The 46,539-nt window shown below is 69.8% G+C and carries 45 protein-coding genes and 1 tRNA gene; 32 read left to right on the forward strand and 14 right to left on the reverse strand.

Going from position 1 to position 46,539, the window contains the following annotated elements; genetic code table 11:
* The coding region (locus Vau01_RS53895) for a hypothetical protein (protein WP_204009434.1) at nucleotides 1-1,087 on the reverse strand (1,087 nt) is incomplete at its 3' end.
* A gap of 184 nt (nucleotides 1,088-1,271) precedes the next feature.
* Here Vau01_RS53895 and Vau01_RS53900 point away from each other — a divergent pair.
* The 6 genes from Vau01_RS53900 (at nucleotide 1,272) to Vau01_RS53925 (ending at nucleotide 5,434) form a co-directional block, all read left to right on the forward strand.
* Complete coding sequence (locus tag Vau01_RS53900) at nucleotides 1,272-2,660, forward strand: hemerythrin domain-containing protein (protein ID WP_204009437.1); 1,389 nt, start codon at nucleotides 1,272-1,274, stop codon at nucleotides 2,658-2,660.
* A 27-nt stretch (nucleotides 2,661-2,687) separates the two neighbouring features.
* Entirely contained in the window at nucleotides 2,688-3,137 is a 450-nt protein-coding gene (locus Vau01_RS53905) for a DUF1931 family protein (protein ID WP_204009440.1), read from the forward strand.
* 16 nt (nucleotides 3,138-3,153) lie between these two features.
* A complete protein-coding gene (locus tag Vau01_RS53910) occupies nucleotides 3,154-3,417 on the forward strand; it encodes a UBP-type zinc finger domain-containing protein (protein ID WP_204009443.1) in 264 nt (87 codons plus the stop codon).
* A gap of 19 nt (nucleotides 3,418-3,436) precedes the next feature.
* Complete coding sequence (locus Vau01_RS53915; protein ID WP_204009447.1) at nucleotides 3,437-3,850, forward strand: four-helix bundle copper-binding protein; 414 nt, start codon at nucleotides 3,437-3,439, stop codon at nucleotides 3,848-3,850.
* Nucleotides 3,847-4,779 (forward strand): YflT domain-containing protein, encoded by a 933-nt coding sequence (locus tag Vau01_RS53920; RefSeq protein WP_204009450.1) that lies wholly within the window; start codon nucleotides 3,847-3,849, stop codon nucleotides 4,777-4,779. Before Vau01_RS53915 ends, Vau01_RS53920 begins: the two co-directional genes overlap by 4 nt.
* A 73-nt stretch (nucleotides 4,780-4,852) precedes the next feature.
* Nucleotides 4,853-5,434: an NADPH-dependent FMN reductase gene (locus Vau01_RS53925; protein WP_204009453.1), complete on the forward strand. Its 582-nt coding sequence runs from the start codon at nucleotides 4,853-4,855 to the stop codon at nucleotides 5,432-5,434.
* 33 nt (nucleotides 5,435-5,467) lie between these two features.
* On the opposite strand, the gene Vau01_RS53930 is transcribed toward Vau01_RS53925, so the two are convergent.
* The 5 genes from Vau01_RS53930 to Vau01_RS53950 form a co-directional block, all read right to left on the reverse strand.
* Nucleotides 5,468-6,409 carry an AraC family transcriptional regulator gene (locus Vau01_RS53930; protein WP_204009456.1) on the reverse strand — a complete coding sequence of 314 codons (942 nt, stop codon included), beginning with the start codon at nucleotides 6,407-6,409 and terminating at the stop codon, nucleotides 5,468-5,470.
* Nucleotides 6,410-6,495: 86 nt separating this feature from the next.
* Complete coding sequence (locus Vau01_RS53935) at nucleotides 6,496-6,711, reverse strand: hypothetical protein (RefSeq protein WP_204009459.1); 216 nt, start codon at nucleotides 6,709-6,711, stop codon at nucleotides 6,496-6,498.
* Between the two features lie 893 nt (nucleotides 6,712-7,604).
* Nucleotides 7,605-8,588, reverse strand: coding sequence for a PASTA domain-containing protein (locus Vau01_RS53940; protein WP_204009461.1), 984 nt, complete (start codon nucleotides 8,586-8,588; stop codon nucleotides 7,605-7,607).
* Nucleotides 8,585-9,967, reverse strand: a complete 1,383-nt coding sequence (locus tag Vau01_RS53945) for a hypothetical protein (RefSeq protein ID WP_204009463.1) — start codon at nucleotides 9,965-9,967, stop codon at nucleotides 8,585-8,587. Before Vau01_RS53945 ends, Vau01_RS53940 begins: the two co-directional genes overlap by 4 nt.
* Before the next feature lie 501 nt (nucleotides 9,968-10,468).
* A complete protein-coding gene (locus Vau01_RS53950; RefSeq protein ID WP_204009466.1) occupies nucleotides 10,469-10,636 on the reverse strand; it encodes a hypothetical protein in 168 nt (55 codons plus the stop codon).
* A 316-nt stretch (nucleotides 10,637-10,952) separates the two neighbouring features.
* Between Vau01_RS53950 and Vau01_RS53955 the strand changes: the two genes are divergently transcribed.
* Nucleotides 10,953-11,297, forward strand: coding sequence for a hypothetical protein (locus Vau01_RS53955; protein ID WP_204009468.1), 345 nt, complete (start codon nucleotides 10,953-10,955; stop codon nucleotides 11,295-11,297).
* Nucleotides 11,298-11,546: 249 nt separating this feature from the next.
* Here Vau01_RS53955 and Vau01_RS53960 read toward each other — a convergent pair whose 3' ends face one another.
* Nucleotides 11,547-12,056, reverse strand: coding sequence for a ricin-type beta-trefoil lectin domain protein (locus tag Vau01_RS53960; protein WP_204009469.1), 510 nt, complete (start codon nucleotides 12,054-12,056; stop codon nucleotides 11,547-11,549).
* A gap of 160 nt (nucleotides 12,057-12,216) precedes the next feature.
* On the opposite strand from Vau01_RS53960, the gene pdxR reads away from it, so the two are divergent.
* On the forward strand, nucleotides 12,217-13,650 hold the full coding sequence (gene pdxR / locus Vau01_RS53965) for a MocR-like pyridoxine biosynthesis transcription factor PdxR (RefSeq protein WP_204009493.1): 1,434 nt from the start codon (nucleotides 12,217-12,219) through the stop codon (nucleotides 13,648-13,650).
* Nucleotides 13,651-13,935: 285 nt separating this feature from the next.
* Here the strand turns inward: pdxR and Vau01_RS53970 are convergent, their stop codons facing one another.
* The 4 genes from Vau01_RS53970 to Vau01_RS53985 form a co-directional block, all read right to left on the reverse strand.
* Nucleotides 13,936-14,376, reverse strand: coding sequence for a hypothetical protein (locus tag Vau01_RS53970; protein ID WP_204009496.1), 441 nt, complete (start codon nucleotides 14,374-14,376; stop codon nucleotides 13,936-13,938).
* Between the two features lie 743 nt (nucleotides 14,377-15,119).
* Nucleotides 15,120-15,758 (reverse strand): DUF4304 domain-containing protein, encoded by a 639-nt coding sequence (locus tag Vau01_RS53975; protein WP_204009499.1) that lies wholly within the window; start codon nucleotides 15,756-15,758, stop codon nucleotides 15,120-15,122.
* Nucleotides 15,759-16,069: 311 nt separating this feature from the next.
* A complete protein-coding gene (locus Vau01_RS65505; RefSeq protein WP_204009577.1) occupies nucleotides 16,070-16,240 on the reverse strand; it encodes a LuxR C-terminal-related transcriptional regulator in 171 nt (56 codons plus the stop codon).
* 131 nt (nucleotides 16,241-16,371) lie between these two features.
* Entirely contained in the window at nucleotides 16,372-16,971 is a 600-nt protein-coding gene (locus Vau01_RS53985; protein WP_204009501.1) for a TetR/AcrR family transcriptional regulator, read from the reverse strand.
* A gap of 92 nt (nucleotides 16,972-17,063) precedes the next feature.
* Between Vau01_RS53985 and Vau01_RS53990 the strand changes: the two genes are divergently transcribed.
* Complete coding sequence (locus Vau01_RS53990; RefSeq protein ID WP_204009503.1) at nucleotides 17,064-18,512, forward strand: MFS transporter; 1,449 nt, start codon at nucleotides 17,064-17,066, stop codon at nucleotides 18,510-18,512.
* 52 nt (nucleotides 18,513-18,564) lie between these two features.
* On the opposite strand, the gene Vau01_RS53995 is transcribed toward Vau01_RS53990, so the two are convergent.
* Entirely contained in the window at nucleotides 18,565-20,691 is a 2,127-nt protein-coding gene (locus tag Vau01_RS53995; protein ID WP_204009505.1) for a heavy metal translocating P-type ATPase, read from the reverse strand.
* A 403-nt stretch (nucleotides 20,692-21,094) separates the two neighbouring features.
* Between Vau01_RS53995 and Vau01_RS54000 the strand changes: the two genes are divergently transcribed.
* The 3 genes from Vau01_RS54000 to phnE are packed head-to-tail and all read left to right on the forward strand — an operon-like array spanning nucleotide 21,095 to nucleotide 23,593.
* Nucleotides 21,095-21,967: a phosphate/phosphite/phosphonate ABC transporter substrate-binding protein gene (locus Vau01_RS54000; RefSeq protein WP_204009507.1), complete on the forward strand. Its 873-nt coding sequence runs from the start codon at nucleotides 21,095-21,097 to the stop codon at nucleotides 21,965-21,967.
* Nucleotides 21,964-22,704: an ATP-binding cassette domain-containing protein gene (locus Vau01_RS54005; protein ID WP_204009518.1), complete on the forward strand. Its 741-nt coding sequence runs from the start codon at nucleotides 21,964-21,966 to the stop codon at nucleotides 22,702-22,704. The genes Vau01_RS54000 and Vau01_RS54005 overlap by 4 nt, the downstream gene beginning before the upstream one ends.
* Entirely contained in the window at nucleotides 22,688-23,593 is a 906-nt protein-coding gene (phnE, locus tag Vau01_RS54010) for a phosphonate ABC transporter, permease protein PhnE (protein WP_204009522.1), read from the forward strand. Before Vau01_RS54005 ends, phnE begins: the two co-directional genes overlap by 17 nt.
* Here the strand turns inward: phnE and Vau01_RS54015 are convergent.
* Nucleotides 23,529-24,746: a cysteine desulfurase family protein gene (locus Vau01_RS54015; protein WP_204009524.1), complete on the reverse strand. Its 1,218-nt coding sequence runs from the start codon at nucleotides 24,744-24,746 to the stop codon at nucleotides 23,529-23,531. The two genes, phnE and Vau01_RS54015, sit on opposite strands and share 65 nt — an antisense overlap.
* Before the next feature lie 212 nt (nucleotides 24,747-24,958).
* Between Vau01_RS54015 and Vau01_RS54020 the strand changes: the two genes are divergently transcribed.
* From Vau01_RS54020 to selB, 5 genes are all read left to right on the forward strand, one after another.
* Nucleotides 24,959-25,054: transfer RNA gene (locus Vau01_RS54020), tRNA-Sec, on the forward strand.
* 197 nt (nucleotides 25,055-25,251) lie between these two features.
* Nucleotides 25,252-26,715, forward strand: a complete 1,464-nt coding sequence (locus tag Vau01_RS54025) for an APC family permease (RefSeq protein ID WP_204009527.1) — start codon at nucleotides 25,252-25,254, stop codon at nucleotides 26,713-26,715.
* A gap of 12 nt (nucleotides 26,716-26,727) precedes the next feature.
* Nucleotides 26,728-27,747, forward strand: coding sequence for a selenide, water dikinase SelD (selD, locus tag Vau01_RS54030; RefSeq protein WP_204009530.1), 1,020 nt, complete (start codon nucleotides 26,728-26,730; stop codon nucleotides 27,745-27,747).
* A 2-nt stretch (nucleotides 27,748-27,749) separates the two neighbouring features.
* A complete protein-coding gene (selA, locus tag Vau01_RS54035) occupies nucleotides 27,750-29,084 on the forward strand; it encodes an L-seryl-tRNA(Sec) selenium transferase (protein WP_204009533.1) in 1,335 nt (444 codons plus the stop codon).
* Complete coding sequence (gene selB, locus Vau01_RS54040) at nucleotides 29,075-30,862, forward strand: selenocysteine-specific translation elongation factor (protein ID WP_204009535.1); 1,788 nt, start codon at nucleotides 29,075-29,077, stop codon at nucleotides 30,860-30,862. Before selA ends, selB begins: the two co-directional genes overlap by 10 nt.
* A gap of 17 nt (nucleotides 30,863-30,879) precedes the next feature.
* Here the strand turns inward: selB and Vau01_RS54045 are convergent, their stop codons facing one another.
* Nucleotides 30,880-31,470 carry a TetR/AcrR family transcriptional regulator C-terminal domain-containing protein gene (locus Vau01_RS54045; protein ID WP_204009537.1) on the reverse strand — a complete coding sequence of 197 codons (591 nt, stop codon included), beginning with the start codon at nucleotides 31,468-31,470 and terminating at the stop codon, nucleotides 30,880-30,882.
* Nucleotides 31,471-31,610: 140 nt separating this feature from the next.
* Here Vau01_RS54045 and Vau01_RS54050 point away from each other — a divergent pair, with 140 nt between their 5' ends.
* The 15 genes from Vau01_RS54050 to Vau01_RS54120 all read left to right on the forward strand — a co-directional run bounded on the left by Vau01_RS54050 (nucleotide 31,611) and on the right by Vau01_RS54120 (nucleotide 46,519).
* Entirely contained in the window at nucleotides 31,611-33,710 is a 2,100-nt protein-coding gene (locus Vau01_RS54050) for an MMPL family transporter (RefSeq protein ID WP_204009539.1), read from the forward strand.
* Between the two features lie 12 nt (nucleotides 33,711-33,722).
* The gene (locus tag Vau01_RS54055) at nucleotides 33,723-36,002 is read left to right on the forward strand and encodes an amino acid adenylation domain-containing protein (protein WP_239152748.1); all 2,280 of its coding nucleotides are present in this window, start codon (nucleotides 33,723-33,725) and stop codon (nucleotides 36,000-36,002) included.
* Nucleotides 35,999-37,333: a class I SAM-dependent methyltransferase gene (locus Vau01_RS54060; protein ID WP_204009541.1), complete on the forward strand. Its 1,335-nt coding sequence runs from the start codon at nucleotides 35,999-36,001 to the stop codon at nucleotides 37,331-37,333. The genes Vau01_RS54055 and Vau01_RS54060 overlap by 4 nt, the downstream gene beginning before the upstream one ends.
* Nucleotides 37,330-38,100, forward strand: coding sequence for a thioesterase II family protein (locus Vau01_RS54065; protein WP_204009543.1), 771 nt, complete (start codon nucleotides 37,330-37,332; stop codon nucleotides 38,098-38,100). Before Vau01_RS54060 ends, Vau01_RS54065 begins: the two co-directional genes overlap by 4 nt.
* Before the next feature lie 149 nt (nucleotides 38,101-38,249).
* Nucleotides 38,250-38,687: a hypothetical protein gene (locus Vau01_RS54070; protein WP_204009544.1), complete on the forward strand. Its 438-nt coding sequence runs from the start codon at nucleotides 38,250-38,252 to the stop codon at nucleotides 38,685-38,687.
* A gap of 21 nt (nucleotides 38,688-38,708) precedes the next feature.
* Complete coding sequence (locus Vau01_RS54075) at nucleotides 38,709-38,867, forward strand: hypothetical protein (protein ID WP_204009547.1); 159 nt, start codon at nucleotides 38,709-38,711, stop codon at nucleotides 38,865-38,867.
* A gap of 100 nt (nucleotides 38,868-38,967) precedes the next feature.
* Nucleotides 38,968-40,002: a hypothetical protein gene (locus Vau01_RS54080; RefSeq protein ID WP_204009550.1), complete on the forward strand. Its 1,035-nt coding sequence runs from the start codon at nucleotides 38,968-38,970 to the stop codon at nucleotides 40,000-40,002.
* On the forward strand, nucleotides 39,999-41,195 hold the full coding sequence (locus Vau01_RS54085; RefSeq protein WP_204009553.1) for an ABC transporter ATP-binding protein: 1,197 nt from the start codon (nucleotides 39,999-40,001) through the stop codon (nucleotides 41,193-41,195). Before Vau01_RS54080 ends, Vau01_RS54085 begins: the two co-directional genes overlap by 4 nt.
* The gene (locus Vau01_RS54090; RefSeq protein WP_204009556.1) at nucleotides 41,180-41,980 is read left to right on the forward strand and encodes an ABC transporter permease; all 801 of its coding nucleotides are present in this window, start codon (nucleotides 41,180-41,182) and stop codon (nucleotides 41,978-41,980) included. The genes Vau01_RS54085 and Vau01_RS54090 overlap by 16 nt, the downstream gene beginning before the upstream one ends.
* Complete coding sequence (merT, locus tag Vau01_RS54095; RefSeq protein ID WP_204009559.1) at nucleotides 41,977-42,258, forward strand: mercuric ion transporter MerT; 282 nt, start codon at nucleotides 41,977-41,979, stop codon at nucleotides 42,256-42,258. The genes Vau01_RS54090 and merT overlap by 4 nt, the downstream gene beginning before the upstream one ends.
* A gap of 3 nt (nucleotides 42,259-42,261) precedes the next feature.
* Nucleotides 42,262-42,663, forward strand: coding sequence for a hypothetical protein (locus Vau01_RS54100; RefSeq protein WP_204009562.1), 402 nt, complete (start codon nucleotides 42,262-42,264; stop codon nucleotides 42,661-42,663).
* 76 nt (nucleotides 42,664-42,739) lie between these two features.
* A complete protein-coding gene (locus Vau01_RS54105; RefSeq protein ID WP_204009565.1) occupies nucleotides 42,740-43,078 on the forward strand; it encodes a YnfA family protein in 339 nt (112 codons plus the stop codon).
* A 278-nt stretch (nucleotides 43,079-43,356) separates the two neighbouring features.
* Nucleotides 43,357-44,511, forward strand: coding sequence for an acyl-CoA dehydrogenase family protein (locus Vau01_RS54110; protein WP_239152750.1), 1,155 nt, complete (start codon nucleotides 43,357-43,359; stop codon nucleotides 44,509-44,511).
* Nucleotides 44,508-45,350, forward strand: coding sequence for a phosphate/phosphite/phosphonate ABC transporter substrate-binding protein (locus Vau01_RS54115; protein WP_204009571.1), 843 nt, complete (start codon nucleotides 44,508-44,510; stop codon nucleotides 45,348-45,350). Before Vau01_RS54110 ends, Vau01_RS54115 begins: the two co-directional genes overlap by 4 nt.
* Nucleotides 45,347-46,519, forward strand: a complete 1,173-nt coding sequence (locus tag Vau01_RS54120; protein ID WP_204009574.1) for a ferritin-like domain-containing protein — start codon at nucleotides 45,347-45,349, stop codon at nucleotides 46,517-46,519. The genes Vau01_RS54115 and Vau01_RS54120 overlap by 4 nt, the downstream gene beginning before the upstream one ends.
* The last annotated feature ends 20 nt before the right edge of the window (nucleotides 46,520-46,539 follow it).

The following is a 46,539-nucleotide window of genomic DNA, read 5'->3' on the forward strand; positions in this document are numbered from 1 at the left end:
AGTGCCGCACGTGCTCGTCGGGCTGGTAACCGTATGCGGCTTCGCGCACCGCTTCGTCGGTCTCCAGCCCGGCGCCGAGCGCGCCGCCGACCGTCGCGATCGAGGTGGCCGTCCATGCGAGTTCGGCCAAAGTCCCGACGCCCGGCCGGTATCCGAGCGCATCAGCGAGCGTCGCGACGGGCAGAAGCATGAACGCACCGACCAGAGTCAACACCAGGAGCGCCAGATACAGCGCCAGGACACCGAGGACCACCGTCGCGACGGTCACGACGTTGAAGAGCACGACCTGTTCCCGCGCACCCGGCTGCTCCGGCGCCCTCTCCCACAAGCCGGCCCCGATGACGATGGTCAGTGTCACGGCGACGACCGAGCCCGCCGTCAGCAGGCCGAGACGGACCGGGCCGGCGTCCTGGGACAGCCGCCAGATGTCGCTGGTGACAAGGGCGAACACCCCGGCCGTCAGCGCGGCGACCAGCGCACGGGACAGCCGGATCGCCAGCCGCCACGGTCGGTTGGCACGGAGCATGCCCAGCAGTAGCCGCAGATTACCGGTCACCACCCCGGTGACGAACCCGAACGCGGCACCCTGCTCGTCGACGCGGTCGCCGAGTTCCCGCAGCCGGCGATCGACCGATGCCGGCTGCGAGTCGCCGCCGACCAACGCCGCCACCAGCCGCACGGTGGTCTCCCTCGCCCGGTGCACCACGTCGACCGCACCCAGCGCCGGCAACGACAGCACGGCCACCCCGTGCGTCATGCTGGCGTGTGCCACAACCGGCCGCCGGGCGGTCTGCAACGGCAGGTCGGTGATGCTGACCACCAGGTGCCCGTGCTCCTCGAGCATCCGGCGGCGCGCCGCCGCGACGAGCTGGCTCAGGTCGGCCGGCCATTCGACCAGCCGGTCCGAAACGCACCGCACCACCCACTCCACGCCGCGCAGCCGTGAAGCGATCAGATCGGTCAGATCCGGTTCGAGTCTGCGCATCAGGTCGGTCGCCGCCCCGGGCGCGGCCACGAGGCACAGGACGACGGGTGAGGATTCCTCCTCGTCGCGCTGTCCCGATTCTGACGGGCGGGCGCCACTCATCGGCACAGTGTCCCAGAACGGGGCGCCTCCACGATCACGCCGCAAAGGCTAGCCCGGATCACCCGAACGCGACAGATAGTCGTGGAAAGCCACACGACAGGGAGGACACCGATGACTTCGGCAACGACAACGCTGACCGGTGAACAGATTCAGCGTGAGGTACTCACGACGCTGAAGAGTCACCGTGTTTGATCCGTTTGATCATCCCGGGCTCCCCGTCGACCGTCATGGCCGGCACTGGCACGAGCTCGATGTCGAGCCGGTCGACGTGCGGGCGGCCGACTCCGACACGCGCTGTCGAGTGAGCACGATGGAGGGGATCGAGGCGGCCTCCGCGCTGTTCGACCGGCGGCTCGTACAGCGCTGTCCCGACGTCGACTCGCGCCAGGTGGTCGGGCGCCTGGGTACGGCCGCGTCCGTGCGTCGGGACAACATCGCCGCCCGGAAGCCGCGACCCGAGCATCCGTTGGAGACCGCGATCGGATCCGAGCGGGCGGCCCTGCACCTGGTCAGCTGGGTGGCGGGTAACGAGCCTGATCATGACCGTCAGAAGCTGTACCGACGGCAGGTCTGGGTGCATCTCGCTCATCTGCAGCGGCTCGCCGAGGTCAGCGGCCGGGCCGGCCACCCGTGGGCGGATCGCGTCGGCAGCGAGGTCGACGCGCTGGCGGCGGCGCCCGGGCCTATCGCGGTGGGCGGGAGCGACCCGCCGCGGTCCGGTTCGCCGGCTCCGTCGACGACGCAACCGTTGTCGCTACTGCACAGCTGGGTGGTCGGAGCGAACCAGCCGCAGCGCGGACCGCACGTGCGCACCGCCCACACCGATTGGGCACAACTGGTGGTGCACGAGTCTGCCGCCTGCTACCTGTACTACTCCTTCATGGGCCAGGAGACCGACCGCCGGCTCAGGCAGCTGTGGGAGCTGTACCTGCAGATGGAACTCGCGCACCTTCGGGCCACCGGCGATCTGCTGCGGCGACATACCGGCTGTGAACCGCAGGAGGTCGTTGGGCCCAACGAAACCGGCGTCCGGCCGTCCGGGGCAAAGCCGGACGTCGAGTGGGACATGGTGGACCGGTTGACAGAGCAACACGACCGGATCGAGCACCAGTTCCGGCATTTCCTGCGAGCCACCGGCGACGCGCGACACACGGCGTTTCGTCGACTGGCGGGCCTGATCGCCGTCCACGAGACCGTCGAAGAGGAGATTGTCCGCCCGCTCACCCGGCACTGCGACCCCGACGGGCATCTGGCCGACCACCTGCTCGCCGATGAGCACCAGATCAGTGACGCGCTCGCGGACGCGGCACGCGCCGACACCACCATCGAGCCGGCCAAGGCGGTTCGCGTGCTGTGGAGCATGATGCGCGCGCACAGCCGGCAGGAGGAGCACGAAGAGTACCCGCGGCTACGCATGGTCGTTCCCGCGGACGAACTACGCGGCCTTGCTGACGCGGTCCGCGGGGCGGAAGAGGCGGCCGACACCGGTGACGAGCAGTCGGAGTCACTGGGCGGATGGCTACCTCGAACGGCGGACCGGGTGCGCGACGCGCTCCGGCGCGCCCATACCTGACGTGATCCACTGGGAAGGACGGCCCACATGCCGATATTCGCTGTCGCCAAGTTCGAACGATTCTTCCGCGCTGCCGCGCACCTGGACGTCGACAAGAACGATCTCAAGCGGTACAGCGACTTCATGGTACGGAAACTGCACGACCTCCTGCTGTTGGGACAGATCACGGCGGAGGCAAACCTGCGGGACGTCGTTGCGCCGCACGACCTGCCCATCACAAAAGGACTGCAGGAGTGCATCCACGCGTTCCGCAAGATGGATGAGGACATCGAGCTGGCCCCGATCCTGAGCCGGTTGGCGGTATACCCACCCCTCGATCGCGTGCTGAGTAAGGAGACCGAGGAGCGGCTCCCCCACGTCATCGGTGGACTCAGCCTGGCTCTCGCCCGAGTCATCGCGATCGTCGATCCCGATGTGAGAAATCCGCAGACCGCCCATTGGGAGAGGGCCTTCAAGATCCTCGACGAACTGATCTGAGCCGAAGGGACATAACATGACGGTCGTTCACGATCCGCATGTCAAGCTGATCCGGCCAGTGGTACCGAAGACACCCAACGGCTGCGCGGAATGCCTGGAACTCAGATCGCCGTGGGTACACCTACGACTGTGCCTGACCTGCGGCCACGTCGGATGCTGCGACTCCTCGCCGTTGCGCCATGCCCGCCTGCACGCCCACGCCGCCGGGCATCCGATCGTCCAGTCGTTCGAGCCGAACGAGAACTGGCGCTGGTGCTACGTCGACGAAGCGTTCGTCTAGGACCGCGAGGAGGGGACCGATGACCGACATGGCGGCGATGCTGAACGCCTATCCGGGCACGTTGCCGAAGATCGACGAAGATGCGCTCGTCATCTGTGTTCAGGATTGCCTCAACTGCGCTCAGGCGTGCACGTCCTGTGCTGACGCGTGCGCTGCCGATCCGGCTGCGGCGCAGCTGGCCCGATGCGCGGGAGCCGTCCTCAACTGTGCCGACCTGGCTACGGCTGCCGCACGCGTGCTGTCCCGGCCCACGCCCTATGACGGCGAAGTGACAGCCGCGACATTGCATGCGCTCACCGAGGCCTGTCGCGCCGCCTACGACGAATGCCGGAGACATGCCCTGGAGAACGAGGCCTGCCGGATCTGCGGGGAGGCCTGCCGCCGCTGCGCGCAAGCGTGCCGGCACCTACTTCGCAGTTTGGAGCGAGCATGACTGAAACCATGAAACCGACAACACAGCGCGCCGCGACGCCAACCAACGGTTTCCGGACGATCGGCGCCGGCGCGCCCGCCGCCGTCAACGAACCGGTCGGCACCGACGACCGGGCGGTGATCGGCGTCTTCGACGACATCGACGCCGCACAGGCCGCCGTCGAGAAGCTCGCCGCGGCCGGCTTCCCGATCGACCGGATCTCCATCGTGAGCAAGGACCTGCAGAGCGAGACGCGGGTCAACGGGTACGTGACGACCGGCGACATCGCCGGCCCGGCGGCGGCGACGGGCGCCTGGGTCGGCGGCCTGTTCGGCCTGATGGCCGGCAGCGCGCTGCTGTTCGTTCCCGGCGCCGGTCCGCTCGTCGTGCTCGGCCCGCTCGCCGCCGCCGCCGTCGGGGCGGCCCACGGTGCGCTGCTGGGTGGCGGTGTCGGCGCGGTGCTGGGGCACTTCGTCGCCAAGGAGCACATTCCCAAGTACGAGCGTCTCGTCAGTGCGGGCAAGCACCTTGCGGTCGTGCACGGCACCGAGGACGAGATTGCACGGGCCCGGGACATTCTCACCGACGCGGGAAGCACAGACGTTCAGCGCCACGACACCTTCCGCAGCGGAAGGCTCGGACCGATCCGGTTCGTCCAGGAGGGGATGCGCGTGGTCGACGCGTCGGGCCGGCAGATCGGAAAGGTGGAACTGGTCAAACTCGGCGACCCGGACGCCGTGACCGCCCGGGGCCAGGAGACGGTGGGTGGTGAGCCGCGCATCTCCGGCGAACCGCGCGAACTGCTCCTGCGACTGGGCTTTGTCAAGGTCGACCGTCGGGGTCTTCTCCGCCCGGACGCCTACGTGGCGGCGGACCAGATCGACCGGGTGGAGGGCGACATCGTCCACCTCTCCGTCACCGACCAGGACCTCCTGGGCGATGAAAGGTAGCGCCAGGCCGAGCAGAACACCGAGGGCTCAGCCGCATCCGCGGCGACCCGGGACCCATCCGGAAGGAAGCACGATGACCACGTACAAGGTCGGATACTTCGTGGGCAGCCTCTCGTCCACGTCCGTCAACAGGGAACTTGCCAAGGCCCTGATCCGGTCGGCGCCGCAGGACCTCGAGTTCACGGAGCTCCCGATCGGGAACCTGCCCCTGTACAGCCCGGATCACGACGCGGACTACCCGCCGGAGGCACTTGCCCTCAAGGACGCGATCCATCAATCTCAGGCGATCCTGTTCGTCACGCCGGAGTACAACCGATCGATTCCGGGCGCGTTGAAGAACGCGATCGACTGGGCCTCCCGCCCGTGGGGCCAGAACTCCTTCGACCACATCCCGGCCGCGGTGATCGGGGCGTCCATCGGCCAGATCGGCACCGCGCTGGCTCAGCAGAGCCTGCGTGCCGTGTTGAGCTTCTGCAACGCGCGGCAGATGACCGCGCCAGAGGCGTACATCCAGTACACCCCGGAGTTGTTCCCCGGCAACGGTGAGGTCACCGACGAATCCACGCGGGCGTTCCTCACCGATTTCATGGCCGGATTCCGGGACCACGTCGTCCGGGTGCTCACCGTACTGCCCCGTGAAACGCGCGTCGCGTAGCGGAGCGACGAAACGTAACCGCATGTGCGAGCGTCAGCTGCGCAAAGTCTGTGACGGCGGGACGCCGTACCGGGCGCGGTACGCGGCGGCGAACCGGCCCAGGTGGGCGAAACCGGCGTCGTAGGCGACCTGCGCGACGGTGGTCTCCTCCGGCCCGGCGCGGTGCAGTACCCGGTGGACGTTGGCCAGCCGCAGGTCGCGTAGGTACGTCATCGGTGGTGTCCCGATGTGCCGGCGGAACGCGTCCTGAAGCGCGCGGGCGCCGACGCCGGCGATCTCGGCGAGCGCGGCCATCGTGAACGGGTACGCGGGACGGGCGTGCATCGTCTCGACGACGCGCTTGACGGTGCGGGGCGCCCAGCCGCGGATGCCCGGCGCAGCCGCCTCTCGGTACTGCGGCGACGCCAGCGCCAGCAGGCCGGCAATCACGCTCTGCTGGAGGTGCTCGGCCGGCCCGGCGTGCCCGAGCAGGCCGCCGGAGACGCGGGACTCCATTGCGAGTACCCGCACCAACCCCGCCCAGGTGCGGCCGGGGCCGGAAGATACGTCGAACTCGGTGTCCAAGACGACCGGGGTGCGAACGGGCGCGTCGAGCAGGCTCGCGAGATGCGTCTGCAGGACCCGTTGGTCGATCTTGACGGCCAGCAGTCGGCAGTCCGCAGGCCACCGTTCGAGAGTGGTGTCACCCACGGGCTGGAACACGGCTGCCGTGTCCGGCCTGGCGACCGCCGGCCGCCGGCCCTGCCGCCACCACAGCTCGCCGGTCAACGGCAGGTCGACGTGGTATGCGCCCAGTTCGCCGAACCGCAAACCCACATCGACACCGAAACACATGTCGCCGATCGTGACCGGCCCTGCCGTCACCAGGTCGAACCGGGCCGACAGATCGGCGGCAGGCCCGAGCACGTCGAGGAAGGTCCGGTAGAAGTACGTGCTGATGGTGGCCCGCGCCTCGTCGACATCGGCGGTGGTCATCGAGCATGTGCGGACCGGCCGCTCGGCATGATCCAGGCATTGCTGAGTGAGGTGCCGGGTATCGGTGGGTGTCCGCGGGTGTCGCATCAACCACCCAGCTCAGACGCGCGGACGGCCACCTGGCGGAGGTCGCGCGGTGCCCCGTCCCATCCGATCTCGACCCCTTCGACCATGACCCACGTGTCATTGTCGTGGATGAACCGGCGGGTGGACACGCGCTCGACGCGGAGCCGCAAGTTCCCGGCGCCGTACATGTAGTCGGGTTCGGCGAAGATCAGCGTCTGGGAAACGACGGTGGACACGGGCCGGAATCCAATCTGTTCGGGCGGTCGTAGCGCAGTCAACGATCGCCTGCCGGTGCATGCGCTGCGATCCGGTTTACGCAGACGTGAGCCGGTTGGCGTGGCCACGGGCAGGTCGATCCGGTCAGACGATCCGCGCGAGCGGTTCGGACGAGCGGAGCACGTCAATGTGCTTCACCGGCTGCACAGACGGCCCTCCTCCGGCTGTAGGAGGGGCGATCGCCCAGATCGGCGCCGCCTGCTCGCGATGGGGTTCGGCGGTACGACGCCGGGCCTCGGCGGACACCTCGATAGCCCCGAAGCAGCGCCGCGCGGCTCGTAGTTCAGGCGTTGCAGTCGATATGGCCTCAGCGCCGGCCGGTGCGGCGCAGCGTATCGGCGTCGTCGATGAGCAGGCTGGTTCCGATGCCGAGCAACCAGATGTCCTTGCTCACCCCGAGTACCTGCGGCACTACAACACCGTCCGGCCACACCGCGCTTTGACCTGCGACCGCCCGCTGCGCTCCGTACCCTCACTGCCGTGGGACGTTCAACCGCAGCGCCAGCGGTGGAACGCGTCGATGTGCTCGGCGGCCTGATCCTCGAGTACCGCCGCGCCGCCTGAGTCTGCTCTGCTCGGATGTCAGCTCGCCTCGCCCGCCTCGGGTGCCAAGGTGGCGAACGCGCCGGTCGGCAGCACAAGACCTTGACACCTCGGCGGGGCGGACTGCAACGAGGCGGGCGTCGAGCTCGATCTGCTCTTGCCGCTGCGCGGTGCTACGACAGTCGAACCCCGAACTGACACCCTTCAGGTGGTCGCTTCCGGATCAGGTCTCGTGGACGGGCGCAGCGCGCTCGATCCTCGCGTAAAGGAGCTATCCGCCTGCTTCTGGCCGCGCTCCGTGCGTTTCCTGCTAGCGCGGCGGCCTCGACGATGGTGGCGCCGATGTCGGCGACCCTGCGGTCGATGGCGGAGGACTTGTACCGCCGGGGCCGCTGGAGACGGTGAGGCGCACCGTCGAGCCGCGCGGTACGCGCCCGCCGGGCTCCGGGTCGGAGGCCACGACCGTGCCGGCGGGACCGCCGTTGGGTACCCATTCGATCTCGGGCACCAGGCCCTCGTCGCGGAGCCGTTGCGTCGCGTCGGCCTCGTTTCGGCCGATGACGTTCGGCACGGCGACCTGCTCGACCGTCGGCTCGTCGGCCTGGCCGCGGTAGACAAACGCAGCCGTGATGCCGAACACCGCCAGCACCGCGACCAGCAGACCCGCCAGCAGGGCGGTCCGGCGCCGGGCGGGCGGCGGCCCCGGGCGCGTCGGTAGGATCTGCGACGTCCAGGGCGCCTCCCGTTGCGCCGCGGCCGGTGTGGCTGCCCCGCCCGTCACCTGGCCATGACCTGGCGCCCGGCCGAGATCTGTCTGCCGATCGAGCGGGGTGACGGCCGACCGCAACGGATACGCATGCGACTGCGCCGGCACGAAGTCGGCTTCGGCGGCGTAGAACTGACGGTATGTGGCGACCGCCTCCTCGCGCGCGCGGAGCAGATCACGGTCGTCGTCGGCAGCCACCCGGATCCCGCGGCAGACGAAGCCGTACGCCAGCACCAGCGGCCGCCCGGCGCGGTCGAGCAGGGCCGCCTGCGGCTGCCGGGTGGCGCCGACGTCGGCACCCAGCAATCGAGCCGTGCGATGGACCACACACAACGGCCCGCTGGCCGGCCCGGCGATGTCGGCTATCGCGGGTGGGCCCGGCTCGGGCACCTCACCCTGGACCTGGTTCAGCAACAGCCCGGACTCGCGCGCGGCGACCAGGAAATCCGGTGCCAGGAGCAACTGGTAGCCGGCCGTGTGCCCGCGTGCCACCGCGAACGCCCAGGCAGACGTCGACACGTCGGTCACCGCGAGCTCCGGTCGGCCAGGTCGGAGGCCGGGAGCTGACGCTTGAGCACGATCATCCGCTCGCTGAACTCCCGGAGCACCGCGTTGCGGATGAGCCCGAGCTCGTTCAGTTGTTGCTTGGCGTCGTCGACGACCGCGTTGACCCGACCCATCTTGTCGTCGAATCGATGCCCCGCCCAATCGATGAACATGTCCGCGAGGCGGTCGTTGAAGGCGTTGCGGCCGATCGCGACGTCGGCCGCGATGCGCAGTGCGCTACCAGCCGGGCGGGCCAGGAGCTTGCCCACGGCCGATACCGCTTCCAGCGCAGTCAGCCGGGCCCGGTCCCGCCGGGCGGCCAGGAGCTTCTCCTCGTCGGCCGCCTGAAGTTGCTCCTCGATCTGGGTGAACAGATCCGGCAGTACCGCGCACAGCGGTATTTCGATGTTGACCGGACGCAGCCGGCCGTTGCGGCGCTTGAGCATATGCCCTTCGGCGTCCATCGTGGCGAACTGCCGGCCGATCGCGCTCACCGGCACCAGCCGCACGATCCGCTTTTCGCGCCGGCGTTGTTCGACGAGATTTCTGATCGCCGGCTGCGACATCAACTCGTCGCGGACAACCACAAGACGATCGTTCTCGTCCATCGGCTCATCGGATCCCGCCGCCCCGCCGAGGTCGAGCGTCCCGTCGAACAGGTCCCACTTCGTCAGCACGAAATGGACCGGACACTTCGCCCTTCGCAGCAGGCCGATCATCGGAATGATCGAGGTCTCCAGGTAGAGTAAGCCTTTCGGATCTCCCCGCAGGCCCGCCAGCATCCGCTGGCCGTCGATAATTCCGAACAGCGCATGCGCGACTTCGATCCGCTGCTCCAGATCCCGCTGGCGCTCCTCCTGTTGTTCGAGCGCCGCCTCCGACGTCGGGCCGCCACCGACCAGCTCACCGGCATAGTCGAGATAGTTGAACCGCAGGACGGGAAACTCCGTACCACCGGCCGATCCGATACAGGTGAACGTAAATGAGCGCGTCTCTCCGAGCGACGTTCCGGGTGGCCACTCGGCGTCCGGGTCGCGAAGTCTGCGGTAGAGGTTGGTGAGATGAACAGCCTGGTCAAGGCTGGTCTCAAGACGGAACACGCCCTCGTTTACCTCGGTGGTCAGGCGGTGGAACATGCTGGCCAGGAGAACGGTCTTTCCGGTCTCCTGGCCACCCAGGGCGATGATGTTGAACGTCGGCAGATCCGTTCCTATCTCGATCGGCGCCACCGTTTGGCGCTCGCTGGTCGGCTGCGGATTTCCGGGCGGCGCGGGACCACGCCGTCGCGTAAAACGCAACGCGAGCACGGCAGAGCCGGCGATGAGAAGCAATACACCAACGAGGCCGGCAATTTCACCCATGTGTCCGCCGATCAAGAGTCGGGTTGAGGGAAGGCGCGAGGTCAGGAGGGGTCGATCCGATCCAGGGCGGCCGTACCTGCTCCACTCTTGTAGGAAAGTAGGTGTGGCTTGCCGTTCGTGCGATTCACATGAAGCGGGACGAGCGAGGCCCATCCCGGGGTCGTTGAGGGTGTGGGCCGGGGATCCGTCCCTGAAGTGGATCATCGGCGGGATCGGCGCCGCGTGGACAGTTAGCAGCACCCGACGGGGACGTAATGGAACGTGGTGGCAAGGCCGTCGGCCTCGACCCATATCTCGGCGATGCGTGAGTCCTCGGCGACGGTAGGTCGATTCCGGTGATGGTCAGGCCTGGGGCCGTGCTGAACTCGTTCGCTCGCGCCTGCTGATATGTGGCCACGATTATTCCTTTCACGTCCGACGATTCGGTGGTGATTCCACCGTGCCGGCGTGACCTGGGTGGGAACCTTGCGCCGACCTTGCGACGGGTCCCGGCCCGTGCCTTCATCGCATCAAATCGTCGCCGCCCTGCGAGCGGAGCGGCTGCGTGATCTCCTGCTTCGCCGTCGCCGGGTCGTCCCCGCTCACCTGGAGCACCCTCGGCAAGGAACCAACCTCGCCGACCGAGGTCAGGCTGTTCACGATTTTGTAGAAGCCGGTCGCCGCTACCACGACCGGCTGCGGGGCGGCCTCGACGGCTGTGGCGGTGGTGGCGGCGAGTCCGCCGCTGGCCAGCAGGAGCGCGGTAACCAGGCCGCCGATTCGGCCCGACGCGAATCACATCTGTTCAGGTTCGCATGCCCTCCCAGGGGCCACGATCGACGAGGTTGCCGCTGTCGTAGCGTGCAGCCCTCACGCTCATGGTGATGTTCTCCCCGAAGTTCTTGTTGCAGACTCCCCAGTCGCCCGCGGTCAACTTTGTTGACGCAGGCGCCGGTCCTGTAGCGATGGGTGCGGTCGATCGACGTCAGCAGCAGGTTCGTCAGCGGTGGGCGACCGCGGCACCGGCGCTGTCACGGCGGGCGGTGAACGCCTCAGATTCGGCGGCGACAAGCTCGTCGAAGTATCGGATGCCTTCGGCGACGGCGGCGACGAGGTGCTCCGAGGTTTGCTCGAGCAGATGCGCGACGAACCGACACTCCACAGCGAGGTGGCGAGGTTGGGCAGGAGATCGACGGTTTCCTGGCTGGCGGTCAAGGCCTCCGCCGGCCGGATCGCGTGCCACATTTACGCCGTCGCGCGATCGGATGCCGGGGTGGTGGCATCGTGGCCAGCGACGATGCGGGTGGTGAGCGCCGGCGCCACCGCCCGAGTTCTAGCGACGGGCAGGTGATCCGTTCGGCGGTCGGCGGTCCCGGTCCCGGTCGAGGTCCGCCCCGCCGAGGGCTCCGATGATCTTGGGTGTGAACGGCCCGGTGATTGCACCGCGATCTGCGGCGTGGCGCAACCGCGATCTTGGCGGCTGGCGGCCGAGCGCGTCGGTCGTCCTCATGGCTCGGTCGCGAACACGAGAGGGAGCACCAGCTCCGCCTCGTGCTCGCGACACGCCCGGCGGGTCCACCACGTCGGTCTCGTCAGAGGGTCAGTACCAATACCATTTCTGCTGCGATGCCCCGGTGGAGGCCCACAGCTGAATCCGGCCGCCGTTGCCCACGGTTTCCAGAGCCGCGTCCAGCGCCATCGGTCCCGGGGCGTAGAGACCCACAAGCAGCGAGTTGCTAAGGTTCGGCGTCCACTGCTGGTTGGCGCGTCCACTGCAGGTCCAGATCTGGACCCGGCCTCCGTTGCCAAGGGTCTCCATCGCCGCGTCCAGGCACATGGACGGGTCGAGGGCGCTTCGCACGGTACTGCCGGACCCGTACCATCGCTGCTGGATCGAGCCGGTACAGGTCCAGAGCTGGACCCGGCCTCCGTTGCCGAAGGTCTCCAACGCGGCGTCCAGGCACAGGTTCTGGTTGATCCCGACGTGCAGCGAGAGGGCCGGCCCGTAGTTGACCGCCGATGCCGGCGAGGCCGTGACCACCGACACAACGGCCGCGGTGCCGATAGCCACGACCATGCTCGTCGCCGCGCGAAACACCCGCCGCACCATCCTCGACCCCTCGTGTGACTTGCCCAACGTCTTCCTCCGATTCGCGTGTGTTGGATGCCCGACGACACGCCGGGCCGCTTCCGACCGTATGGCCGTCAGCCGAGGCGGCACAGGGCCAATCCGGGGTCACCTGGATGGTGCCGATTAGGATCTGCCGTTGATGGAGCTGCATGTCTGGATCGACCGCGACGCGAATCTGGGCGAGCAGCTCTACCGGCAGGTCCGGGCCGGCATCCTCGAGACACGGCTGCGGGCCGGCGAGGCGATGCCGCCGAGCCGCCAGCTCGCGGTGCGGCTCGGCATCAGCCGTAACACGGTCACCGCGGCGTACGACCGGCTGGTGGCGGAGGGCTACCTGACCACCCGAGCGGGTGCCGGAACGTTCGTCAACAACCTGTCGCTGCCCGACGCCGGAAGCGGGGGTGAGCGGCCGGCCGGGCCGCTGCGGCCCCGGTCCGGATGGGACGAAGTCGGCCTGCCGGACGGCCTCACCGGCACGCCTGCGTTCGACTTCCGTGTCGGCGTGCCCGACGTCCACCTGTTTCCGCATATGACGTGGCGGCGGTTGGTCGCCGACCAGTTGCGCGGGGGTGCGATGGGCAACGGGATGCCCGCCGACCCGGCCGGCCATCTCGGCCTGCGCGCCGCGCTCGCCCGCCGCCTGCGCCTGTTCCGCGGGGTGACGGCGGGCTGTGACGACGTCGTGGTCACCTCAGGAGCGCAGCAGGCGATCGACCTGATCGGGCGGGTGCTTCTGGAGCCCGGAGCATGCGCGGCCGTCGAGGAACCCGGGTACTGGTCGCCGGTCTACGCCTGGCGGTCGGTGGGCGCGCGGGTAGCGACGGTACCGGTCGACGGCGAAGGGCTCGTCGTGGACGCGTTGCCGCCGGCCGTGCGGCTGGTTTACGTGACGCCGTCGCATCAGTTCCCGACCGGGGTGGCCATGTCGCTGCGCCGCCGCATGGATCTGCTGGCGTGGGCGCGCCGGAACGGTGCGGCGATCGTCGAGGACGACTACGACAGCGAGTTCCGGTACACCACACAGCCGCTGGAGTCGTTACACAGCCTCGACCGCGACGGCCGCGTCTTGTACATCGGCACGTTCTCGAAGGTCATGCTACCGACGCTGCGGATCGGCTTCGTCGTCGTACCGCCCGGCCTGCGCCACGCGGTGCAGGCAGCCAAGTTCGTCACGGACTGGCACACTTCGCTGCCCACGCAGGCGGCCCTCGCCGGTTTCCTCGACGAGGGCGCTCTCGACCGTCACCTCAAACGGGCCGGCCGCGAGTACCGCAAGCGCCGCGACCGCATCACGGCCTCGCTCGCCGGGCCGCTGTCGCCGTGGCTGTCGCTCATCCCGTCGGCCGCCGGCCTGCATCTGAGCGCGTTTTTCCGGCATCCGGACCGCATCGACGTCGGGCGGCTCCTCGCGCGGGCGGATACGGCCGGTGTCGCGCTGTGGGGCTTCCCGTGGACCCCCACCACCGGGCCGGGGTCGCGGCCCGGCCTGATGTTCGGCTTCGGCGCCATCGCCACCGACCGGGTGGACGAGGGACTGCGCAGGCTGCACCGCTGTCTCGCCGCCGACGCGTGACCGTCGTCCGGCCTGAACCGGCCGTTCATGGAGCCATCGCCCCAGCTCACCCGTGATGTCACCGCACACAGCAATGAGCAGATCGGGGGTATGCGCCGGCGTCGATGTGATGATCGTAGAGCTCGTTCCGCGTCGGCCATCCGTTTCCGCGCGACGAAAGAGCGCGTCGGCGCCTGAACGAACAAGATCACCGACAGGCGTGTTGGGCGACAGGTTCATGTGCTGGACGACGACAAGATCGTGTTCATCGGCGACAGGATCGTGCCTCCTCGAACTCGGCCGACCTCAGCCGCCCGAGTAGCCGAAGAAGTAGATCTCGGAAGGCTTGCCGTCGGTGTCGTGCAGGACGGCGTACCGGCCGTACCACGCCTTGTCGGCCAGGGTGCGAATGTGCGGCGCGTGCTCGCGGGTGAGGATCTCGGTGCCGGTGCGCTCGCGCGCCTCGTCGGCCGTGACCGGTGCGACGGCGGCGAAGTCGGGCTCCTCATCGGGGCCGACGACCTCGTCCATGTCGAGGATCGAGTGCGTGCCCTCCTGCTGCACCAGTTCGTCGGAGAACAGGTCGGCCATTGTCGTCGGCCGGTTCGGGTATCGCGACGCCGACCCGCGGCCGCCCGGGGCCCAGTAGTAGGCGCCGTCGGCGAGCACCTGCGCCTGCAACTGCAGGAGTGCGGCGTTGAGGTCGTGCTGGTAGGGAACGAAGTAGTCCCAGTTGGATGAGCCCATGGCCCGGGAGAGTAACGGCATGCTCCGACAAAACCTGGCGCATCTTCCACAGCCGCTGTGCCCCAGCCCGGCCACGACTCGAGCTCGCGGGTGCTTGGGTCCGGATCACCCGGCCACCTTGCGCGCCGGCACAGCCTCGCCTGGCGCCGTGGAAAGGCGGGGGATGCGGCCGGTGCCGCCGCCGCCTTCGCCGCGCTGCTCACCGATTCCACGCGGGTGCTTGGTCCGGACCACCCAGGCACTCTGATTGCCCGCGGCGTCCTCGCCTACTTGCGGGGGAGACGGGTGACCCGGCCGTCGCCGTCGCCGCGCTCGAGGCGCTGCTCACCGACTGTCTACGTGTGCTCGGCCCCGACCACCCCGACACCCTCGCCACGCGAAACAACCTTGCCTCCTGGCGGAGAGAGGCCGGCTCCTAAGCTCGTTGGCGACGTTGCGTCACGGCGAAAGCCCTCGACCAGATGAACTCGCCCGATTTGAATACGCGCTTCAACCGGTCGTCACGTCGGCCATCCGGTTTCCGCGCGACGAGGAGCGCGGCTGTTGCGTCCGCGAGAACCTTGCGAGTGCCCGGACAATCGTGCGAGCGATCTTGCGAGCCGTCCGGATTACCCTGCGAGCAATCCCGTGACCAGCGGCGGCACGTGGAGTGTTGCCCGTCGCAGTTCAGGGCCTTGATCATTGGTACTCGTTGTCGGACGCGACAGGCATCCGGTTAGCCGCCCGGCGAAGGAGCCGGTCGGTCAGCGGGCAGCGTTCGCGACGGTCCAGTCCAACAGCCGCTCGACCTTGCGTTGCAACGCCAGGGAACTGTCGGGGGTCAGCGAGGCCACGAGCGTTTCCAGCACCGTGTCAAGTTCCGGGCTGGGCCCTGCGTCGGAGAGCACCACCGCGAGCGGCTCGCCGCCGCTCAGCCGCGACGTGTCCCGGGTCCGCAGGTAGTCCAACACTGTCGACCGGTCCAGGTAGCGCCGCACCAACGGCACCCCCGTGGTGGTCAGCAGGTCGGCGACCTGCGCGCCGACGGCGTGCGCCGAAATGGCGTCGGTAAACCGCCATTCGTCCCGGCCGACCGGCTCGGGACCCAGTCGCTTGAGGCGGTCGCGCCATACCCCGTGGTACTCCTTCGGCTCCCCTGAGTGGGCGTACAGGTCGACCATGTAGCGCCACCACGGCTGGGGCACCACGGCGAGGTTGACGAAGAACGTGACCTCCTCGGCAGAGTTCCCCCTCGACCCTTGCGCCTGAACGACCGCCACGTCCCCCGAGGTCGGATCGCGCAGCGTCCACCGGCCGCTCGAACCTGTGAACCCGCACCGGCGCAGTGACGGGCCCACCTGGTCGCGGAGCAGTTCACGGTAGGACATGGCGAGATCGGGCATCCGATGATTGTGCGCGAGTCGCCCAAGCCGCGACGACCCCGAGCCGCCGGCCCGGCGGCGGCATCTGGCTGCTCACCAGCCGCGCAGCGTGGCCTCCAAGTGATGACGCCAACGGAACCAAGATCATCGAAAGGCCGTTCGCCGGAAATCCGCAAGATAGGTCCGGACACTCCAGCTGGCCGTCGTCCGGATCAACCTTGCGAGTCACAGACAGCCGCCTTGATCATCCGCAACCTTGGCGCGGACGCGACACGTTGATCTCCATGCCGAAGATCTGGGCCATCGCGGGTGCGGACCTTGGCGGACAGCCGTCAGAGCGGCTCAGTGCCGAAGGCCCGGCTGACTGCGGCGGTGCGGCTGGTGACCTGCAAGCGCTCGAAGACGTGTTCCAGGTGCTTGCGAACCGTGGCGTCGGCTACCGAAAGCCGGCGGGAGAACTCGCCACTTGAATACGCGCTCCTACCGGTCTCGCCCCGAACGATTGAACGTGGCGTCCTGCACGATTATCGCGGTCATCGCGATGGCCCGGGTGACACAGAGCGCCGAGGATCGGCTGCGGTTGGTGGATCACGAGGCGTGGGCCGGCGCGGACGCCGCACCGGAACGATCATGATCATCGGTGGGGTGGTGGGCTGTATGCCGCGAGGAGTGTCGCGGTGATCAGGCCGGCTGCCTCGGCCTGGTCGAGGCGGCCGGCGCCGATCTCTCCCGCGGCGCCGTGGAGCACCGTGTAGAAGACGGTTACTAGCCAGTCGACGGGCTGGTCGGTGCGGAAGACCCCGTCGTGTCGGCCGCGTTCGATCAGTGACCGGACGCGGGTGAGTGGCTGCTCGTGGTGGCGGCGGATGCGTTCGGCGGGCATGGTGCCTTGTGCGGCTGCCAGCAGGGCGCGGTGCTGGAAGACGACTTCCCACGATGACGCGATCAGGTCGGCCAGTGCCTGCCGCGGTTCCCCGGCGAGGTCGATGGTGGCGAGGTGCTCCTCGGCGCGGGTGACGATCCGGCCGAAGGCCGCGTCGACGAGTTCGGTGCGGGACGGGAAGTGGCCGTAGAGCGTCACCCGGCCGACGCCGGCTCTTGCCGCGATGTCGGCGGTGTTGGCGTTCGGGTCTTCCACGAGGCAGGCGATTGCGGCGTCCAGGATGGCGTCGACGCTGCGTTGGGCGTCGGCGCGCCGACCGCCGGACCGCCGTCGTGGTGAGGCCTCCGCCACAGGTTGCCGCCTTTCTCGAACACGCGTGTACGAGTTACGCTAACCCGAACACCGGTGTTCAGCTTATCTCGTCGCTCGAACGGAGCCTCACCATGACCTCACATGTCCGCGCCGGGTCCCGGACGCCGGTGACGGAACCCGGAATCAGCCCACCGCCGCCTCGGCGGTGGCTGATGCTGGCGCTGCTGAGCGCCGCCCAGTTCATGCTCATCCTCGACATCACCGTCGTGAACATCGCCCTGCCGGACATCGGCAGCGACCTCGGCCTGCAACGTGACGCACTGACCTGGGTGGTGACGGCCTACACGCTGATGTTCGGCGGGCTCATGCTCGTCGGCGGGCGGGCGGCCGACCTGTTCGGCGCCCGCCGCGTGCTGCTCGCCGGTCTCACGGTCTTCACCGCCGCGTCGCTGGCGGCCGGCCTGGCGCCGAACGCCGCGGTCCTGGTGGGCGGGCGGGCGTTCCAGGGCGTCGGAGCGGCGTTGATCTCACCGGCCGCGCTCGCGATCGTCACCACGACCTTCCACGGCGCCGACCGGCACCGCGCGCTCGGCGTGTGGGCCGCGCTCGGTGGAACCGGCTCCGCCGTCGGCGTACTCCTCGGTGGACTGCTGACCGCGGGTCCGGGCTGGCAGTGGGTGTTCTTCATCAACGTGCCGGTGGGCGTGGCCGTGCTGGCCGGCCTGTCGGCGATCGCCCCAGCATCCCAGCCGGCCGTCCGTGGCCGACGGATCGACCTGCCCGGTGCGGTCCTCGTGACCGCCGCCACCGGCGCTCTGATCTACGCGTTGATCACGGCGGGCGACGTCGGGTGGGTGGCCGCCCCGACCCTCGCCGCGCTCGGCGCGGCCGGGCTGCTCTACGCCGGCTTCGCCGTAGTGCAGCGGACGGTGCGCGCGCCGCTGATCGACCTGCGGGTGCTCCTGCGGCGGCGGGTGTCGGCCGGGGCGTTCCTCATGCTCGTGGCGACCGGTCTGCTCGTCGCCGGTTTCTTCCTCGGGTCGTTCCATCTGCAGCACGTGGCCGGCTACAGCGCCGCCGGCACCGGCCTGGCGTTCCTGCCGGTCGCTGTCGCCACCATCGTCGGGGCGCACGCGGGTGGCCGCGCGATCGGTCGGATCGGCGCCCGGCCGTTGGCGACGGTCGGGCTGCTGATCGCGGCGGCGGGTGCCGGCACCGTCGCGGTGTGGACGACGGCGCCCGCGCTGATCGTCGGGGTCAGCGTCGGCGCCGCCGGTCTCGGTGCGACGTTCGTGGCGGCGACGACCACCGCTCTGGCGCACACCGATCCGGCCGAGGCCGGGGTCAGATCGGGACTCGTCAACACCTTCCACGAACTCGGCGCCGCCCTGGGCGTGGCGACCGTCTCGGCGATCGCCGCAACCAGCCTGGCCGGGACCGGCACCGGCGCACCGGCCACGGGTGGCTTCACCGCCGCGTTCGCGTTCAGCGCCGCGGCGGCCTTGACGGCGGCGGTGCTGGCCGCGGTGCTCGTCCCGGCGGGCCGGCCACCGGCAGGCGCCGTCCGGCACATGCACTGACACGGCGCCGGCGAACGGGCCCACGGCAGGCGCCGTGGGCCCGTTCCGGTGTTCACCGCGGGTCGGGTGTGAGGCGGACCCGGCGCAGGAGTTGGGCGTTGAGCGCGACCACGATCGTCGACGCCGACATGAGCACGGCGCCGATGGCCGGGCTGAGCGTGATTCCGGCCCAGGCCAGCACTCCAGCGGCGAGCGGGATGGCGACGACGTTGTAGCCGGCGGCCCAGGCCAGGTTCTGGATCATCTTCCGGTACGACGCCTTCGACAGGCGGATCACGCCGGTGACGCCGCGCGGGTCGGAGGAGGCGAGAACCACGCCGGCGGACTCGATGGCCACGTCGGTACCGGCGCCGATGGCCAGCCCGACGTCGGCGCGGGCCAGCGCCGGCGCGTCGTTGACGCCGTCACCGACCATGGCGACGGTCAGGCCGCGGGCCTGCAGGTCGGCGACCGCCCGGTCCTTGTCGGCGGGCAGGACCTCGGCGAAGACCTCGTCGACGTCGGGTCGGAAACCCAGGTCGGCGGCGACGGCTTCGGCCACCGGTCGTGCGTCCCCGGTGATCATGACGATCTTCCGGACGCCCTGCTTCCGCAGCTGCTCGATTGCCTCCCGGGCCTCCGGCCGGACCTCGTCCTCGAGTGCGAACGCGCCGATCACCTCCGGTGCGCCACTGGCGTCGGGAGCGTCACCTTCACCGTCACCGAGGCGGATCAGGTGCAGCACGGCCGCGCCCCGGTCGGACCAGTCTGCCGTCCGCTCGGCCAGGTCGTCGGGAACCGTCGCGTGAAACTCGCGTAGCAGGGACGGGCCGCCGACGGCGTAGGTGACGCCGTCGACCTCGGCCTGGACGCCGCGACCGGTCAGGGACCGGAACTCGCGGGCGGTTGCCTGCAGTCCGCGTCCGGCTGCGGTGGCGACGATGGCCTTGGCTAAGGGATGTTCGCTGTCGGACTCGACTGCGGCGGCGATCCGCAGCACCTCGTCGTCGTTCCCGCCCGCAGTGGCCGCGATGCCGGTGACGGTGTGCGCGCCCTTGGTCAGGGTGCCGGTCTTGTCGAACAGGACCGCGTCGACGGTGCGCATGCGTTCCAGCGCCAGCCGGTCCTTGATCAGGATGCCGGCCTTCGCCGACACGGCGGTGGACAGCGCGATCACCAGCGGGATGGCCAGGCCGAGCGCGTGGGGGCAGGCGATCACGAGCACGGTGACGGTGCGGACCACGGACTGGTCGAGGTCACCGACCGCCCACCAGACCAGGAACGTCACCAGCGCCGCGGCGGTGGCGATGTAGAACAGCATCGCGGCGAACCGGTCGGCGAGCACCTGTGCGCGTCCGCTCGATGCCTGCGCCTGGGCGACCAGGCGGCCGATGCCGGCCAGCGCGGTGTCCTCTCCGACGGCGTCGACCTGCACCCGCAGCGCCGAGTCGGTGGCCACGGTGCCGGCGACCACGCGGTCACCGACGCCGCGGGGCACCGGTCGGGACTCGCCGGTGATCATCGATTCGTCGAGTTCCGCCGACCCGTCGACGATGCGTCCGTCGGCGGGAACGCGGGCGCCGGAGCGGACCAGCACGGTGTCACCGACGCGCAGTTCGGCGACGGCGACCCGCTCGACGGACCCGTCGTCGGTGACGCGCTCGGCGTCGTCGGGCAGCAGTGCGGCCAGCGCGGCGAGCGCGCCCTGGGCCTGGCCGATGGCCTTCATCTCCTGCCAGTGCCCGAGCAGCATGATGGTGACCAGCGCGGCCAGTTCCCACCAGAAGTCCAGGTCGAACAGGCCGAACGTGGTTGCCAGGGACGCGCCGTAGGCGACGGTGATCGCCATCGAGATCAGCAGCATCATTCCGGGTGCCCGGTCGCGGATCTCGCTGATGCCACCGACGAGGAACGGCCAGCCGCCGTAGAGGAACACCACCGATCCGAGGACCGGTCCCACGAGATCGATGCCGGGGAAGTCGAGGGTGTAGCCGAACCAGTCCATCACCATGGGGCTGGTCGCCACGATCGGGACGGTCAGGACCAGGCTGAGCCAGAACTTGCGGCGGAACATCTCCGGGTCGTGCCCGGCGTGCTTGTCATGCCCCTGATGCCCACCGTGGCCTTGATGCGTCCCGTGACCGTCATGGTGGTCGTGGGCGCGCGCCGGGGTCGCGGTCGTGCCTGGGTGCTGAGTCATCTTCACCACCTCCGTGGTCCTCAACTTATACCCCCTGGGGGTATATTGCCAAGGTCGGGCGCCGGACCTGTTCGTCACATCCGCGGTAGCCCGGCTCACGCGAACCACGAGGGCGCGTCGGCGAGATCCCCGACCCGCAATGCTCCGGGCGTGACGCGCTTCTTGCGTATCACGGACACACAACGACGCGGATCATTGGCTAGAGTCGGACCAGAGACGCAAGGCGCTCACGACAGGCCGGTGGCGAGGCACGCGATCACCGACAGTTGTCGGCGGGCCCTTCGGGACTCGCCGTTCACCCTGCTCGATCGGGGGAGAGCGAGGTCTCTGCATGCTGTTTGGACGCCTTCGGGAGATGCGGCGCCGTGAGCGCTGCATCCTGGCGGGACTGACAGTCGTCATCATGCTGCTGGTTGGATCGGTGGGCTGCGAAGCGGCCAATGAGACCACCGACCAGGGCATACCGAAGAAGTTGCGCGTCGGTGTGGTGCCGAACATCTCGCCGGAGAAGCAGCGGGCCCAGTACGAGCCGTTGCGGACCTATCTGGCGGATCGGCTGAAGGTCGATACCGAGCTGTTCGTCGCCGACAACTATGCCGGCGTGGTGGCCGCGCTGGTAGCGGGCCAGGTCGATGTGGCCTACCTCGGTGGACTCACCTATGCACAGGCACAGGAGCAGGCAAAGGGTGTGGTGCCGCTGGTCACCGAGGTCGACCAGGAGACCGGTACGCCACGGTATTTCTCCGCGGTCGTCGTACAGAACAGGTCCGCGCATCGCTCGGTCGGTGACGTGGTCACCGCCGGGGGGACGTTCGCGTTCGGCGATGTCAGTTCGACATCGGGAAGCCTGTATCCACGGATGATGCTGGTGTCGGCGGGAGCGAAGTGTGACAAGGGCGATCTGAAGAAATGTCCACCGCTGAAGACGGTCACCTTCACCGGCGGTCATGACGCCACGGCCCAAGCGGTGCTCAACGGCGCGGCCGAGGCCGGCGGCATCGAACTGCGGATCCTGCACCGGCTGGAGAAGCAGGGCACGATCCCTCCAGGGGCGTTGCGGGTGGTTGGTCAGCAGGAGGTGATGGGCTACCCGTGGGTCGCCCGCTCCGGGCTGAGCGAGGAGGCGCGGACAGCCGTCACTGACGCGTTCACCGCGATCAGCGACAGCAAGTTGCTCGATCTGCTGCGGGCGAAGTCGTTCGTCAAGGTGACCGCCGCCGACTATGAAGAGGTCCGGTCGAACGCGTCGACGCTGGGCCTGCTCACCCCGGCGTGACCGGCGCGGACATCGTCCTCGAGGACGTCACGGTCACCTTTGCAGGTCGCGCGGTCCCCGCGCTCGACCGGGTTTCGGTGTCGGTACGGGCCGGCGAGCAGCTCGCGCTCGTCGGCCCGTCCGGGGCGGGCAAGAGCACCCTGCTACGGCTCCTGCTGGGCGGGGTCCGTCCGGCCGGGGGCCGGGTGCGGGTCGGCGGTCTGGATCCCTTCGCGACCCAGCAGGTGCGGCAACTACGCCAGTTCACCGGATACGTGCGCCAGCGCGACGATCTGGTGCCGGGAGTGTCGGCGCGCACGAACATCCTGATGGGCCAGTCGTGGTCCTGGCGCATGCCGGACTGGTGGGCGGTGGCCCGGGGCAGGGTGCCGTCGCGACACGCGGCCAGGCTGGCTGAACTCGCTGAGGGTCACGGCATCACCGACATCCTCGACGAGCGGGTCGAGAACCTCTCGGGCGGGCAGCGGCAACGCGTGGCGCTCGCCCGGGCGCTGCTGGGCGATCCGCGGCTGCTGCTGGCCGACGAGACAACGAGCGGCCTGGACCCGGTGAATGCCGCCCGAGCCGTGGCCGATCTGACCTCGGTGGAAGGAGCGACGGTCATGCTCAGCACGCATGACGTCTCCCTCGCCGGCCGGTTCGCGCGGGTGGTGGCGTTGCGGGCCGGCCGGATCGCCCACGACGGGGCGCCGCCCGACGCGCGCGAGACGGAGCTCATCTATGCCCACGGAAGCTGATCTGGACGAGCCGGAAACCGCGTGGCGAAGTCGGACTCCGGCGCGCGGGCCGACCCGGCAGCCGTTGCGGACGGTCCGATGGATCGGGTTGCTGACCGCGGTGACCGTGGTGGTGTGGTCGCTGAACGGCGCCGAGGTCGGTGTCGGTCCGCTGATCGAGGGTCGGTCCGGTGCGGCTCGCCTGCTGTCCGGGCTGTTCCCGCCCGATCTCGACCCGCAACTGCTCGCCCGCATCGGACAGGCGACCGTCGAGACGTTGCAGATTTCCATCGCCGCCCTCGTGCTCGGCGCGTTGCTCGGCCTTCCTCTGTCGGTGTTGATCGCGGGGAACGTGCAGGCGCCGCGCTACCTGGCCCTCGCCGCCCGCTGGCTGGCGATGGTGTTGCGCGGTGTGCCGGAACTGTTGTGGGCTCTGTTGTTCGTCGCCGCCGTGGGTCTGGGACCGGCGGCCGGCGCCTACGCGATCGGCCTGCACTCGGCCGGAATGATGGCCAAGCTGTGCTCGGAGCAGATGGAGGCGGTGGACGCCGCCCCGGTGGAAGCGATGCGGTTGACCGGCAGTTCGAGACTGGCGACGGCGTTGCTGGCGATCCTTCCGCAGGCCCGCGGAACGGTCGCCTCGCAGTTGCTGTACCAGTGGGAGTGCAACGTCCGCAGTTCGGTGGTGATCGGGTACGTCGGTGCCGGCGGCCTGGGCCAGGAACTGGGGGTGGCGCTGCATCTGTTCCGCTATCAGGAACTGGCCACGTTGATGGCGGCCGTGTTGATCCTGGTGTTGGTGGTCGACGGCGCGTCCGTGCTCGTACGCCGCCGGATGGGAGTTGCTACCGGCCTGCCGGGTGAGTGCGAGCGACCGCGGTACCAGCGGTTGTGGACGGGACGGTCGTGACCTCGGCGTCGTACCGGCGGACGGCGTCGGCGATGGCGGCGGCCGCCGTGGTGACGTCGTCGTCGGTGGTCCACCGTCCGACGGTGAGCCGCAGGGCGCCAAGGGCCCGCTCGGCGGGGATGCCCATCGCGAGGAGGACGGCGGAGGGCGCCGATTCGCCGGCGTGGCAGGCGGATCCGGTCGACGCGGCGACCGTCTCGGTGAATCCGAGTACGTCGTTGCCGATGACGCCGTCGATGCTGACGTTGAGCGTGTTGGGCAGCCGCTGTTCGCGTGAGCCGTTAAGGTGCACTCGGCCGGGCAGCAGTGCCCGTAGGTGGTCCTCCAACAGGTCACGGCGGCGACGTGCGGCAGCCATGGCTTCCCGCCGGTCGGCCAGGAGTCGGCATGCCTCGCCGAGGCCGACGATGCCGGCGACGTTCTCCGTACCCGAGCGCAGGCCGTGCTCCTGGCCGCCGCCGTATCCGACCGGTTCCAGGCGCAGGCCGCGGCGGCGGTACAGCACGCCGATCCCTTTGGGTGCGTACATCTTGTGGCCGACCAGGGTCAGCAGATCGACACCCAGTTCGGTGACGCGGACGTCGAGGCGGCCGGCGGACTGGGCGGCGTCGGTGTGGAACGGCACGCCCCGGTCGTGTGCCGCACTGGCCAGTGCCGCGATGGACTGGATGGTTCCGGTCTCGGCGTTCGCGTGCATGATCGAGGCGACCGCGGTGCGCTCGGAGAGGGCCTCGGCGAAGGCGGACGGATCGACGGTGCCGTCGCCGCCGACCGGGAGGTATGTGACGGTGCAGCCGTGCAGGCGCTGGAGACTCTCGCAGGTCTGCAATACGGCCGGATGTTCGGTGCACTGGGTGACCACGTGCGACCGGCGGGACTCGCCGGTCAGGCCGCCGCCCAGCACGATGCCACGGATGGCCAGATGATCCGCCTCGGATCCGCTGCCGGTGAAGACGATCTCGTCGGATTCGCAGTCCAGGAACTCAGCCACCTGGCCGCGGGCGTTGTCGACCGCCACCCGGGCACGGACGCCGAAGCGGTGACTGCTCGACGGGTTGCCGAACGCGCCGTGCAGAAAGGGCGCCATCGCGTCGGCCACCCGAGGGTCGACGGGTGTGGTGGCGTTGTGATCGAGATATACAGCATCGGTCATCACAGAATCACGCACAGGTATATACCAGGAATGTTCCTGGCGTATCCGTCAGCCAGGCAAGAATTGTTTCCCCCGAGTAACTTATGGTTTCGATGATTTGCGCACGCAGACCCGTGGCAAGGCACTACATACACCGTAAGTGTGAAGCCTCTGGATGTCAACGTCTCGACCGCCCTTTCAGTTGTCGGGGGGTCGGCTGTACGCTCTGCCGCGGAGGTGTTCAGGTACCTGGTGGGCCTCCCCGCCTTCAAAGCGGGTGGGACGGGGAACCCTCGTCCGGCGGGTTCGATTCCCGTCCGCCTCCGCCATTTCTACTGGTCAGAGCGCTGATCGCTCCATCGGCCCGGATCGGAACTCGGGGCGATCGTCGATCAGTTGCCGAGTCAGACGCGTGACAGAACTATTACCGACTCATCGACGGGGTTGCAGATGTCCCGAGTGGTGAGTAACTATGGGCGCCATTCATTACTGGACGTCGCGTCATCAATCAACGGGGGAGTGAGACGTGAGCGGAGCCCAGACAGTGCTGCCTGTGAACACTCAATTAACGGCCGACGGTGAACCACGGCTGCAGCGCTCGGTCTCCTGGCGTTCTCTAATCCTGTTGGCGATCGGCGCCGCCCTGCAGATCACCGTCGTGATGGGCGCCATGGCCGGCGAACTCGGCAATCTGCACTTGCTCGTCTGGGCCGGAGCGGCGTTCGTCGGGCTGGTCCAATGCTTCCTCATCGCCGAGATGGCCAAGCACGCCCCGCACCGGGCCGGCGGCGCCGCCACCTACGCCCAGGAGGCCTTCGGCGGGCGAACGTCCTGGGTGGCCGCGCTCTCCGGGTGGGGCTACTGGTTCGCCTGGACGCCCGGCATCGCCGTCAACCTGATCCTGGCCGCCGAGTACCTGGAGAGCACGGTCTGGCCCGACGTGAACACGGTGGCACTCAGCGCCGGGATCGGGGTCGCGCTGTACGCCGTGAACACATTGGGCCTGCGCCACCTCGTGCGGATCTCAGCGGTGCTCATGGTCCTCGCCGGGCTGACGCTGCTCGCCCTGCTGGTCACCCCGCTGTTCCAGCCGTCCCTCTTCGACGCCGGTGAGCTGTCGCCCCTCGCGGCGCCGGCGGACACCGAGGGAAGCACCTGGGAACTGCTGGTGAAGTGGTTCTTCGTCGCCACCTGGTCGGCCTATGGCGCCGAGATCGCCGCCAGCATCGTCGCCGAGCTGCGGGAGCCGGCGGCCAAGGTGATGCGGGCGATGGTCACCGCGGGGGTCGTCTGCCTGGCCGCGTTCGCGATCGTGCCGATCGTCATGACCGGGATCGTCGGCGCCGATGGGCTCAGCGAGTCGCCGAGTACGGTGTTTCTCGCTCCGGCCGAGGTGGTCTTCGGTGACGCCGGGCGCCTGATCGTCGGTGTGATGCTGGCCTGCGCCCTGATCCTGGGCGCACAGGCGTACATCATCGCCTCGTCCCGCACCGTGTACCAGTTGTCGAAGGACGCGCACCTGCCGCGGCTGTTCACCCGGGTGAACCGTTTCGGCGTGCCGGTGATGTCGGTGATCTGCGACGCCGCCGTCATCGCCGTCCTGCTGCTGATCTTCGGCTCGGATGTCGTCGACGTGGTCGCCGCGGCGAACATCGGCTACCTGGTCGTCTTCGTGCTCATGCCGTTGGGCTTCGTCATCGTCCGGGTGCGCCGCCGGCGCGCGGGACAGCCGCTCGTGTTGCATCCGGTGTGGACCGGGATCGGCGTCGCCGTGGTGGCGCTCAACGCGGTGCTCTTGGTCGTCGGCGCGGCGTTGTGGGGCGTGGAGATCTGGCTCACCGGTCTGATCGTGATGACATTGATCTTTCCCCTCATCGCCTGGCGGCGGTGGCGCGACCGCGTCGACGCGAGGCGACACGAAGCCACGGCCGACCCGGCCGAGTCCGTCCCCGCGCAACCGGTCGGCGCGACGTCTGAATCCGAGCGCTGAGAGGGACACGCGATGGCTCAGCCCGCCCTGTCGGACACGCCGGTCCGACTCACCCAGTACGCGCGCGGCGGTGGCTGCGCCTGCAAGATCCCGCCGGGAGAGCTGGAGGCTGTGGTCGGGAAGCTGGCGGGCCGGGATCGCGTCGCCAGCCCGTACGAGCTGCTGGTCGGCGTCGACACCGGCGATGACGCGGCCGCCGTCAGGCTGGTCGGTGACACGGCGATCCTGGCCACGACCGACTTCTTCACACCGGTCGTGGACGACGCGTACGACTGGGGCCGGATCGCTGCCGCCAACGCGCTGTCGGACGTGTACGCGATGGGCGGCGAACCGGTGGTCGCGGTCAATCTGCTCGCGTGGCCGCGGGACCTGCTGCCGATGGAACTGGCCGGTGAGGTGCTGCGCGGTGGCGCGGATGTGGCCGTCGAGGCCGCGTGCCATCTGGCCGGCGGTCACAGCATCGACGACGCCGAGCCGAAGTACGGCCTTGCGGTGACCGGGGTGGCCGACGCGCGCCGGTTGATGCGAAACGACAACGGCAAGCCGGGCGTGCCCTTGACCCTGACCAAACCGCTCGGTGTCGGTGTGTTGAACTCTCGGCACAAGGCCACCGGTGAGCGGTTCCCGCAGGCAGTCGAGAGTATGGCGGGCCTCAACCGGGACGCGTCGCGGGCAGCGTTGGCCGCCGGTGTCACGTGCGCCACCGACGTCACCGGTTTCGGGTTGCTCGGGCACCTGTACAAGCTGGCCCGCGCCAGCGGGGTCACGGCGGTACTGGACCCGGCCGCGGTGCCCTATCTGGACGGTGCCCGCGAGGCGGTGCGCGACGGGTACGTCTCCGGCGGCACCCGCCGCAACCTGGATTGGGTCGCGCCGCACATCGAGTGGCGAGGCGACGTGGCCGAGGACGACCGGCTCCTGCTCGCTGACGCACAGACCTCGGGCGGACTGCTGGTAGCCGGCGAGATCCCCGGGTTCCCGGTCGTCGGCGAACTTGTCGAGGCCGGCCCGTACACCCTCGTGATCGGCTGACCATGGCTCCGGACCCGAACACAGCCACGGATCCGCGTCGGCGCATCCCACGTACCGACGTACTGCTCGCCGACACCCGGCTCGGCCCGGCCCGCGATCGGCTCGGCGACGACGCGGTCAAGCGGGCGGTGCAGTTCGCGCAGGGACAGGCCCGGGCCGGCGCGATCGACGTGGAGCGGGTGCTCGACGCCGCCCTGGCCGCGCTTCCGGACGCGGCCACCACGTTGCGACCGGTCTTCAACGCGACCGGTGTCGTTTTGCATACCAACCTCGGCCGGGCACCGCTGTCGTCGGCGGCCGTCGAGGCCCTGGTTTCCGCGGCCGGTTACGTCGACGTCGAGTTCGATATCGCCACCGGAGCGCGGGCCCGTCGTGGGCGGGGAACGCTCGACGCCTTGCGCGCCGCGGTGCCCGCCGCCGGTGATGTTCACGTGGTCAACAACGGGGCAGCAGCGTTGGTCCTGGTGGCCACCGCGTTGGCGGCTGACCGGGAGATCCTGATCAGCCGGTCGGAGATGGTCGAGATCGGCGACGGGTTCCGCATCCACGAACTGTTGTGCAGCACCGGCGCCCGGCTGCGCGAGGTCGGCACCACCAACCGCACCCATCTGCGTGACTACGCCGACGCGATCGGGCCGAAGACCGGCTTCATCCTGAAGGTGCATCCGTCGAACTTCCGCATCGAGGGCTTCACCGCATCGGTCGGCGTCGCCGAACTCGCTACCCTCCGCGTCCCGGTGATCGCCGACATCGGTTCGGGACTTCTTCGCCCCGACCCGCGCCTGCCCGAGGAACCGGATGCGGCGACCTGGCTCGCCGCCGGCGCCACCATCGTCACCGCCAGCGGCGACAAGCTCCTGGGCGGCCCGCAGGCCGGTCTCGTACTCGGCGATGCCGACACGGTCACCCGGCTGCGGCGGCATCCGCTGGCGCGGGCGCTGCGGGTCGACAAGCTCACGCTGGCCGCGCTGGAGGCGACGCTGCGGGGACCCGCCACACCGACCGCGGCCTTCCTGGCCGCGGATGACACCACGCTGCACACGCGCTGCGCGGCGGTTGCCGAGGCGCTGGAATCCGCCGGCGTACCCGCCGAGGTCGTTCCCAGCAGTGGCGCTGTCGGGGGAGGGGCGGCACCGGGACAGGACCTTCCGGGGTGGGCGGTTCGCCTCCCGGAGCACCTGGCACAGGTCCTCCGCCGAGGCGTGCCCTGCGTCGTGACCCGGGTCGAGAAGGGTCACTGCCTGCTCGACCTGCGCTGCATCCCGGCGACCGCCGACGCGACGGTCCAGGGCGCGGTCATCGCTGCCGCCCGGACGTCGGAGCAGCCGTGCACGTGATCGCCACGGCCGGACACGTCGACCACGGCAAGTCCACGCTCGTGCGCGCGTTGACCGGCATGGAACCCGACCGGTGGGCGGAGGAACGGCGTCGTGGCATGACGATCGACCTCGGCTTCGCCTGGACGAGCCTGCCGGACGGGCAGGTGGCCGCGTTCGTCGACGTCCCCGGACATCAGAAGTTCATCACCAACATGCTGGCGGGCGTCGGACCGGTCGCCGCCGTCATGCTGGTGGTCGCCGCCGATGAGGGCTGGTGCCGGCAGACCGGCGAACACCTCGCCGCCCTGCACGCCCTCGGGGTCGAACACGGCCTACTGGCCGTCACCCGCGCCGATCTGGGCGACGCCGACCTCGCGATCGAGGAGGCGCGGGACTATCTCGCCGCCACCCGTCTGGCCGGCATCGAGGCCGTCGCCGTGTCGCCGGTGACCGGCGAGGGCCTCGACGATCTTCGGGCCGCCCTCACCCACCTGGTCGGCGCCCTGCCGCCACCGCCGGAGGAACCGGCTCGCATGTGGATCGACCGGTGCTTCAGCGTGCGCGGAGTCGGAACCGTCGTCACCGGAACCCTCAGCTCCGGCCGGATCGCCGTCGGCGACGAGGTGGAACTCGCACCGACCGGACGCCGGTTCCGGGTGCGCGGCCTGCAGAGCCTTCAGCACGACGTGTCGGAGACCCGCGCGGTCGCCCGGCTGGGCGTGAACCTGCGCGGAGTGAAGAGCGAGGAGATCCATCGTGGTCAGGCGCTGATCAGCCCGGGGTCCTACGCCGCGGTGTCCACTGTGGATGTTCGCCTGACCGACGCGGCCGAGGAACTGGCGAGCGAACTCGTCCTGCACGTCGGGTCGGCCGCCGTTCCGGTTCGGGTCCGCCGCTTCGACAACGACACCGCCCGGCTCCGACTGGCCCAGCCGGTGCCGGTGCACATCGCTGAGCGTGCGCTGCTCCGCGACCCGGGCCTGCAACGCATCGTTGCCGGCGTCGTGCTGCTCGACACGATGCCGCCGCCGCTTCGTCGTCGAGGCGCGGCCGCGCTGCGGGCCAAGGAACTGATCGCGATGACCGATCGGCCCGACCCGGACGGGGAAATCCGGCGCCGCGGCGCCGTCCGTCATGCGGATCTCGTCGCCGCGGGAATTCTCGGCTCGGCCGACGCCGGACCACCGGACGCGATTCGCGCGGCGGACTGGTACGTCGACACGACCGTATGGCGGCGATGGACGGCCGGGTTGACCGACGCCGCCGACCGGTGGGCGACGGATCACCCGATGACACCCGGGCTGCCGCGCCCGTCCGCCGTGCAGCAGCTCGGCCTTCCCGACCCGCGGTTGCTCGATGCACTCATTCCGGCCACCGGTGCTCTGGTCAGCAGCGCGCAGGGCCTGCACCGGCCGGGGGTGGCGGCCACGTTGCCCGAATCGGCCGCCGCTGTCCTCGCGGAGTTGCGGGAGTCGCTCGCCGCCGAACCGTTCGCCGCATGGGAAGCCGAGATGCTGGCCGACCGCGGACTGTCCGACCGGTACCTGGCCACGGCTGTCGGCCAGGGTCTGCTGTTCAAGGTTGCCGACGGGATCTATCTGTTGCCCGATGCGCTGTCGCTCGCGGTGGACCGCGTCGGCGACCTCCCGCAACCGTTCACGCTCAGCGAGGCGCGTCAGGCCCTGGGCACCACCCGCCGCGTCGCCGTTCCCCTGCTCGAACTGCTCGACCGGCGCGGAATGACGCGTCGTGTCGACAACACCCGCCGCGTGGTGAGTCGAACCGGTGCGTCGTGACCGGGGTTGTGCGCCCCTCAGCCGGCCAGTTTGGCCTCGAGGCCGCGCAGCACCAGGTCGAGCCCGAACTGGAAGTCGGCCTCGGTGTCGCCGGAGCCGAGCAGGCTCGCGTGGGCGCACGCCTGGCCCTGTCCGCAACAGGTCAGGCCGATCGTGCCGACGTCCTGCTGCAGGATGAAGCCGAGGACGTATCCGATCAACGCCTGATAGGCCCGGGAGGCGTCCGGGCCGTCGAACCCGGCCTGCCGGAAGATCCGCAGCACCGCCTCGGTCGGCGCGAGCGCGCTGCCGGTATGGATGTGCTGCGAGGTCAGCAACTGGATGAAACTCGGATGGGACCGGTGGATCGCGAGGAACGAGGTTGCGCCGCGGCGCAGCCGTTCGGTCCAGGTCAATTCGGGATCGGCGGGAATGTCCAGCGCGGCCAGCATCCACTCCAGCATTCCGCTGAGCAGCGCCGCCTTGCTCGGCACGTGGTTGTACAGGGACATCGCCTCGACGCCCAGTTCAGCGGCGAGTTTGCGCATGCTCAGTGCGGGCAGGCCCTGCTCGTCGGCGAGCTTCACGGCGCCGTCCAGAACCCGGGTTCTGGTCAAAGTGTTTCCCATGTGCACCTGCCTCGCGACGGACCTTACGTTGACAACTTACGGTGTATGTATGATGCTGGCTAGCGCTACTTACGCCGTAAGTATCCCCCGTGCGGCCGGTAATCCCCAAAGTCTACGACACTCCTGACGAGGAAGCCCTGGTGCTCGAACCGCTCGGCCGATTCGCCGTTCGCCGTCGCTGGCTGGTCATCGCCGCGTGGGGCGCGGTGCTGCTCGCGGGTGCCTTGATCGGCTCGCAGGTGTTCTCGCGCCTGGCCACCGGTACGGGGACCCGTGACGACGTCGAGTCGGCTCGGGTAGAGCGCCTCCTCGACGCCGCCGGGGGGCTGGAGCCGGACCTGTTGATCCTGCTCGACGGAAAGGCGGTCACCGACGCTCGGGTGACGGCGGCCGTTCAGGAGCTCGCGGCCGACGTGCGGACCATCCCGGACGTCGTGGCGGTCACCACCGCGTCCGCGACCGGGCCCGGTCGGTCGCTGATCTCGGCCGATGGACAGGCCCAACTGGTCGCCGTCGATCTGCGCGGCGGCATCGAACCCGCCGACTCCGCCTCGGCCATCGATGCGGTTCGTGCGCGGGCCGAGGCCGTCGACATGCCGCGCGTGCTGGTCGGCGGCGAGGTCGCGCTGCAGACGGAGTTCCAGCGGACATCCGAGGAGCAGCTCGCCCGCGGCGAAATGATCGCGCTGCCGATCATGCTGGTTCTGCTCCTGCTGTTCTTCCGCGGCTTCCTCGCCGCGGCGCTGCCACTGCTCGTGGCGGTGGTCGCGGTGCCCGGCGCGCTGTTGGTCCTGCTGGCCGTCAGCTACGCCACGACACTGTCCGCCTACGCGGTGAACGTCATCACCATGGTCGGGCTCGGCCTGGCGGTCGACTACGCGCTGTTGCTGGTCAGCCGGTTCCGGGAGGAACGAGCGGCCGGTCTTGACGTGGACGCCGCCGTGGTCCGCTGCGTCACCTCGGCCGGTCGCACCGTCGCCTTCTCGGCGGTCATCGTGACGGTCGCCCTTGCCGGCCTGCTCGTCTTCGCCGAGCCGTTACTGCGATCGATGGCCTGGGGTGCGGTCGGGGTCGTCCTGCTGACCGTCCTCGCCGCATTGACCCTGGTCCCGGCGTTGCTCACGCTCTGGGGGCACCGGATCCGGATCCCCGCCTCGGCGGGCCGTGACGGGGGTCTGTTCTTCCGGCTCTCCCGGTTCGTCCAGCGCTTCGCCCTCGTCGTCGCACCACTCCTGATCATCGGGCTGGCGCTGCTGGCCCTGCCGGTACGGCACGCCGAGTGGGGTGGCTCCGGGCCGGAGTCCCTGCCCGCCGGGTCGGCCACCCGGCAACTCGCCGAGGTCGTCGAGGACCGGTTCCCCGGTGGCGGCGTCGAGCCCGTCGTGGTGGTCGCCGACGTGCCGCCGGCCGCCGTGGCCGACCTGACCGCACGGCTGGCGGCGCTGCCCGGCGCGGCCGGGGCGCAGGTGCGGGAACAGGCACCGGCCGGCACAACGGTCATCGACGTCCTGCCCCGCGACGGCGCCGGGCGTGACCTGGTCCACGACATCCGGGCATTGGACGAGCCGCTGCAGGTGGGCGGTGCCGATGCCGCGCTGGCCGACTTCCACCGTTCCGTCGGTGGTCGGATCCCGTGGGCGTTGGCGCTGATCGTGGTGGCCACCTTCGTGCTGCTGTTCCTCATGACCGGTTCACTGGTCGTTCCGGCGAAGGCCATCGTGATGAACGTGCTGTCGTTGGGAGCCAGTTTCGGCGCGCTGGTCTTCATCTTCCAGGACGGCAACCTGTCGGGACCGCTCGACTTCACGCCGTCCGGCTCCATCGACAGCACCGTCCCGCTGTTGATCTTCGTGTTCGCGTTCGGTCTGTCGATGGACTACGAGGTGTTCCTCCTCGCCCGGATCAAGGAGGAGTACGACCGCACGGGAGACAACGACCTCGCGGTGGCCGTGGGGCTGCAACGCACCGGCAGCGTCGTGACCTCGGCCGCCGCGCTGATGGTGGTGGTGTTCCTCGGGTTCGCCGCCGGTGGCGTCCTGACGATCAAGGAACTCGGCGTCGGGATGGCGCTGACCATCCTCATCGATGCCACGGTCGTGCGCAGCCTGCTGGTGCCCGCGGTCATGAAGCTCATGGGTCGCGCCAACTGGTGGGCGCCACGGCCGCTGCGACGCGCCTACCAACGCGTCGCGATCAGCGAGCACCGGACCGAACGTCCGGCAATCCCCGAGAGAGTGTGAGGTCGCGGCTCCATGGCTCAACCGCAGCCCGTTCCGGCCGCACCGGCGGTAGGCGTCGACGAGGTCGTCGCCGCTGTCGCGGACGTGCTCGGCGTGTCCGAACACGGGATCGATCCGGACATGGCCCTGGTTGACGTCGGGCTCGAGTCGTTCAGCGCGGTCCGGCTGAGGCGTCGGCTGCGCGAACGTGTCGGGCGCCAACCGGCGTTCACCGACCTGTTCGGTCCGGCGACCTGCCGAACGCTCACGGCGAGCTTGAACGGCGAGGTCGCGGCACCGGAGCAGCCGCCACCGTCGGGCACCGTCGTGGTGCCGCAGCCGGTATGGAACGCACTCGATGACGCCGTCCGGGAACACGGACGGGAGATCGGCGTCGTGCTGCTGGCGGCGGTGGCCCTGACGGCGTCCCGTTGGGTCGGCGGGCGGGTCACCGTCTTGAGCGCGGTCGGCGACGAAACCGGGCGGGCCGTTCACGGTGGCCCTGATCTGAGCGTCTGGAAGGGCTTCGCCGCCTACGCCGAGGAACTGGCTGAGCACACCGCCGCGGCCGAGCCGTCGGCGGATCTGCGGCAGCGGATCGTCGTCGACGAGGGTGTCCGCGTCGAGTGGCGGACCGGGAACGCCGACGTCGCCGCGCTGGTGGCACCGATGGCGACCGCGTTCGAGCGGCTGCTTGTCCGCCTCGGCGAGTCGTCGGCCTGGACCGACCGGTCGCTGGGCTACGACCCGACGATGAACGCGCCGCTGCCGGCCGCCGACCCGCCGTACGGCGACGCCGGCCCGTTGCTGGCAGACCCGGCCCGGCGGCAAGCGCAGCAGCGCCCCGCGGCGCCGGCCGTCCTCACCGCGGGTGGCGTCACCACCCATCGCGAACTCGATGCGGTCGCCGGGCACAACGCCTCGGTGCTGGGTGCCTCCGGGGTCGGTCCCGGCGACCTGGTCGCCGTCGCGTTGCCCAAGGGACCCGCGCAGATCGCCGCGGTCTTCGGAGTCCTGGCGGCCGGTGCCGGGTTCGTTCCGGTCAGCCCGGCCTGGCCGGCCGCACGGGTGGCCGCTATTGCCGCCGCGGCCGGGGTGCGGCACGTCCTCGTCGGCACGGTGGGTGCAGACCGGTGGCCCGCCGACGTCCGGCGGCACCACGTCGACGTCGACGGCCGGCTGGCCGGCGAGACCGGCGTGGTGACGGGTACCGCGAAACCCGATCATCTGGCGTACGCCATCTTCACGTCGGGCTCGACGGGCGTCCCCAAGGGCGTGGCCATCGAGCACCGCGCCGCCCGCACCACCGTCGACGACATCACCGACCGGTTCGCCGTCTCCGCGGCCGACCGGGTGCTCGGGTTGTCCGCACTGAGCTTCGACCTGTCGATCTACGACATCTTCGGTGTTCTCGGCGCCGGCGGGGCTCTGGTGCTGCCCGATCCGCAGCGCCTGCAGGATCCGGAGCATTGGCTCGACCTGATCGCCCGGCATCACGTCACCATCTGGAACACCGCACCCGCCCTGCTGGAAATGTTCGTCGAGGAAGCGGAAAGCCGGCCTACCGAAGCCGCGGCCGCGCTGGCCTCATTGCGACTCGTGTTGCTGTCGGGTGACTGGATTCCGGTGACGCTGCCCGACCGCCTCCGGGCGCTCGCCCCGACCGCTGAGGTGGTCAGCCTCGGCGGCGCCACCGAAGCCTCCATCTGGTCGATCAGTTACCCGATCACGACGGTGGACCCGGACTGGGTCAGCGTCCCGTACGGTCGGGCGCTGCGCGGGCAGAGCTTCCACATCCTCGACGAGGACGGCGGCCCCTGCCCGGTTGGCCAGGTCGGTGAGCTGTTCATCGGTGGCGCCGGACTGGCACGTGGCTATCTGGGCGACGAGGAACAGACCCGCGACCGGTTCGCCGTTCACGACGTGCTGGGGGAGCGTCTGTACCGGACCGGAGACGTCGGGCGGTGGCGCACCGACGGCGAGATCGAGTTCCTCGGCCGCACCGACCGGCAGGTCAAGGTTCAGGGCTACCGGATCGAACTCGGCGAACTGGAGTCCGTCGCGAACCGGCTGCCCGGGGTGCGCCAGTGCGTCGCCGCGACGACCGTCGGCCCCGACGGCCTGCGCCGTCTCGTCGCGTACGTGGTGATGCGTGACGCCGCCACCGCGCCCACCGAAGCGGATCTGCGGGCCGAGTTCCGCCGGCACCTGCCCGACTACATGGTGCCGACCTGGATCATGCCGCTGCAGGCCCTTCCGGTGACCGCCAACGGAAAGATCGACCACGCCGCCCTGCCGGAGCCACGGTCATGACCGCCGCGACGACCGCAGCCATGACGGCCGCCCTGATCAAGGACCACCCGTGGGTCGGCCATGTCGAGGTGCGTGACGGCACGGTGTTCGTCCACCCGGCCGCCGGCCTGACCGGGCTGCGGCCCGAACCGGGCCCGCTGCTGGCGGAGTTCCTCACCAACTGGGCCGAGATCTACGACTGGGTCTACGGGTCCGGCGACGCGACCGCGGCGGACGATCTCGACTTCTCCGGCTGGCGCGCCTCGGACACCGGGAAGCCGCTGCCCGTGGAGCACATGACGGAGTGGCTGGACCGGACGGTCGAACTGGTCCTGCGTGGGGAGCCCCGTACGGTGCTGGAGCTGGGATCGGGCAGCGGCCTGCTCCTGCAGCGTCTGCATCCGCACCTGGCCGGGTATGTCGGCACCGACGTCTCGGAGGCGTCCGTCGCTCGGCTGTCCGGGATGAGGCTGCCCCGGTCGGCCATCGTGCCGGCGGCCGCCCACGAGATCACCTCTGCCGCCGTGCGTGACGCGCTCGATGCTGTCGTCGGCCCCGGCGCGGCGCCGGACTGCGTGCTGCTGAACTCGGTCACCCAGCACTTCCCCGACACGGCCTACCTGCGTGCCGTGCTGGACGCGGCGATCGGCGCCGTGCGCGCCGGTGGCACGGTGGTGGTCGGCGACATCCGGCACGCCGGACTGCTGCGTGACCACCATCGGTGGCTCGCCGCCGCCGATGCGACCGGCAGTTCGGCCGACCTCGAACGTCGGGTGACCGCCCGCGTCGAGGCCGAGGAGGAGTTCCTGGCCGACCCACGGCTGCTCGCCTCGATCGCGGCCGGCCACGAGCGTCCGGTGTCCATCAGCCTGCACGCCAAGACCCTGCGCGACGACACCGAACTGACCCGCTACCGCTACGACGCCGTCCTGCACGTCGAGCCGACGGCGGTTCCCGAGGCCGTGCCGGTGTCGTGGGCCGACCTTCCCGGCCCGGACCGGCTCGCCGGGCTGCGTCACCGCCTCGACCTCGAACCGCGGCTGTTCGTCACCGGCATCCCCAACTCCCTCCTGGCCGCCGACCCCACCGCCGTGACGGCCTCCGGTGTTCGGGAGGCCGTCGCCGGAACCGGCGCTGTGGTCGGCATCGACGTCACCGACCCGGCCCTGCTGACGGCCGGCTCGCCCAGCACGGCCAGCCGCCCACCGGCCGCCACGATCGCACGCGACGACATCACCCTCGCCCACGAACCGCTCACCCGGTTTGTCGAACGGAGGCTGCACCAGGCCCTCGGCGACCATCTCCGACGGGCCGGGGCCAGCCTCCCCGACATCAGGGTGGTGCGGCCGTGACCCGCCGACTCGCGTGGCTTCCGAGCCTGGACCCGGCCGACACGGTGCGGCCGCGGGTGTTCTGTCTGCACGCCGCGGGTGGCAGTACGGCGGCGTTCGTCCGGTGGCGGTCCCGCCTCGCTGATCATGCCCAGGTGGTTCCGGTCGAACTTCCCGGACACCGCAACCGGCTCACCGAGCCGCTGCACCACCACATCGGGCCGCTCGTCGACGACCTGGCCGCGGACCTACGCGCCGTCGCCGACGTTCCCTACGTGCTCGTCGGTACCAGCATGGGTGCCCTGATCGCGTTCGAGTTCGCCCGCCGCATCGGCCCCGCCACGCCACCACCGGCACACCTCGTGGTCGCGTCCTGTCCGTCGCCACGAGTGCGTCGCGTCGCCGAGGCGCACGAACTCAGTGACGACGACTTCCTCAGCCACCTGCGGCGCATGGGCGCGACCCCGTCCGACGTGCTCGACTCCCCGGAACTCACCGAGTTGCTGTTGCCCGCCTGGCGTGCCGACTTCACCGTCGTCGAGACCTACGGCTACCGGCCCGGACCCGCGATCTCAGTGCCGATCACCGTGGTCGCCGGACGACACGATCCGTACCTTCCGCCCGGCGACCCCGACCGGTGGCAGGTCGAGACCACCGGAGCGTTCCGTCGGGTCGACGTCGACGCCGGGCATTTCTTCTTCCTCGACGAGCACTCGCCGATGCTGCTCGATGTCATTTCTGAAACTGTCACCGGACTGCGGTCGGGAGGTGTTCTCTCTGGTCGTTGAGACAATTGTCATGCCTGACAGAACACCGCTCGGAAATGTCGCTGAAGGCTGTTCAAATATCGATGGAAAGCAATTAAAGGTATCGAACAGCCGTGTTAGATTCGTCATTGAGAAGCGCTCGATCGGAGCGCTTCGCGGAAAGTGGAAAGGTGGTGGAAAAAGTGACGTTGACCGTTGACGAGGTCTTGGCGCGGGCCGATGTGCCCGAGCCCGCGGATCGCGTGATCTTCAAGGTCGACGAGCTGTATGGGCTCTCGGCGGGAACCAAGTTCCCGTTGAACAAAACAGAGTCCATCGACACGGGGCCTATGTCGATGACGATGGACCCGAAGGCCGACCCGGCCACGAACGTGGGCATGGTCGACTTCACCAGCAAATCGCTGCGGGTCCGCTACGGCGTCCAGGTCGTGTTCCCCGGCCTGCACGAACTGGTGATGAGCGGTAAGCACGATCTGGACCTGCTGGGTCCGGTGCGGGCGATCGCGACCGACGAGTGCACCCTCACGCCGGACTTCTCCGGCTGGCGCGCGCTCGGCTGCCTGGAACTACTGCCCGGGTCCATGTGGACCGGCGCAAAAGGCGGTTGAGACGGTCGAATCACCTCCAGTTTGGAGGACTCGCTCGTAGTACTGAAAGACGGACGACCCACCCGGGTCGCCTACGAGACCACGTTCCTGGTGCAGTTCCCGGAACACCTCGGAGGCGGCGACATCACGATCGACTTCGTCGGGGCCATGGTCCTGGTGCCCCTCATGGGCGTGAAGTAGATCGACGTCGCGCAGCGGCGCTCCGGGGAGTCGGGAACCGTCCCGGGCGCCGCTGCCCGCACGTACCACGTATTCGGGCCGGCACGGCGGAAGCGAGACCATGTACGTCAGGAACGAACCACCCTGGTTCGCGTTTCTCATCCACCCACGTGACCTCGACGACCTGCGTCGTTGGAAGGGCAGCCGGCTCCTGCGTCAGTACAGCGACTCCGACGAGGAGTTCGTTGCCAAGGCGACCACGATGGAAGCCAACGTCTCCGGCGAGGTGCTGTTCGGGTTCGGATCGGCGCGCGGCGAGCTGATCGGCGTCATGCGCATGCCGCACCAGGTGATGGGCCCGGGCGGCCGCAGCGCCGTCGCCGAGGCCGTCGCGTTCGCGGTCGACCGCGGTGCCAAGGTCATCGGACTCGGCGCGCTCACCGCTCCCGCCACCGCGGCCGGCAAAGGCGTGGTGCGGCACATTCCCAGCGGAGTCGCCCTGACCACCGGCAACGGCTACACCGCCGCGGTGTCCCGGCACAACGTCGTCACCGCCGTCGACAGCCTCGGCCTGAACCGCCCCGCGCACGTCGCCGTGCTGGGCGCCACCGGGTCGGTCGGTGTCCCCGCCTCCCACCTGCTGGTGCGAGAGGGCTTCGACGTCACCGTGATCGGGCGCAACCTCGGCCGGGTCCGTGCCACCCTCGGTGACCTGGACGGCGAAGCGGCCTTCGCCGACTCGCTCGACCCGCTGCAGAAGGCCGACGTCGTCCTCGTGCTGACCAGCGAGACCGCAGCCTTGCTGCGGCCGCCTGACGTGCGGCCCGGAACGATCATCGTCGACGTCACCCAGCCGCAGAACATCTCCGCGGCAACCGAGGCGGAGTTCGCCGAACACGGCGTACGCGTGCTTCCGGGTGGCCTGGTCCACATCGACAGGTACCGCAGCACCTACGACTTCGCGCTGCCGATCCCCGGCGCCGCGTTCGCCTGCCTCGCCGAGACGTACCTGCGCGCCCGAGAGGGCCTGCGCGAGCACTCCGTCGGCGCACCCCGGCCCGAGGTGGCCCTGCACATGGAACAGATCGCAGGACGTCACGGCGTCCGCCCCGCACCCCTCGACGTCACGTCCCCGCTCAAAGGAGGCCGGCGATGACGATCCACGCCGACAGAGACACCAGCACCGAAGATCCGGCGACCAAGCCGGCTGACACGCCCGCCGACCAGCCCGTGGCGACCCCGGCGCGCCCCACCATCCGCAGCCGTGCCTGGATGTTCGTCTGCAGGCTCGCGGGTTGTGAGGTGGACGCGCCGGCCGCGAAGGCGCCCGCCGATCCGGGCGTCGTGTTCGAGTCTTCGAAGGAACCGGCGGCCGTGCTCGCCGACCAGCTCACCAAGACCTACTCCGGCGGGGTCACCGCGGCGCGGGACGTGAGCCTGCGCGCGGAGGCGGGTGAGATCGTCGCCGTCGTCGGACCGAACGGCGCCGGGAAGTCCACGACGCTGAACATGATCAGCGGCCTGCTGCATCCGACGAGCGGGTCGGCCACCGTCGCGGACGTGCCGACCACCGACACCAGGCGGCTCGGCGTCGTTCTCGGCGTGGCGCTGCAGACCTCCGGCCTCGACCCGGCGATGACCGGCCTCGAACACTTCGAGGTCCAGGGCGCGCTCTACGGGCTGAGTCGGACCGTCGCGGCGCAACGCACCAAGACGCTGATCGAGACCTTCGGGCTGACCCCGTACGCGAACCGGCAGGCCTCGCAGTACTCCATCGGTCTGCAGCGTCGTCTTGTCCTCGCCCTTGCCCTGGTGCACGAGCCTCAGGTCCTCGTGCTGGACGAGCCGACCGCCGGCCTCGACCCGCAGAGTCGCCGGATGGTGTGGGAGATGCTCGAACAACTGCGCGGGCAGGGACGCACCATCATCTTCAGCACCCAGTTGCTGGAGGAGGCGGACATGCTCGCGCAACGCATCTACGTCATCTCCGACGGCAAGGTGGTCGCCGAGGGCTCACCCGCCCAACTGCGCAGGACCTTCGGCGAGCAGTCGATCCGCGTCCGCGTTCCGGGATCTCTCGATCCGGCGGAGGCCGCGCTCGCCGGGTTGCCGACGCTGACGGACCCCCGCCGCGACGGGGACAGTCTCGTCTACACCGTCGGCGACGCCAACCCGGACGTCACCGCGGTCGCGACGCGCCTCACGGAGGCCGGGATCGACTACGTCGAGATCGCGGTCGGTCGGCCGTCGCTCGAGGACGCGTTCGTCCGGCTCACCGGCGACGGCGTGCGAGTCGAGCCGCTGCTCACCATGGGATCGAACGGAGGCCCACTGTGTCGGTGCAGCTGAACGCCCCCGCCTCGGGGATCACGGGGCTCTTCTCGACGATGTACCGGCGGGCGGTCCGCGAGACCCGGCGGATCATCCTGGTCGTCACGGCAGTGCCGCTGATCGTGCCGATCTTCATGCTGGTCGTCTTCTCCAACGTCTTCGCGCCCATCATGGGCACCGCCGGATTCGCGGGTGCGCCGAACTACGTCACCTACATCGCGCCCGGCGCGATGCTGATGGCGGTGATGCTGTCGGCCACCGGCGCCGTGAGTGTCGCCGTGGAACGCCAGACCGGCTTCTACGACCGCATGCGGATCTCCCCGCGCGGCCCCCGCTACAGCAACGTGGCCCGTCGCGTGGCCGACGCCACCAAGTTGTTCATGTTCGCCCTCGTCCTGGTCGTCGTCTCCTTCCTCGCCGGCGCCTCCACCGAGCACTGGCTGCTGGCGCTGGTGGTCGGCACGGTGATCCCGACACTGTGGGGATTCGTCTACGGCGGCTTCTCCTTCGCTCTGTGCCTGCGCACAGGGAAGGCGGAACTCGCCGAGGCGGTGCTGCCCGCCTTCTTCCCCCTGATCTTCGTGAGCTCCGCGTTCGTGCCGGTGGCGCTGCTGCCCCCGTGGATGGAGACGGTGGCCCGGTACAACCCGCTGACCTACCTCGTCGACACCATCCGGCAGGCGTATCTCGGCGACGTCCGGGCCTCGTCCCTGGGCTGGGCGATCCTCAGCATCGTCATCGTCGGCGTGGCCAGCCAGTTGCTCATCATGGAGGCCGAACGGAAGGTGGCACGCACCCGATGACAGTCACCGAGACGACCGCACACACCCGGGGCAGCCGCCTGCGTCGCAGGATCGTCAAGGCCGTCGCCGGAGTATTCGGCACGGCGGGCGTCGGCTTCGTCTGCTGCGTCCTGCCCGTGCTCCTTGCCGGCGGCGGCACCGCCGCGGTTGCCGACGGGCTGGCCCGGGAGACCCGCGCCATGATCCCGGTCGGCATTCTTCTCCTGCTGGCGGCGGTAGCCTTCATCGCAGTACGGCGACACCAAGCCGCCCGCAGACGCCGACCCGATGGGGTGTGACCGATGGAACCGGTTGGTCGAACACCACTGAACCTGCTGACGCCCGCCGCGGTCCCGGCCGCATGCACGCTGCCGACGGTCGAGCAACCGCTGCGCGTCAGCGAGTTCGACGTCCTTTTCAAGCACAACCTGATCAGCATCGAACGCGTCGCCGACCTGCAGTTGCGGATGGTGCTGATCGGAGACGATGTCGAGGCCGCAGCGCGCGACCTGTGTGATCGTGAGAGCCGGTGCTGCTCGTTCTTCACCTTCGCCATCGACCGATCCGGTGACGAGGTAACGGTGGACATCGCTGTTCCGCCGGCCTACCTGCAGGTTCTGACCGCGATCCAGATCTGGGCGACGTCGTCGATGGGGCAGTCGTCGATGGGGCAGTCGTCGATGGAGCAGACGCCCAGGCCCTGACGGGGTCGGTGGCCCACAACACCCGCCACCGGGCTGCCGCAGCAGCCCGGCGGGCGGGGCGCTACGGTCTGGCCTCATGCTCGTCCTGCGCTCGATCACCTTGTTCGTCGCCGCCGCCATCCTGGAGATCGGCGGCGCGTGGTTGATCTGGCAGGGCTGGAAGGAGCACCGCGGCGCGGCGTGGATCGTCGCCGGGGTCGCCGCGCTGGGCACGTACGGCGTGGTCGCCGCGTTGCAGCCCGACGCCAATTTCGGCCGCGTCCTGGCCGCCTACGGAGGCGTGTTCGTCGCCGGGTCGTTGGTCTGGGCGATGGTGGCCGACAAGTTCAAACCGGACCGCTTCGACATCGTCGGCGCCGCGATCTGCCTTATCGGCGTCTCGGTCATCATGTTCGCGCCCCGCGGGTCCGCGTAGCCCTGGTATCGGAATCCAGCGCGACAATCGCCGAGGAAATTCTGACCGTTGTCGCTCGAAGATCGGGCAGACATTATTTCCGTGAGGCCGTCGGACGGATTCCTTACGTAGATCCTTCGAGCCCTTGACGATGCCCGCGCCACTGCACGATGCTTTTGGCGCGGACAAAGACCGCTACGTATTCGAATGCGTCGCAGCGATGGACGTGGCGTCCGAGCCGGTCGTTGAACATTCGCCGCGCTGCGTCGATCGGTGCCGATACAACGACGGGGGATGCAGTGACGGAATATCGGGCCGCGTTGCAGGCTGTGCTGGACGAGGAGGTCCGTCCGCATGCGGCGGAGGTGGACCGGACCGGGGACTATCCGCGTTCGGCGGTCACCGCCCTCGGCGCCGCCGGTCTGCTGGGTCTGACGAGCGCCCGGGAGGTCGGTGGTGCCGGTCTCGGACTGGACGCCGCCGCCGAGGTGATCGAGGGACTGGCCGGGGTGTGCGGGTCGACGGCGATGGTGGTGCTGATGCACTACGCGGCGACCGCTGCCGTCGAGCTCCACGGGCCGGAAGACGTCCGGCGTGCCATCGCGGCGGGCCGGCACGTCACCACGCTCGCCTTCTCCGAACAGGGCTCCCGCAGCCACTTCTGGGTGCCGCGGTCGACCGCCACGGCCAACGGCGACAAGGTGACGCTCAACGCGCGCAAGAGTTGGGTGACGTCCGCGGGCGAGGCCGACAGCTACGTCTGGTCGAGCCGGCCGCTGTCCGGCGACGGGATGACGCTGTGGCTGGTCCCGTCGGCGACGGCGGGGCTGACGGTCGCCGGGCCGTTCGACGGGGTCGGCCTTCGGGGCAACGCGTCGCGACCGGTGACCGCCACCGACGCGGTGCTGCCCGCCGACGCCCTTCTCGGCGAGGACGGGGCCGGGCTCGACATCGCGCTGGGCGTGGTGCTGCCCGTGTTCACCGTTCTCAGTGCCGCGTTCTCCCAGGGGGTGATGGAACGCCTCACCGCACTGGCGGCCGAGCATCTCACCCATGCCCGCCTCGACCACCTGGGGCAGACGCTGGCCGAGCAGCCGGTGGCGCGGGCCGCGTTCGCCCGGGTGCGGACGAGTGTGGACACCGCACGGGCGTTCCTGACCACGACCCTTGCCGCATTGGCCGGCGGTGACCCTGCCGCCCAGTTGCGGGTGCTGCAGGTCAAGGCGGTGGCCGGTGAGACGGCGGTGTCGGTCGCCGACGAGGTGATGCGACTGGCCGGTGGCGCGGCGTTCCGCAAGGAACTGGGTATCGAACGGCACTTCCGGGACGCGTTGGCCGCGCGGGTGATGGCGCCGACCACGGACGCGTTGAACGACTTCGTCGGCCGTGCCGTACTGGGCCTGCCGCTATTCGACGCCCCGGCGGTGCCTGATGCCCCGGCGGTGTCCGCATGACGGTCTTCACGATGGGTGCGGTCGCCTACGACCCGAAGGTCGTGACGATCTGGGACGGCTTCCGGAGCTGGCTGGTGGCCGCCGGACTGCCGTTCGACTACGTCCTCTACTCCCACTACGAGCGGCAGGTCGAGGACCTGATCGCCGGGCGGATCGACGCGGCCTGGAACTCCCCGCTCGCCTGGGTCCGGGCCCGCCGCCTCGCCGCCGCGCGCGACCTGACGGTTCGGCCGTTGGTCATGCGCGACACCGATCGCGATCTGGTTACCGCGGTCGTGGTCCGGGCCGACAGCGACATCGCCGCGGTGGCGGATCTGCGGGGACGCACGGTCGGCACCGGTGCCGTCGACTCCCCGCAGGCGACGCTGCTGCCGCTGCACCACCTACGTGAACTCGGCGTTGAGGTAAAAGCGCGGCACTTCGACGTCGGTGTCGGTCTGCACGGCGACCACGTCGGTGGGGAACGCGACGCGGCCCGGGCGCTGATCGCCGGCGAGGTCGACGCCGCCTGCGTACTCGACGGGAATCACCTGCTGTTCACCAAGGAGGGCGTCCTCCCGTCGGGCAGCACCCGCCTGCTGACCACCACCGGCCCGTACGACCACTGCAACATGACCGTCACCGGCAACTCCCCGCCCGACCACACCGAGCGGTTCGAGGCACTGTTGCGGTCGATGTCGTACGCCGATCCGGCCGTGCGCCCGTTGCTCGACCTGGAGGGCCTGACCTCCTGGGAATCCGGCCGCGTCGACGGCTACGACATGCTCGAGGCAGCGGTCACCGGTTCGGGTTTCTACGACAGCGCGGGTGGGGTGACCGCCGTCGGGTACCGGCCGTGAACCTCGACCTGGCGGGTCTGGGCTTCGACACCGGCGGTCGGCTGCTGGTCCAGAAGACGCTGTCCGGCCTCCCGCCGGGCGGCATCGTCACGGTGACCGGCCGTGACCCGTTCCTGACCCTGCACCTGCGGGCATGGTGTCGCGCCACGGGACACGGCACCTCCGTGACCGACGGCGGGACGGTCGAGGTGGTGAAGGGCCGCGTCGACGCGGACCGGTGGGTCGGGGCGGAACGGGCCGGTGAGCCGGGTGCGGTGGCCCGTCGGCCACCCGGACGCTGGGGGCTGGCGGCCCGCGGCGCCCTGTTGGAAGCGGGTGGGCCGGAGCCCGCCTACGACGTCGCCGACCGGGACCTCGTCTGGGCCGACCTGGCACCCCGCCTGTACGCCAGTGCGGCCGCCGCGCAGTGGGATCCGGCGACGGCGGTGCCGTGGGACCAGCCGTTCGCCCTGCCACCGGACATCGAGGCGGCCGTGGTCCAGATCATGACGTACCTCGTGGAGAACGAACAGGCCGCGCTGGTCATCCCCGCGCGACTGCTCACGCGCGTCCACCCGCATTTCCGCGAGGTGGTCGGGCTCCTCGCCGTCCAGGCCGCCGACGAGGCGCGGCACGTCGAGGTCTTCACCCGCCGGGCTTTGCACACCGGCGGGCAGCTGGGAACATCGTCGGCCGGTGGCCGGGAGTCGCTCGCGTCGCTGCTGGCCGAACCCGACTTCACCCTGGCCTCGTTCCTGCTCTCCGTGCTTGGCGAAGGGACGTTCCTGCACCTGCTCACGTTCCTGGACCGGCATGCACCCGACCCGGTCACCCGGGCCGTGACCCGGCTGGCCCGCAACGACGAGGCCCGGCACGTGGCCTTCGGCGTGGCGCACCTGGAACACCAGTCGGCGACGGACCCGACGATGCTCGGCCGGTTGCGCACCGCCATCGAACGCCGCCACGACATGCTCCTCGACACCGCGGGCCTCAACCAGGACGTGTTCGACGCCCTGCTGCTGCTGGCGGCGGGGGAGTGGACGCCCGCGGCACTCGAACGCGGTCACCTGGCCGTGCAACAACTCCAGGCCGAGATGGACGCCGGACGCCGCCGGCACCTGACCCGCCTCGGCTTCCCCGACGACGAAGCCGCCGAACTGTCCGCGCTGCACACCCGCAACTTCATGTGAAGGCCGGCTCCCGGGTCGTC

Source organism: Virgisporangium aurantiacum (genome assembly GCF_016863635.1).
Lineage (GTDB): Bacteria > Actinomycetota > Actinomycetes > Mycobacteriales > Micromonosporaceae > Virgisporangium > Virgisporangium aurantiacum.

Coding starts and splice junctions, on each gene's coding strand:
- Vau01_RS53930 (WP_204009456.1), bottom strand. CDS start 6,409: ATGACCACCGCCGATGTCGACGAGGCGCGGGCCACCATCAGCACGTAC.
- Vau01_RS53910 (WP_204009443.1), top strand. CDS start 3,154: ATGACGGTCGTTCACGATCCGCATGTCAAGCTGATCCGGCCAGTGGTA.
- Vau01_RS54085 (WP_204009553.1), top strand. CDS start 39,999: ATGACGATCCACGCCGACAGAGACACCAGCACCGAAGATCCGGCGACC.
- Vau01_RS53915 (WP_204009447.1), top strand. CDS start 3,437: ATGACCGACATGGCGGCGATGCTGAACGCCTATCCGGGCACGTTGCCG.
- Vau01_RS53975 (WP_204009499.1), bottom strand. CDS start 15,758: ATGCCCGATCTCGCCATGTCCTACCGTGAACTGCTCCGCGACCAGGTG.
- phnE (WP_204009522.1), top strand. CDS start 22,688: ATGCCCACGGAAGCTGATCTGGACGAGCCGGAAACCGCGTGGCGAAGT.
- Vau01_RS53945 (WP_204009463.1), bottom strand. CDS start 9,967: ATGGGTGAAATTGCCGGCCTCGTTGGTGTATTGCTTCTCATCGCCGGC.
- Vau01_RS53925 (WP_204009453.1), top strand. CDS start 4,853: ATGACCACGTACAAGGTCGGATACTTCGTGGGCAGCCTCTCGTCCACG.
- Vau01_RS54060 (WP_204009541.1), top strand. CDS start 35,999: ATGACCGCCGCGACGACCGCAGCCATGACGGCCGCCCTGATCAAGGAC.
- Vau01_RS54015 (WP_204009524.1), bottom strand. CDS start 24,746: ATGACCGATGCTGTATATCTCGATCACAACGCCACCACACCCGTCGAC.
- Vau01_RS54080 (WP_204009550.1), top strand. CDS start 38,968: ATGTACGTCAGGAACGAACCACCCTGGTTCGCGTTTCTCATCCACCCA.
- Vau01_RS54100 (WP_204009562.1), top strand. CDS start 42,262: ATGGAACCGGTTGGTCGAACACCACTGAACCTGCTGACGCCCGCCGCG.
- Vau01_RS54055 (WP_239152748.1), top strand. CDS start 33,723: ATGGCTCAACCGCAGCCCGTTCCGGCCGCACCGGCGGTAGGCGTCGAC.
- selA (WP_204009533.1), top strand. CDS start 27,750: ATGGCTCCGGACCCGAACACAGCCACGGATCCGCGTCGGCGCATCCCA.
- selD (WP_204009530.1), top strand. CDS start 26,728: ATGGCTCAGCCCGCCCTGTCGGACACGCCGGTCCGACTCACCCAGTAC.
- Vau01_RS53905 (WP_204009440.1), top strand. CDS start 2,688: ATGCCGATATTCGCTGTCGCCAAGTTCGAACGATTCTTCCGCGCTGCC.
- Vau01_RS54000 (WP_204009507.1), top strand. CDS start 21,095: ATGCTGCTGGTTGGATCGGTGGGCTGCGAAGCGGCCAATGAGACCACC.
- pdxR (WP_204009493.1), top strand. CDS start 12,217: ATGGAGCTGCATGTCTGGATCGACCGCGACGCGAATCTGGGCGAGCAG.
- Vau01_RS53995 (WP_204009505.1), bottom strand. CDS start 20,691: ATGACTCAGCACCCAGGCACGACCGCGACCCCGGCGCGCGCCCACGAC.
- Vau01_RS53920 (WP_204009450.1), top strand. CDS start 3,847: ATGACTGAAACCATGAAACCGACAACACAGCGCGCCGCGACGCCAACC.
- Vau01_RS54045 (WP_204009537.1), bottom strand. CDS start 31,470: ATGGGAAACACTTTGACCAGAACCCGGGTTCTGGACGGCGCCGTGAAG.
- Vau01_RS54105 (WP_204009565.1), top strand. CDS start 42,740: ATGCTCGTCCTGCGCTCGATCACCTTGTTCGTCGCCGCCGCCATCCTG.
- Vau01_RS53960 (WP_204009469.1), bottom strand. CDS start 12,056: ATGGTGCGGCGGGTGTTTCGCGCGGCGACGAGCATGGTCGTGGCTATC.
- Vau01_RS54115 (WP_204009571.1), top strand. CDS start 44,508: ATGACGGTCTTCACGATGGGTGCGGTCGCCTACGACCCGAAGGTCGTG.
- Vau01_RS53990 (WP_204009503.1), top strand. CDS start 17,064: ATGACCTCACATGTCCGCGCCGGGTCCCGGACGCCGGTGACGGAACCC.
- Vau01_RS53970 (WP_204009496.1), bottom strand. CDS start 14,376: ATGGGCTCATCCAACTGGGACTACTTCGTTCCCTACCAGCACGACCTC.
- merT (WP_204009559.1), top strand. CDS start 41,977: ATGACAGTCACCGAGACGACCGCACACACCCGGGGCAGCCGCCTGCGT.